This is a genomic window from Frateuria sp. Soil773 (assembly GCF_001428405.1).
Classification (GTDB): Bacteria; Pseudomonadota; Gammaproteobacteria; order Xanthomonadales; family Rhodanobacteraceae; genus LMSL01.
Genome location: NZ_LMSL01000041.1, coordinates 561,187 through 618,857 on the forward strand (window position 1 = coordinate 561,187; position 57,671 = coordinate 618,857).

Annotated in this window: 43 protein-coding genes, 1 pseudogene and 1 riboswitch (2 of these 45 only partly in view); of the genes and pseudogenes, 15 read left to right on the forward strand and 29 right to left on the reverse strand. The window is 69.9% G+C overall.

Going from position 1 to position 57,671, the window contains the following annotated elements; genetic code table 11:
• The 3 genes from aspS to ASG87_RS18275 all read right to left on the reverse strand — a co-directional run.
• Positions 1-647, reverse strand: the 5' portion of a protein-coding gene (aspS, locus tag ASG87_RS18265; protein ID WP_056008607.1) for an aspartate--tRNA ligase. It extends 1,108 nt beyond the left edge of the window; the window shows 647 of its 1,755 coding nt (coding positions 1-647); it begins with the start codon at positions 645-647; its stop codon lies beyond the left edge, outside the window.
• Between the two features lie 138 nt (positions 648-785).
• Entirely contained in the window at positions 786-1,328 is a 543-nt protein-coding gene (locus tag ASG87_RS18270; protein WP_056008610.1) for a DUF3011 domain-containing protein, read from the reverse strand.
• Between the two features lie 128 nt (positions 1,329-1,456).
• Positions 1,457-1,771 carry a zinc ribbon domain-containing protein gene (locus ASG87_RS18275; protein ID WP_056008613.1) on the reverse strand — a complete coding sequence of 105 codons (315 nt, stop codon included), beginning with the start codon at positions 1,769-1,771 and terminating at the stop codon, positions 1,457-1,459.
• A 265-nt stretch (positions 1,772-2,036) separates the two neighbouring features.
• Between ASG87_RS18275 and ASG87_RS18280 the strand changes: the two genes are divergently transcribed.
• Positions 2,037-4,472 (forward strand): TonB-dependent receptor, encoded by a 2,436-nt coding sequence (locus ASG87_RS18280; RefSeq protein WP_056008616.1) that lies wholly within the window; start codon positions 2,037-2,039, stop codon positions 4,470-4,472.
• A gap of 46 nt (positions 4,473-4,518) precedes the next feature.
• Here the strand turns inward: ASG87_RS18280 and ASG87_RS18285 are convergent, their stop codons facing one another.
• The 13 genes and pseudogenes from ASG87_RS18285 to clpB form a co-directional block, all read right to left on the reverse strand.
• On the reverse strand, positions 4,519-5,247 hold the full coding sequence (locus ASG87_RS18285) for an adenosylcobinamide-GDP ribazoletransferase (RefSeq protein ID WP_056009137.1): 729 nt from the start codon (positions 5,245-5,247) through the stop codon (positions 4,519-4,521).
• A complete protein-coding gene (locus tag ASG87_RS18290) occupies positions 5,244-5,822 on the reverse strand; it encodes a histidine phosphatase family protein (RefSeq protein WP_056008619.1) in 579 nt (192 codons plus the stop codon). The genes ASG87_RS18285 and ASG87_RS18290 overlap by 4 nt, the downstream gene beginning before the upstream one ends.
• Positions 5,819-6,862, reverse strand: a complete 1,044-nt coding sequence (gene cobT, locus ASG87_RS18295) for a nicotinate-nucleotide--dimethylbenzimidazole phosphoribosyltransferase (protein ID WP_056008622.1) — start codon at positions 6,860-6,862, stop codon at positions 5,819-5,821. The genes ASG87_RS18290 and cobT overlap by 4 nt, the downstream gene beginning before the upstream one ends.
• Positions 6,859-7,380 carry a bifunctional adenosylcobinamide kinase/adenosylcobinamide-phosphate guanylyltransferase gene (gene cobU / locus ASG87_RS18300; protein ID WP_056008625.1) on the reverse strand — a complete coding sequence of 174 codons (522 nt, stop codon included), beginning with the start codon at positions 7,378-7,380 and terminating at the stop codon, positions 6,859-6,861. The genes cobT and cobU overlap by 4 nt, the downstream gene beginning before the upstream one ends.
• Positions 7,368-8,834 carry a cobyric acid synthase gene (locus ASG87_RS20690; protein ID WP_056009140.1) on the reverse strand — a complete coding sequence of 489 codons (1,467 nt, stop codon included), beginning with the start codon at positions 8,832-8,834 and terminating at the stop codon, positions 7,368-7,370. The genes cobU and ASG87_RS20690 overlap by 13 nt, the downstream gene beginning before the upstream one ends.
• 99 nt (positions 8,835-8,933) lie before the next feature.
• Positions 8,934-9,908 (reverse strand): annotated as a pseudogene (gene cobD, locus ASG87_RS20695) (threonine-phosphate decarboxylase CobD); the annotation flags it as partial.
• Entirely contained in the window at positions 9,901-10,821 is a 921-nt protein-coding gene (gene cbiB, locus ASG87_RS18310) for an adenosylcobinamide-phosphate synthase CbiB (RefSeq protein ID WP_056008628.1), read from the reverse strand. The pseudogene cobD and the gene cbiB, both read right to left, overlap by 8 nt.
• A gap of 202 nt (positions 10,822-11,023) precedes the next feature.
• On the reverse strand, positions 11,024-12,388 hold the full coding sequence (locus ASG87_RS18315; protein WP_056008630.1) for a cobyrinate a,c-diamide synthase: 1,365 nt from the start codon (positions 12,386-12,388) through the stop codon (positions 11,024-11,026).
• Positions 12,385-12,987: a cob(I)yrinic acid a,c-diamide adenosyltransferase gene (cobO, locus tag ASG87_RS18320; protein WP_056009143.1), complete on the reverse strand. Its 603-nt coding sequence runs from the start codon at positions 12,985-12,987 to the stop codon at positions 12,385-12,387. The genes ASG87_RS18315 and cobO overlap by 4 nt, the downstream gene beginning before the upstream one ends.
• 14 nt (positions 12,988-13,001) lie before the next feature.
• Positions 13,002-13,592, reverse strand: a complete 591-nt coding sequence (locus tag ASG87_RS18325) for a hypothetical protein (protein WP_056009146.1) — start codon at positions 13,590-13,592, stop codon at positions 13,002-13,004.
• An 11-nt stretch (positions 13,593-13,603) separates the two neighbouring features.
• Positions 13,604-14,188 (reverse strand): hypothetical protein, encoded by a 585-nt coding sequence (locus ASG87_RS18330; RefSeq protein ID WP_056008633.1) that lies wholly within the window; start codon positions 14,186-14,188, stop codon positions 13,604-13,606.
• A 34-nt stretch (positions 14,189-14,222) separates the two neighbouring features.
• Positions 14,223-16,124 carry a TonB-dependent vitamin B12 receptor gene (gene btuB / locus ASG87_RS18335; protein WP_056008635.1) on the reverse strand — a complete coding sequence of 634 codons (1,902 nt, stop codon included), beginning with the start codon at positions 16,122-16,124 and terminating at the stop codon, positions 14,223-14,225.
• Between the two features lie 68 nt (positions 16,125-16,192).
• A riboswitch (cobalamin riboswitch) is annotated at positions 16,193-16,427 on the reverse strand.
• Between the two features lie 258 nt (positions 16,428-16,685).
• Positions 16,686-19,277 (reverse strand): ATP-dependent chaperone ClpB, encoded by a 2,592-nt coding sequence (gene clpB / locus ASG87_RS18340; RefSeq protein WP_056009148.1) that lies wholly within the window; start codon positions 19,275-19,277, stop codon positions 16,686-16,688.
• 410 nt (positions 19,278-19,687) lie between these two features.
• On the opposite strand from clpB, the gene otsB reads away from it, so the two are divergent.
• From otsB to otsA, 3 genes are read left to right on the forward strand one after another with little or no spacing between them, the layout of a single operon-like run.
• A complete protein-coding gene (gene otsB, locus ASG87_RS18345; protein ID WP_056008637.1) occupies positions 19,688-20,521 on the forward strand; it encodes a trehalose-phosphatase in 834 nt (277 codons plus the stop codon).
• On the forward strand, positions 20,481-22,319 hold the full coding sequence (locus ASG87_RS18350; RefSeq protein ID WP_082583069.1) for a glycoside hydrolase family 15 protein: 1,839 nt from the start codon (positions 20,481-20,483) through the stop codon (positions 22,317-22,319). The genes otsB and ASG87_RS18350 overlap by 41 nt, the downstream gene beginning before the upstream one ends.
• Complete coding sequence (gene otsA / locus ASG87_RS18355) at positions 22,316-23,791, forward strand: alpha,alpha-trehalose-phosphate synthase (UDP-forming) (RefSeq protein WP_056008638.1); 1,476 nt, start codon at positions 22,316-22,318, stop codon at positions 23,789-23,791. The genes ASG87_RS18350 and otsA overlap by 4 nt, the downstream gene beginning before the upstream one ends.
• A 100-nt stretch (positions 23,792-23,891) precedes the next feature.
• Here the strand turns inward: otsA and pgeF are convergent, their stop codons facing one another.
• Together pgeF and rluD are read right to left on the reverse strand one after the other, a co-directional pair.
• Positions 23,892-24,635, reverse strand: a complete 744-nt coding sequence (gene pgeF / locus ASG87_RS18360) for a peptidoglycan editing factor PgeF (RefSeq protein ID WP_056008640.1) — start codon at positions 24,633-24,635, stop codon at positions 23,892-23,894.
• Between the two features lie 51 nt (positions 24,636-24,686).
• The gene (gene rluD, locus ASG87_RS18365) at positions 24,687-25,661 is read right to left on the reverse strand and encodes a 23S rRNA pseudouridine(1911/1915/1917) synthase RluD (protein ID WP_056008644.1); all 975 of its coding nucleotides are present in this window, start codon (positions 25,659-25,661) and stop codon (positions 24,687-24,689) included.
• Positions 25,662-25,731: 70 nt separating this feature from the next.
• On the opposite strand from rluD, the gene ASG87_RS18370 reads away from it, so the two are divergent.
• A complete protein-coding gene (locus tag ASG87_RS18370; protein ID WP_056008647.1) occupies positions 25,732-26,571 on the forward strand; it encodes an outer membrane protein assembly factor BamD in 840 nt (279 codons plus the stop codon).
• Positions 26,572-27,335: 764 nt separating this feature from the next.
• Here the strand turns inward: ASG87_RS18370 and ASG87_RS18375 are convergent.
• The 3 genes from ASG87_RS18375 to sucC all read right to left on the reverse strand — a co-directional run bounded on the left by ASG87_RS18375 (position 27,336) and on the right by sucC (position 31,152).
• Entirely contained in the window at positions 27,336-29,027 is a 1,692-nt protein-coding gene (locus ASG87_RS18375; RefSeq protein WP_056008650.1) for an NAD+ synthase, read from the reverse strand.
• Positions 29,028-29,101: 74 nt separating this feature from the next.
• The gene (gene sucD / locus ASG87_RS18380) at positions 29,102-29,974 is read right to left on the reverse strand and encodes a succinate--CoA ligase subunit alpha (RefSeq protein WP_056008652.1); all 873 of its coding nucleotides are present in this window, start codon (positions 29,972-29,974) and stop codon (positions 29,102-29,104) included.
• A gap of 14 nt (positions 29,975-29,988) precedes the next feature.
• Positions 29,989-31,152, reverse strand: coding sequence for an ADP-forming succinate--CoA ligase subunit beta (gene sucC / locus ASG87_RS18385; protein WP_056008655.1), 1,164 nt, complete (start codon positions 31,150-31,152; stop codon positions 29,989-29,991).
• A 387-nt stretch (positions 31,153-31,539) separates the two neighbouring features.
• On the opposite strand from sucC, the gene ASG87_RS18390 reads away from it, so the two are divergent.
• Both ASG87_RS18390 and ASG87_RS18395 read left to right on the forward strand, forming a co-directional pair.
• Positions 31,540-33,099 (forward strand): ATP-binding protein, encoded by a 1,560-nt coding sequence (locus ASG87_RS18390; protein WP_082583090.1) that lies wholly within the window; start codon positions 31,540-31,542, stop codon positions 33,097-33,099.
• Positions 33,100-33,155: 56 nt separating this feature from the next.
• The gene (locus ASG87_RS18395; RefSeq protein ID WP_056008661.1) at positions 33,156-34,580 is read left to right on the forward strand and encodes a sigma-54 dependent transcriptional regulator; all 1,425 of its coding nucleotides are present in this window, start codon (positions 33,156-33,158) and stop codon (positions 34,578-34,580) included.
• Positions 34,581-34,587: 7 nt separating this feature from the next.
• On the opposite strand, the gene ASG87_RS18400 is transcribed toward ASG87_RS18395, so the two are convergent.
• The 4 genes from ASG87_RS18400 to ASG87_RS18415 all read right to left on the reverse strand — a co-directional run bounded on the left by ASG87_RS18400 (position 34,588) and on the right by ASG87_RS18415 (position 40,849).
• On the reverse strand, positions 34,588-36,147 hold the full coding sequence (locus tag ASG87_RS18400; RefSeq protein ID WP_200949142.1) for a response regulator: 1,560 nt from the start codon (positions 36,145-36,147) through the stop codon (positions 34,588-34,590).
• Positions 36,148-36,218: 71 nt separating this feature from the next.
• Entirely contained in the window at positions 36,219-36,665 is a 447-nt protein-coding gene (locus ASG87_RS18405; RefSeq protein ID WP_056008667.1) for a response regulator, read from the reverse strand.
• The gene (locus tag ASG87_RS18410) at positions 36,662-38,458 is read right to left on the reverse strand and encodes an ATP-binding protein (RefSeq protein WP_056008670.1); all 1,797 of its coding nucleotides are present in this window, start codon (positions 38,456-38,458) and stop codon (positions 36,662-36,664) included. The genes ASG87_RS18405 and ASG87_RS18410 overlap by 4 nt, the downstream gene beginning before the upstream one ends.
• Before the next feature lie 138 nt (positions 38,459-38,596).
• Positions 38,597-40,849, reverse strand: a complete 2,253-nt coding sequence (locus ASG87_RS18415) for a GH92 family glycosyl hydrolase (protein WP_056009154.1) — start codon at positions 40,847-40,849, stop codon at positions 38,597-38,599.
• 173 nt (positions 40,850-41,022) lie between these two features.
• Here ASG87_RS18415 and ASG87_RS18420 point away from each other — a divergent pair, with 173 nt between their 5' ends.
• The 5 genes from ASG87_RS18420 (at position 41,023) to ASG87_RS18440 (ending at position 47,644) form a co-directional block, all read left to right on the forward strand.
• On the forward strand, positions 41,023-42,078 hold the full coding sequence (locus ASG87_RS18420) for a LacI family DNA-binding transcriptional regulator (RefSeq protein WP_056008673.1): 1,056 nt from the start codon (positions 41,023-41,025) through the stop codon (positions 42,076-42,078).
• A gap of 107 nt (positions 42,079-42,185) precedes the next feature.
• The gene (gene fucP, locus ASG87_RS18425; protein ID WP_235499696.1) at positions 42,186-43,445 is read left to right on the forward strand and encodes an L-fucose:H+ symporter permease; all 1,260 of its coding nucleotides are present in this window, start codon (positions 42,186-42,188) and stop codon (positions 43,443-43,445) included.
• Positions 43,442-44,416 carry a carbohydrate kinase gene (locus tag ASG87_RS18430; RefSeq protein ID WP_056008677.1) on the forward strand — a complete coding sequence of 325 codons (975 nt, stop codon included), beginning with the start codon at positions 43,442-43,444 and terminating at the stop codon, positions 44,414-44,416. Before fucP ends, ASG87_RS18430 begins: the two co-directional genes overlap by 4 nt.
• Positions 44,413-45,648 carry an AGE family epimerase/isomerase gene (locus ASG87_RS18435; protein ID WP_056008679.1) on the forward strand — a complete coding sequence of 412 codons (1,236 nt, stop codon included), beginning with the start codon at positions 44,413-44,415 and terminating at the stop codon, positions 45,646-45,648. The genes ASG87_RS18430 and ASG87_RS18435 overlap by 4 nt, the downstream gene beginning before the upstream one ends.
• 25 nt (positions 45,649-45,673) lie before the next feature.
• Positions 45,674-47,644, forward strand: a complete 1,971-nt coding sequence (locus tag ASG87_RS18440) for a M1 family aminopeptidase (protein ID WP_056008682.1) — start codon at positions 45,674-45,676, stop codon at positions 47,642-47,644.
• Positions 47,645-48,173: 529 nt separating this feature from the next.
• Here the strand turns inward: ASG87_RS18440 and ligD are convergent.
• The gene (ligD, locus tag ASG87_RS18445) at positions 48,174-50,783 is read right to left on the reverse strand and encodes a DNA ligase D (protein WP_056008685.1); all 2,610 of its coding nucleotides are present in this window, start codon (positions 50,781-50,783) and stop codon (positions 48,174-48,176) included.
• 3 nt (positions 50,784-50,786) lie between these two features.
• On the reverse strand, positions 50,787-51,761 hold the full coding sequence (locus tag ASG87_RS18450; RefSeq protein WP_056008687.1) for a Ku protein: 975 nt from the start codon (positions 51,759-51,761) through the stop codon (positions 50,787-50,789).
• 436 nt (positions 51,762-52,197) lie between these two features.
• Between ASG87_RS18450 and ASG87_RS20335 the strand changes: the two genes are divergently transcribed.
• The gene (locus tag ASG87_RS20335) at positions 52,198-53,361 is read left to right on the forward strand and encodes a hypothetical protein (RefSeq protein WP_157511154.1); all 1,164 of its coding nucleotides are present in this window, start codon (positions 52,198-52,200) and stop codon (positions 53,359-53,361) included.
• 984 nt (positions 53,362-54,345) lie between these two features.
• On the opposite strand, the gene ASG87_RS20340 is transcribed toward ASG87_RS20335, so the two are convergent.
• Both ASG87_RS20340 and ASG87_RS19675 read right to left on the reverse strand, forming a co-directional pair.
• Entirely contained in the window at positions 54,346-54,687 is a 342-nt protein-coding gene (locus ASG87_RS20340) for a hypothetical protein (protein WP_157511155.1), read from the reverse strand.
• Between the two features lie 26 nt (positions 54,688-54,713).
• Complete coding sequence (locus tag ASG87_RS19675) at positions 54,714-55,115, reverse strand: RHS repeat-associated core domain-containing protein (RefSeq protein WP_082583071.1); 402 nt, start codon at positions 55,113-55,115, stop codon at positions 54,714-54,716.
• Positions 55,116-55,532: 417 nt separating this feature from the next.
• On the opposite strand from ASG87_RS19675, the gene ASG87_RS18460 reads away from it, so the two are divergent.
• Together ASG87_RS18460 and adiC are read left to right on the forward strand one after the other, a co-directional pair.
• Positions 55,533-56,966 carry a DcaP family trimeric outer membrane transporter gene (locus ASG87_RS18460; protein ID WP_157511156.1) on the forward strand — a complete coding sequence of 478 codons (1,434 nt, stop codon included), beginning with the start codon at positions 55,533-55,535 and terminating at the stop codon, positions 56,964-56,966.
• Positions 56,967-56,998: 32 nt separating this feature from the next.
• A protein-coding gene (gene adiC / locus ASG87_RS18465; RefSeq protein WP_056008695.1) for an arginine/agmatine antiporter crosses the window boundary here: on the forward strand, positions 56,999-57,671 show its 5' portion. 671 nt of this gene lie beyond the right edge of the window; only the first 673 of its 1,344 coding nucleotides appear in the window; its start codon is at positions 56,999-57,001; its stop codon lies beyond the right edge, outside the window.

Genomic DNA, 57,671 nt, shown 5'->3' on the forward strand with positions numbered 1-57,671 from the left:
TCGCGGAAGCAGCGGGCGATCTGGTAGTAGCGGTCGAAGCCCGCCATCATCAGGATCTGCTTGAACAACTGCGGCGACTGCGGCAGCGCATAGAACTGGCCCGGATGCACGCGGCTGGGCACCAGGTAGTCGCGCGCGCCCTCGGGAGTGGCCTTGGTGAGGATCGGCGTCTCGATGTCCTGGAAGCCGCGCGCGTCGAGGTAGCGGCGCAGCGCCTGCACCAGCCGGATGCGCGTGCGCATCATCTGCTGCATCTCCGGGCGGCGCAGGTCGAGGTAGCGGTAGGCCATCCGCAGGTCCTCGCTCGGGTTCTCGTGCAGCGCGAACGGCAGGTCCCTGGCGGCGTTGAGGATCTGCACCTCGTCGGCCAGCAGTTCGACCGTGCCGGTCTTCAGCTTGTCGTTGGCCGCCAGGCGCTTGCGCAGCGTGCCGGTGACGCGCAGGCAGTACTCGTTGCCGATCTCGCCGGCGACGGCGAACGCTGCCGCGTTGTCGCGCTCGACCACCACCTGCGCCAGGCCCTCGTGGTCGCGCAGGTCGACGAAGGCGACATGCGACTGCAGCCGGATCTTGTTGACCCAGCCGCACAGGGTGACGGTCTGGCCGACCAGCGCCTCGTCGATGAGGCCGCAGTAATGCGTGCGCATGCGCTTGGAACTCCGGGCCGCGGCAGCGGCGTGAAAACGGTGGAAAAGGCCGCGAATCTTAGCACGGCCAAGGCCCCGCCCGGCCCGGCGAACCGGCGCCGGCCGGCCCGCTTCCGGGCCGGCCGGCGTGGCGGCGCATCAGCCGCGGCGGTTGACCACGAACTGCGCGCGGCAACCCTTGTCCACCCACACGCCGGCGCGGTTGTAGCCCCAGCTGTAGCCTTCCTCGCAGCGCGCGTCCGACTCCCGGCGCACCAGGTTCACGCGGCCGCGGCGGCCGATGTCCACCTGGCAGAAGCGGTAGCGGTTGTTCACGCTGCCGCACTGCAGGCGGATGTCGCGATCCCAGCCCGGGCCCGGGTTCCAGCCGCCGGGCCCCGGGCGGTCGCGGTCGCCGTGCCAGTCGCCGCCGCGGCCGGCCGCGACGAACTGGCCGCGGCAGCCGCGGTCCACCCAGATCGTGCCGCGGTCCACGCCCCAGTTCTGCCCGCGCACGCAGCGGGTGTCGGAGTCCTGGTGGATCAGCTCCGCATCGCGCCAGCCGGTCTCGCACACGGCCTGGCGGCCGTTGACGCTGCCGCAGGTGATCGGCCCGTTGCGCTGCGCCTGGGCGGTCACGGGGACCAGCCCCAGCGACAGGACGCCTGCAAGGCCGAACGCCATGCCTGCCAGTAGGGTCATTCCACGCATTCGCCACTCTCCTTCAAGGCGCGCCGGCGGCGCGAACGACCCGCAGCTTGCATGCAAGCCGATCGCAAGGGAATACGGCGGCCGCAGGCTCCTACGCGACGATTCAGCCTGGCGCCGCCTCAGGCTTCGCCGGTCGCCTTGGGGGCCGGCGCGGCTTCCGTCTTCGCGCCCGCGGCGGCGGTCGCCGCCGGCTTTTCCGCGGCGGCCTTGCCCGCCTCGCCGCCGTCGGCCAGGTTGCGCTTCTTGTCGCCGTCCTTCTTGAAGTCGGTCTCGTACCAGCCGCTGCCGGCCAGCCGGAACGACGGCGCGCTGAGCCGGCGCTGCACCGACGCCGCCGCGCAGCTCGGGCAGGCGGAAGGATCGGGATCGCTGAGCTTCTGCAGGCGGTCGAAGCGATGGCCGCAACCGCTGCACTCGAATTCGTAGATGGGCATGTGGCACTCCGTACGGCCTGCAATCCGGCCGGCAGCCGGGCATTATCGGGCAGCGCGCGCATATTTCAACGTGCCGCAGGCGCATTGGCGCGCCCTTTCCCGCGGAGTAGCCTGCATGAACGCGACACCCGCGCGCCCGCACCCAGGGCCGCCGGGAAGCGGCGCGAATTCATATGGACGTCTATACGTCCATTGACGGGCACCACCGCCAGGCACTAGCCTGCACCTACTGCAGTGCAGCATTCGCACGATAAGGAAGCAGAACATGACCAAGCGCACCGTCCTCCCCGCCCCCGCACGCCTCTCCGCCGCCCTGCTGCTGGCGCTGGCCGCCAGCGCCGCCGCCGCGCAGGACGCCGCGCCGCCCGCGCCCGCCAAGGCCAAGAAGCTCGACACCGTCATCGTCACCGGCACCCGCGCCGACAACCGCACCGAGAGCAGCTCGCTCACGCCGGTCGACGTCGTCTCGGCCAAGGTATTGCAGCAGACCGGCACCAGCGAGCTGACCACCGCGCTGGCGCGGGTGATCCCCTCGCTGACCTTCCCGCGCCCCGCCGCCGCGGACACCGCCGACTCGCAGCGCCCGGCCCAGTTGCGCGGCCTGTCGCCGGACCAGGTGCTGGTGCTGGTGGACGGCAAGCGCTGGCACCCCGGCGCGATCATCCTCACCAACGGCGTGCTCGGCCGCGGCTCGCAGGCGGTCGACCTCAACACCATCCCGATGGCGGCGATCGACCACATCGAGGTGCTGCGCGACGGCGCCTCGGCGCAGTACGGCTCCGACGCCATCGCCGGCGTGATCAACATCGTGCTTAAGAAAGGCGCGCAGGGCGGCTCGGTGGAAGTCACCGGCGGCCAGTACTCGGCCGGCGACGGCCGCCAGTGGCAGGGCTCGGCGAACGCCGGCATCCCGCTGGGCGACGCGGGCTGGCTGCGCTTCACCCTGCAGGACGGCCACCAGGACTACACCAACCGCGCCGGTCCCAACCGCACGCGCCCGCAGGAAGGCACCACCCAGCGCTACGGCGACCCCGAGGTGACCGACCACAACCTGCTGCTCAACGGCCAGTACGACCTCGCCCCGAACGTGGAGCTGTACGCCTCCGGCCACTACGGCAAGCGCGACAGCGTGTCGCCGGCGTTCTTCCGCAACCTCGGCAACGCCAACTCGGTGCCGTCGCTGTATCCCAACGGCTACCTGCCGCTGGAGAACGCGCAGTCCACCGACCGCTCGCTGGTGCTTGGCATCCGCGGCAAGACCGAGGGAGGCTGGCGCTGGGACGTCAGCGGCAACTACGGCGGCAACCGCGTCTCCTACGCCACCTTCAACAGCCTCAACCGCGCCTACCTCAACGACTTCGGCACCACCCCGACGCGCTTCCACGACGGCATCCTGTCCGCCGCCCAGCAGGCGTTCGACGTGGACATCGCCAAGGACCTCGCGGTGAGCTGGCTGCCCAACCCGGTCACCCTTGCGTTCGGCGCGGAGTACCTGCGCCAGACCTACAAGATCACCGCGGGCGACCTGCCCTCGTACTACACCGGCACCTCCGGCAAGTCCGGCGGCGCGCAGGGCTTCGGCGGCTACCTGCCGGCCAACGCCGGCGCGCACGCCCGGCACGACGTGGCCGAGTACCTGAGCCTGGAGACCAACCTCACCGATCGCTTCGGCGCGTCGGCGGCGGTGCGCCACGAGGACTACTCGGACTTCGGCAAGACCACCTCCGGCTCGCTGGCCGGCCGCTTCGACTTCACCGACCGCTTTGCCTTGCGCGGCAGCGCCTCCACCGGCTTCCGCGCGCCGTCGCTGGCGCAGCAGTTCTACTCGTACACGTCCTCGCTGTACTACGGTGCCGACAACTCGCTGAACCTGCCGGCGGGCATCTACGACACCGGCCTGGTCGGCTCCACCAGCACGGTCGGCAGGCTGCTCGGCGGCCAACCGCTGAAGCCGGAGAAGTCGCGCAACTACACCCTGGGCGCGGTGTGGACACCGGCCGACGGCTTCGACCTCAGCCTCGACCTGTACCAGATCAGGATCGACAACCGCATCACCCTGTCCAGCAACCTGGCCACCAACTCGCCGGCCGTGCACGACTACCTTGCCGCCAACGGCGTCACCGACGCCAACTACAGCGGCATCGCCTACTTCACCAACGCGGTGAACACGCGCACGCGCGGCGTCGATTTCGTCGCCAGCTATCTGTACGACATGGGCGAGGAAGGCACCCTGCAGAGTTCGGTGGGCTTCAACTACAACAAGAACGAAGTGACCAAGGTGAAGGCCAACCCGGCGATCCTCGATTCGCTGGGGCTCAACCTCAAGCGCGTGGACCGGCGCGACCAGTACGGCCTGCTCGCCGACAGCACGCCGCGCAACAAGCTGGTGATCAACAGCCTCTACAGCATCGGCCGCTGGGGCATCGACGGCACGCTGACCCGCTACGGCAACTTCACCTCCTACAACCCCACCAACCCCTCGCTCGACCAGAAGTTCGACGCCAAGTGGCTGCTCGACCTGGCGGTGAGCTACCACCTCGACCGCTGGAACTTCACCGTGGGCGCGGACAACGTGTTCAATACCTACCCGGACAAGGTAATCGCGGCCAACGACACCAACGGCACCCTGCCCTACACGGTGTTCTCGCCGTTCGGCTTCAACGGCGCCTACGTGTACGGCAAGGTGGCGTACCGCTGGTAAGCGGGCGATCGCGCCGCGGCGAACCGGGCCGCCGCGGCGCGAGGCTTCAGCCGGCCAGCGCCAGCCCGACCAGCACGGCCGCCTCGATCATTTCGGCCAGCGCGCCGGCGGTGTCGCCGGTGAAGCCGCCGAGGCGGCACAGGCAGGCGCGACGCCACAGCGCGAACACGATTGCCGCGAGCAGCAGCGCGAGCAGGCCGCGCCAGCCAAACGGCAGGCACGCCGCCGCACCGAGCGCGACCGACGTCAGGCAAGCGCTCCGGGACGCCCCCGCCAAGGCGGAACCCAGCCCGCCGCTGCGCACGTAGGGCAGCCACAGGAACGCCCCGGTCAGCGCCATCCGCGCCAGCAGCGGCGCCAGCAGCAGCGCGGCGCCATGGGCGGGTGGGAGGCTCGCCAGCGCGGCGAATTTCAGCAGCAGCAACACGACCAGCGCGACCACGCCGGCCGGCCCGCAACGCGGATCCTTCATGATCGCCAGGGTGCGCTCGCGGTCGCCCAGGCCGCCGATCCAGGCGTCCGCGCTGTCGGCCAGGCCGTCCAGGTGCAGCGCACCGGTCAGCGCCACCCAGCCCAGCAGCAGCAAGGCCGCCGACAATAATGGCGGCGTCCCGTGCAGCAACGCGGCCAGCCCCCACAGCAGCAGCCCGAGGATCGCGCCGACCAGCGGATACCACGCCAGCGAAGCCGTGCGCGCCTGCGCGTCGTCGAACGCGCGCGGCGGCACCGGCAGCCGGGTGAGGAAGCCGAGCGCGACCAGCAGGCCGCGCATCAGGCCGCCGCTCCCGGCGAGACGCCGGCATGCAGGCCGGGCCAGTCCAGCGGATGCAGCGAGGCGTGCGGCACCTCGATGCCCGCCATGTCGCCGAAGCCGCGCCGCTCGGCCTGGCAGCGCAGCAGGCGGATCGCGCCGCCGTGGGTCACCACCAGCACGCGCCGCCCGGCCGCCTCGGCGGCGACCGCGTCGAGCGCCGCGCACAGCCGCGCGTGGAAGGCGGCGAACGGTTCCGCGCCCGGCGGCGGATGCGCCACCGGGTCGGCCCAGAAACGGCCCAGCGCCTCGCCCTGCTCGTCCGCCAGCGTCTCGATCGGCACGCCCTGCCAGTCGCCGAAGTGGTATTCGGCCAGGCGCGGCTCCAGCCGCAGCGGCCAGCCGCGCGCCGCCGCCAGCTCGCGCGCGAACGCGGCGCAGCGCTGCAGCGGCGAGGACACCACCGCATCCCACGTCTGCCCCGCCACCGCCGCGCGCAACTGCGTCCAGCCCAGCTCGCTCAGCGGGTCGTCCAGTTGCCCGCGATAGCTGCGCTGGTTGGTGTCGCCGTGGCGCAGCAGGGTGATCGACCCGCTCATGCGGCGGACACCCCGGCCTGTTCGAAGGTCGCCATGCCGTCGTGCAGCGCGCAGGCCAGCCGCAGCAGCGGCACCGCCGTCGCCGCACCGCTGGCCTCGCCCAGGCGCAGGCCCAGGTCGAGCAGCGGCTCGGCGCGCATCGCTTCGAGCAGGCGCGCATGGCCGCGCTCCTGCGAGCGGTGCGCGAACAGCAGCCAGTCGCGCACGCCCGGGTTGATCCGCACCGCCGCCAGCGCCGCCGCGGTGGCGATGAAGCCGTCCACCAGGAACGGCACGCCACCCTGCGCGCACGCCACGCAGGCGCCGGCCAGCGCGGCCAGCTCGAAGCCGCCCAGGCAGCGCAACTGCTCCAGCGGCGTGCCGGCGTCGGCATGCCGCGCCAGCGCGTGGTCGACCACCGCGCGCTTGCGCGCGATGCCGGCCGCGTCCAGGCCGGTGCCCGCGCCGGCCAGCGCCTGCGGCGACTCGCCCAGCAGCGCGCAGGCCAGTGCGGTGGCCGCGGTGGTGTTGGCGATGCCCATCTCGCCGCCGACGAACACCTGCGCGCCGGCTTCTTTCGCGGCACGCGCGCTGTCCGCGCCGGCAGCCAGCGCGGCGGCCAGTTGCGGTGCGGTCATCGCCGGCTCGATGCAGAAGTTGGCGGTGGCCGGCGCGATCACCGCGCGGCGCACGCCGGGGATCTCGCCCGGATCGTTGACCGTGCCCAGGTTCACCACTTCCAGCGTGGCGCCGAGCGCGCGCGCCAGCACGCTGATCGCCGCGCCGCCGCCGGCGAAGTTGCGCACCATCTCGCCGGTGACCGCCTGCGGAAACGCCGACACGCCCTCGGCGGCGACGCCGTGGTCGGCGGCGAACACGCTGATCCACACGCGCTCGGCGCCGGGCCTCTCCGTCCGCTGCATCGCGGCCAGTTGCACGGCCACCGTCTCCAGCGCGCCGAGCGAACCGGGCGGCTTGGTCAACTGCGCCTGGCGCGCGCGCGCCGCCGCCGCGGCCGCGGCATCGGGCGCCGCACAGGGATGGTCCAGCCAATCGGTCATGCCAGGGTTCCTTTCATTGCCAGCGGCAGCCCGGCCGCCACGAAGACCACGCGCTCGCACTGCGCGGCCAGGGATTGGTGCAGGCGGCCGGCCTCATCGACGAAGCGCCGGCTCAGTTCGCCCAGCGGCACCACGCCCAGGCCCACCTCGTTGCTCACCAGCAACACCTCGCCGGGCAGCGCGGGCAGCGCATCGAGCAGGGCCGCGCGCTCGCGCGCGAAGCGCGCCGGGTCGGCGTCGCCGAGCAGGTTGCTCAGCCATAGGGTCAGGCAATCGACCAGCACACAGCGGTCGGCGCGGGCATGCGCGCGCAGCGCATCGGCGAGCGCCAGCGGCTCCTCCACGCAGGCCCAGGCCGCCGGCCGGCGCGCGCGGTGGTGCGCGATGCGTGCGGCCATCTCGCCGTCGCCGGGCTGCGCCGTGGCGACGTAGACCACGTCGCGGCCGCCGTCCCGCGCCAGGCGTTCGGCCAGCGCGCTCTTGCCCGAGCGGGCGCCGCCGAGGATCAGGGTATGCATGTGCGCTCCCGAGGCGTTTCCAGAAGAAGGCCGCGCAATCGTGCGCCGTCCAGGTGCCGCCCGACCATATCGGCCAGCCGCTCGAGGCTGGTCTCGCGCAGCGCGTGCACGTCCAGCGGCGCGGCGTCGCGCAGGCCGGCCCAGCGCAGCAGCGCGGCCAGCGCATCCGGATGGTCGAACAGGCCGTGCAGGTAGCTGCCCAGCACCCGGCCGTCGGCGGACACCGCGCCGTCGGCGCGGCCGTCGTCGAGCAGGCACGCCGGCCGCTCCAGCGCCGCGCCGCGGCTGATGCCGCAGTGGATTTCGTAGCCGCGCACGGCGGCGTCGGCGAAGGCCAGCCGGCCGTGCGCGCTGCGCAACTGTTTGCCCGGCTCCAGCGCGGTCTCCAGTTCGAGCCAGCCCAGCCCTTCGCTGGAACCCGGCTCGCCTTCGATGCCCAGCGGGTCGTGCACGGCCGTGCCGAGCATCTGCAGGCCGCCGCAGATGCCCACCACCTTGCCGCCGTAGCGCAGGTGGCGAGCGATCGCCGCGTCCCAGCCCTGCGCGCGCAGCCAGGCGAGGTCGGCGCGGGTGGACTTGGAGCCGGGCAGCACGACCAGGTCGCCGTCCGGCCACGGCTCGCCCGGGCCGACGAAGCGCAGCGCCACCTGCGGATGCGCGCGCAGCGCGTCGAAGTCGGTGTGGTTGCTGATCCGCGGCAGCGCGGGCACGGTCACCCGCAGTTGCCCGGCGGCCGCGTCGGCGCGTTCGCGCGGCAGCGCGTCCTCGGCCTCCAGGTGCAGTCCGTGCAGGTAGGGCAGCACGCCGAGCACCGGCTTGCCGGTCTCGCGTTCCAGCCAGTCCAGCCCCGGCTGCAGCAGCGCCAGGTCGCCGCGGAAACGGTTGATGACGAAGCCGGCCACGCGCGCGCGTTCGCTGTCCGACAGCAGGGCCAGCGTACCGACCAGGTGCGCGAACACGCCGCCGCGGTCGATGTCGGCGACCAGCAGCACCGGGCAGTCCACCGCTTCGGCGTAGCCCATGTTGGCGATGTCGCGCTCGCGCAGGTTGATCTCCGCCGGGCTGCCGGCGCCCTCGACCACCACGGCCTCGTACCGCGCGCACAGCCGCCGGTGCGAGGCCAGCACCGCGTCCATCGCCACGCGCTTGTAGGCGTGGTAGCCCACCGCGTCCATGTTGCCGATCGCGTGGCCGTGCACGATCACCTGCGCGCCGGTGTCGCTGTTGGGCTTGAGCAGCACCGGGTTGAAATCGGTATGCGGTGCCAGCCCGCAGGCCTGCGCCTGCACCGCCTGCGCGCGGCCGATCTCGCCGCCGTCGGCGGTGACCGCCGAGTTCAGCGCCATGTTCTGCGGCTTGAACGGCGCCACCCGCACGCCCTGCCGATGCAGCCAGCGGCACAGTGCCGCGACCAGGGTGCTCTTGCCCGCGTCGGAGGTGCAGCCTTGCACCATCAGCACCCGCGCGGCGGTTTCCCGCGTGCGGGACGAAGGCGCCGCAACGCTGGCGGGCGGCGCCTCGCGCGCGCCCCTCTCTCCAGGGGACGACGGCCGGATTTCGGCCAGTGCCGCGTCGAGGCGCGCGAATGCCGCATCGTCGCCGGGCAGGCCGAAGCGCAGGCTGGCCGGCGCATCGAACAGGCGGGTGAGGATGCCGCGCGACGCCAGCGCGCGATGCAGCGCCGCGGCATCGTCGCGGCGGCACCACTGGAACAGTGCGCAGCCGCCGGACGGCGCCAGCCCGTGCCGCGCCAGCAGCGCGGCCAGCCGTTCGCCGCACGCCGGCAGCCGCGCGCGCGCGCGCGCCTGCCACGCCCGGTCGGCCAGCGCCTGGCGCAGCGCATGGCGGCTCGGGCCGGCCAGCGTCCACGGGCCGAGCCGCTCGCGCAGCGCGTCGAGCAGCGCCGGCGCGGCGCAGACGAAGCCGGCGCGCGCGCCGGCGAGGCCGAAGAACTTGCCCGCCGAACGCAACACGATCAGGCCCTCGCGGTCGGCGAACGCGCACAGGCTGTGCTCCGGCGTCGCATCGATGAACGCCTCGTCGAGCACCAGCCAGCCGCCGCGCGACGCCAGCGCCGCATGCAGCGACAGCAACGCATCCGCGTCGAAACGCTCGCCGGTGGGATTGTTCGGATGGATCAGCACGATCACGTCGTAGCACGCGGCCGCGGCGAACAGCGCCTCGCTGCCGCGCAGCTCGACCTCATGGCCGGCGCGCCGCCACGCCTGCGCGTGCTCGGCATAGCCCGGCGCGAGGATGCCCACGCGCGAGGCGCCGCGCAGCAGGGGCAATGCCTGGATCGCCGCCTGCGAGCCGGCCACCGGCAGCAGCGCCGGCGCGCCGTAGCAGTCGCGCGCCGCTTCGAGCAGGCCGTCGTCGTCCTCGGGCAGCCGCTGCCATGCCGACGCGGGCACCGGCGGCACCGGCCAGCCGAACGGGCTGACCCCGGTCGAGAGGTCGAGCCAGTCGGCCGGCGCGATGCCGTATTCGCGCGCCGCGCGCCGTAGGCGGCCGCCGTGCTCAAGCATGCGCGCCTCCCAGCAACGCGAGGCCGAACGCCAGCGCCGCTATCAGCCAGCCGGCCACGCCGTTGCGCACCAGCCGCCAGGCGCGATCGATCGTCGCCGCGTCCGGCGGATCGCCCGTCCCCAGCCGCGGCCGCGCCTCCCACACGCCGTGATACGGCGCCGCGCCGCCCAGCTCGACGCCGAGCGCGCCGGCACCCGCCGCCATCGCCGGTCCGGCGTTCGGGCTGTCCCATTGCGGCGCCTGCGTGCGCCAGCAATGCAGCGCCCGGCCGAAGTGGCCGAACAGCGCATAGGTGAACGCGGCAAGCCGCGCGGGAATGAAGTTCAACGCATCGTCGAGGCGCGCCGCCGCCCAGCCGAAGCGTTCGTAGCGCGGCGTGCGGTAGCCCCACATCGCATCCAGCGTGTTCGCCAGCCGGAACAGCAGCGCGCCCGGCGCGCCCAGCACGGCGAACCAGAACAGCGCGCCGAACACCGCGTCGTTGCCGTTCTCCAGCACCGACTCGGTCGCCGCCGCGGCCACCTGGGTGGCGTCGAGCGCCGCGGTGTCGCGGCTGACCATCCGGCCCACCGCGGCGCGGGCGCGTTCGAGGTCGCCCGCGGCCAGCGCCGCCGCCACCGGCCGCGCATGCTCGCCCAGGCTGCGCAGGCCCAGCGCGAGATACAGCACCACGGCCGAGCCGCTCCACGACAACCATGCCGGGCAGATCGCCTGCACGGCCGCCAGCAGCAGCACCGGCGGCAGCACGGCGAGGCTCCACGCCAGCACGCCCGCGCCGCGGCGATCCGCATGCAGGCGCATCTCGATCCGGCCGGCCAGGCGGCCGAACGCCACCAGCGGATGCGCGCGGCGCGGTTCGCCCAACAGGGCATCCAGCAGTACGGCCGCCAGCATGGCGAGCGCGGCGGTCATGCCGGCCTCGCTTGCGCGATTGGCTCCGGCCGCGACAATCGGGTCGTACGGAAGAAGTCCGGCACGCCGGAAAACGCCTCTGCGGGACCGCGAACCATTTCGCCAGGACGCGAAGCAAGCAGTTCCGGCATGAAAAACATTCGTGCGCACGCCGCATGCCTGTCGCCGGCATGGCGGATCGCAGCCGAAGCTAGCCGCGCGCTCACGGCAGGAACAGCCTCAGCGCGGCGGCCGGGTTCGACGGGAAATAGAAATGCACGAAGCTGGCGGTGAAGCGCCGCTCGCGGTACACCGCCTCGCTGCTCGGCCCGCCGTTCGGGTTGGTCGCCTGTGCCAGCGGCGCGGCGTCGATCCGCGCCTGCGCGTAGTGGAAGGTATGCCCGCGCAGCGCGCCTTCCGGCAGCTCCACGCCTTGCAGGCCCAGCGCGGCAAGCCACGGCTGCAGCGCCGCGCTGCCGGGCAGCAGGCCGGCCATCGCGGCCCGGTTGCCGTCGCGGTCGGCCAGCGTGTCCAGCGCGAACAACAGGCCGCCGCATTCGGCCAGCAGCGGCTTGCCGGCGTCGCGGTGCGCGCGCAGCGCGGCGTGCAGGTCGGTGCGCTGCGACAGCGCGGCCAGGTGCAGTTCGGGGTAGCCGCCCGGCAACCATGCGGCGTCGCAGTCCGGCAATGGCTCGCCGGCCAGCGGCGAGAAAAAGGCGATCTCCGCGCCGGCCTCGCGCAACAGGTCGAGATTGGCCGGGTAGAGGAAGCAGAACGCCGCATCGCGCGCGACCGCGATGCGGCGGCCGGCCAGCAGTCGTGGCACCGTCCCGGCGGAGCCCTGGGCCGGATGACCTTCCGCGGCCGCCGGCGAAGGCGCTGGGCCCCGGCTTTCGCCGGGGTGACGGTCGGCGGCGAACGTTGCGGCCGGCGGCAGCGCGGTGTCGGCGTGCAGCGACCAGGCATCGGCCAGCGCATCGAGGCGCGCGTCGATGTCGTCCAGCTCGTCGGCCGCGACCAGCCCGAGATGGCGCTCCGGCAAGGCCAGCGCGGCATCGCGCGGCAGCGCGCCGAGCCAGTGCAGTTGCGGCGGCAGGCTCCCGCGCAGCAATTGCGCGTGGTAGGCGCTGCCGATGCGGTTGGCGGCCACGCCGTGCACGGCCAGCCCGTCGCGGTAGCGGGCCAGGCCGCAGGCCAGCGCGCCGAAGGTCTGCGCCATCGCCGAGCCGTCGATCACCGCCAGCACCGGCAGGCCGAACCGCTGCGCCAGGTCGGCGCTGGACGGCTCGCCGTCGAACAGCCCCATCACGCCCTCGACCAGGATCAGCTCGGCCGCGCCGGCCGCCTCGTACAGCCGCGCGCGCACGTCCGCCTCGCCGCACATCCACAGGTCGAGCTGGTAGGCCGGCGCACCGGCGGCGCGCTCCAGCACCATCGGGTCGAGGAAATCCGGCCCGCTCTTGAACACCCGCACGCGCCGGCCCTGCCGCGCGTGCCAGCGCGCCAGCGCCGCGGTGACGCTGGTCTTGCCCTGCCCCGAGGCCGGCGCCGACACCAGCAACGCGGGGCAGCGGCGCGGCGCGTTCACAGCTCGATGCCCTGCTGCGCCTTGATGCCGGCCTCGAACGCGTGCTTGACCACGCGCATCTCGGTCACCGTGTCGGCCACCGCCACCAGGGCGTCCGGCGCGCCGCGGCCGGTGATCACCACGTGCTGCCGCGGCGGCCGCGCGGCCACCGCTTCCAGCACCTGCTCCAGCGCCACGTACTGCTTCACCAGCGCGATGTTGAGCTCGTCCAGCAGCACGAAGTCGTAGCGCTCGTCCGCCAGCATGGCGGCGGCGACCTGCCAGGCCGCCTGCGCGGCGGCGACGTCGCGCGCCTTGTCCTGGGTTTCCCAGGTGAAGCCTTCGCCCATCACGTGGTAGTCCAGCCCGTCGCCCTCGAAACGGCGGAAGAACGCCTCCTCGCCGGTGGAGAAGCTGCCCTTGATGAACTGCACCACGCCGCACCTGAAGCCGTGGCCGAGCGAGCGCGCCAGCATGCCGAAGCCCGACGAGCTCTTGCCCTTGCCGTTGCCGGTGTTCACCACCAGCACGCCGCGGTCGATGGTGGCGCGGGCGATCTTGCGGTCGACCAGTTCCTTCTTGCGCTGCATGCGCTCGCGGTGGCGCTCCTCCGGCGTCATGGCGTCGCGCGCGCTCATGCGCGTGCCTGCGACGACAGCCGCTGCGCGGGCAGCAGGCGCAGCAGCGCGAGCACGGCGAACGCCACGCCGGCATAGCCGGCCAGCGTGCCCAGCGCGCGCGGGTAGTAGGTCGCGATGCGCGGCAGGAAGCCGGCGAAGGTCGGTTGGTAGTGGCCGGAGAACGCGTAGTAGCCGCCGCCGGAAATCAGGTAGGCAACGAAGGCGGCCACCGCCAGCACCGGCGCCAGCCGCGCCACGTCCGACCATTGCCCGCGGTACAGCCGCGCGTACAGCCGCCCGGCCAGCCACAACGAGCCGTAGGCCGGCACCAGCGCCCAGTACGCCGGGCTCAGGCACCAGTCGCTGATCGTGCCCAGCGCATAGCTGCCGAAATCCAGCAGCGACGCCAGCGCGAACAGCAGTACGAACAGCCAGCGCGTGCGCACCAGCGCGCCGGCCAGGAAGAACACCGCCCACGACGCGCTGGGCAGCGCGTGCACGGTGGCGAAGTGCTGGCCGCGCGTGCACAGCATCAGCAGGGCCAGCGCGAGGGCGGCGGCGAGTTGCGGGCGGAACCCGGCGAGCGGCAACGAACGGTTCGGCATGATCGGCTCCTTCATCGGCCTCGGGAATGGCTTGCGGCGGCGCGCGGGCGCAATGCCCACGCCAGCAGTCCATGCAGCAGCAGCGCCGCCGCGACGTAGCCCAGCGTGGTGCGCACGAACAGCGGCCCCCACTGCCACAGGCGCGCCGCGTACTCGGCGACGTGCGGCTCGGCGTAGCGGCCGCCGAGCCAGTAGAACGCGCCGTTGGATACCGCGAACGACAGCGCCGCCGCCGGCACCGCCACGCCGAATGCGCCGGCCAGCGCCAGCGGCGTGGCCTGCAGCCGGCCCGCATAGCCGCGGCCGGCGTACCACAGCACCGCATAGGCCAGCGGCAGGAACGCATACGCCGCGGTCACGCAGAAATCGCTGACCCCGGCATATGCGATCGAGACCCAGTCCAGCAGAACCGCCAGCGCCACGAACAGCACGAACGCCAGGTGCCGGCGCAGGTACAGCCCGCCGAGGAAGAACACCGCCATCGACGCGTCCGGCAGATGCAGCGCATCGCCGAAGTGCTTGAAGCGGGTGGCGACCATCAGCACCGCGAGGGCGGCGGACGACAGGGCGGCGTAGCGCAGGGGTATGGGTTTCATCGTGGCATCCCGTGGCGGTGGCGGCGGCCGGCGCTCAGCGCGCCGGCTGGTAGCGCAGGGTCAGCATCGTGTTGCGGCCCGGCTGGTTGTAGTACCACGCCGTCTCGTAGCGCTTGTCGAACACGTTGTTGACGGCCAGTTGCAGCTTCCAGTCCTGCGCGAACGCATAGGCCACGCGCAGGTCGGTGGTGGCGTAGCCGCCCAGCGGATGCCGGTTGGCCAGGTCGTCGTAGCGGCGCCCGGCCACGTACCAGCTGCCGCCCGCACTGAACGCGCCAAAGCGGCGGTCCAGATCGATCCGCCCGCTCTGCCGCGCACGTCGCGGCAGGATGTTGCCGTGGCTGCTGCTGGCGCCGTCGTTGCGCGGGTCAAGCCAGGTGGCGCTGCCGCGCACGATCCAGCCGGCCAGCTCGGTATCGGCCGACAGCTCCGCGCCGCGGATGCGCGCGCGGTCGACGTTGCCGGGCAGGCCGATCGAGGCGTCGTAGGCGATCAGGTGGTCGATCCGGTTCTGGTAGGCGTTCAGCGACCAGTGGCCCCAGTCGTGCGTGCCGCGCAGGCCCAGCTCGACGCTGCGCGAGCTTTCCGGCTTCAGCCCGGGGTTGCCGTAGCCGGGGTAGTACAGCTCGTTGAAGGTCGGCGTCTTGAAGGCGGTGCCGTAGCTGGCGGTGAGCCGCAGCGCCTTGGTGAAGTCCCAGCCCCACAGCACGCTACCGGTGTTCTTGCCGCCGAACTGGCTGTCCTCGTCGCGGCGCACGCTGGCCTGCAGCGAATGCGCGCCGAAGCTCTGCTGCCACTGGCCGAACAGGCCGCGGTTGACCCGGCGGTTGCGCTCGAAGTCGGTGTTGCTGTCGACCTTGTCGTGCTGCCAGTCGTAGCCGAGGCTGTACAGGCCGCCGCCGGCGCCGATGTCCGCCTGCAGCGAACCGAGTTCGCGGTGCGTGTCGAAGCGGCTGGAATAGGCGTTGTTGTAGTAGTTGGTGGCCAGGTCGGCGCTCTGGCCCAGGCTCAGGGTGAAGCCGAGGTCCTTGCCCGGCCGATAGCGCAGGCGGCCGCCGGCGATCTGCGACACGGTGTCGGACGAGTTGTTGACGCTGCCGTCGTATTCGTTGTGGCCCTCGGCGCGGAACACGCGCGCGTCGGCGTCCCAGGCTTCGTTGAAGCGGTAGCCGCCCTGCAGCGACAGCGCGTTGTTGCGGTAGCCGTCCTTGTCCGGCTGGTCGACGAAGCAGCCGGCGAAGGCGGCCGCCGCGCCGACGCGGCAGGCATTGATGCCGCGGGTCTGGTCGTGCGAGGCCTCCAGCGAGTACCAGCCGTTCTTGCCGCGCCCTGCCACGCCGGCCGAGCCGGTGAAGCGGCCGTAGCTGCCGGCGCCGACGCTGAAGCTCGGCACGAAGCTGCCTTCCGGCCGGCGGGTGAAGATCTGGATCACGCCGCCGATCGCCTCGGAGCCGTACAGGCTGGAGAACGGGCCGCGCACGATCTCGATGCGCTCGATCTGCTCGACCGGGATGTCCTGGATCGAGGTGCTGCCGGCGGTGGCCGAGCCGAGCTTGATGCCGTCGACCAGCACCAGCACGTGGTCGGACTCGGCGCCGCGCAGGAACATCGAGGTGGACTTGCCCGGGCCGCCGTTGTTGGACAGCGCCATGCCCGGCGTGCCGCGCAGCAGGTCGGGCAGCGAGGACGGCTGCAGGCGCTCGATCTCGGCGCGGTCGATCACGGTGATCGCGGCCAGGGTCTGGTCCTGGGTCTGCGCGGTGCGCGTGGCGGTGACCACCACGCCGCTGAGGTCGGTGGCGGACTCGTCCGCGAAGGCCGGCGCGGCGACGGCCGCGGACAGCGTGGCCGCCAGGAGCGACCGGCGGAGGAAAAGGGAACGGACGTGCACTGCAAACTCCTTGGCCGCGCCTGCCCGCGCGGTCGTCGATGGCATCGGGACAGGCGGAAGGAGGCATGGCGCCGGGCTGCGCTCGCAGCGGCTCCATGACATCGCCCACCGCATGTCAGGTCGTGCCTCGAGGCCGGTCTCCGGGCTCGCGAGCGAAGATCCTCCGATCTTCCCGGGCCGCGCCTTCCCATGCCGGTGGGCACAGTGGCTTCGTTGCGGTCCGTCTTACTCGCCTACCGTTGCGGGGGCAGCTCCGGAATGGCCGTCCATTTGCGTGGAACGGCGTCACCGGATTCCCGTTTCAACCGCCGGCCCATGCCGGCGATCACCTCAGGCGTGGCGTAGTGTAGCAGTCCGCGCCGGCTCCGGACGGCAGCCGGCTATCCGAAAGCGCGCCGCGCGCATCCAGTCGATGAGGACGCGCAGCGGCGGGCGCATCTGGCGACGGCCGGTGCGGTACAGGCGGAACCCCGGAAAAGCCGGGCTCCGACGGGCCGGCCAACCTCGACCGCGCGCCGGATCGACCGCCGCGGCATCGCATCCCGGAAACCCGGCCGGCGCCCCGCCGATCGGGACGGGGCGCCGGTCCAACAGCAGGGCGACCGGTCAGGCGACGCGGAACGCGAGGTGCCCGCCTTCGGCGTCCACTTTCACGGTGCTGCCCGGCGCGAAGCGGCCTTCAAGGATCTCGCGCGCCAGCGGATTCTCCAACTGCTGCTGGATCGCCCGCTTCAGCGGCCGCGCGCCGTAGACCGGGTCGAAGCCGACGTTGCCGAGCAGCGCCAGCGCACCGTCGCTAACCTCCAGCCGGAGCTGGCGCTCGGCCAGCCGCTTCTCCAGGTAGGCCAGCTGGATCTTCGCGATGGCGCGGATCTGGGTCTTGTCGAGCGGTCGGAACACCACCAGCTCGTCGAGCCGGTTGATGAACTCCGGCCGGAAGTGCGCCTGCACCACGCCCAGCACCGAGGCCTTCATCCGCGTGTACTGCTCCTCCGCGTCCGCGCCGCTTTCCGAGGCGTCCTGGATCATCTGCGAGCCGAGGTTGGAGGTCATCACGATGACGGTGTTGCGGAAGTCGACCGTGCGACCCTGGCCGTCCGTGAGGCGGCCGTCGTCGAGCACCTGCAGCAGGATGTTGAACACGTCCGGGTGCGCCTTCTCCACCTCGTCCAGCAGGATCACGCTGTACGGCCGGCGGCGCACCGCCTCGGTGAGGTAGCCGCCCTCCTCGTAGCCCACGTAGCCCGGAGGCGCACCGACCAGCCGGCTCACCGAGTGCTTCTCCATGAACTCGCTCATGTCGATGCGCACCATCGCGTCTTGCGTGTCGAACAGGAACTCGGCCAGCGCCTTGCACAGCTCGGTCTTGCCCACGCCGGTGGGGCCCAGGAACAGGAACGAGCCGTACGGCCGGTTCGGATCGGACAACCCGGCGCGCGCGCGGCGGATCGCGTCGGACACCGCGCGCACCGCCTCGTCCTGGCCGACCACGCGCTGGTGCAGCGCCGCCTCCATGTGCAGCAGCTTGTCGCGCTCGCCCTCGAGCATCTTGCTGACCGGGATGCCGGTCCAGCGCGATACCACCTCGGCGATCTCTTCGTCGGTGACCTTGTCCTGCACCAGCTTGAAGTCCTGCTGCTCGGCAGCCTGCGCCGCGGCGAGCTGCTTCTCCAGCTCCGGCAGGCGGCCGTACTGGATCTCGCTCATGCGGGCGTAGTCCTGCCGGCGCTGCGCCGACTCCAGCTCCAGCCGCGCCTGCTCGATCTGCTCCTTCACCTTGGTGGCGCCCTGCAGCGCGGCCTTCTCGGACTTCCAGACCTCGTCGAGGTCGGAGAACTCGCGCTCCAGCTTGCCGATCTCGTCCTCGAGATCGGCCAGGCGCTTCTTCGAGGCCTCGTCGGTTTCCTTCTTCAGCATCTCGCGCTGGATCTTCAACTGGATCAGGCGGCGCTCCAGGCGGTCCAGTTCCTCCGGCTTGGAATCGATCTCCATGCGGATGCGCGAGGCCGCCTCGTCCATCAGGTCGATCGCCTTATCCGGCAGCTGGCGGTCGGTGATGTAGCGGTTGGACAGCGTGGCGGCGGCGACGATGGCCGGGTCGGTGATCTCCACGCCGTGGTGCACGGCGTAGCGCTCCTTCAGCCCGCGCAGGATCGCGATGGTGTCCTCCACCGAGGGCTCGCCCACGAACACCTTCTGGAAGCGGCGCTCCAGCGCGGCGTCCTTCTCGATGTACTTGCGGTACTCGTCCAGCGTGGTGGCGCCGATGCAGTGCAGCTCGCCGCGCGCCAGCGCCGGCTTGAGCATGTTGCCCGCGTCCATCGCGCCGTCGGCCTTGCCGGCGCCGACCATGGTGTGCAGCTCGTCGATGAACAGGATGATCTGGCCCTCGTTCTTGGCCAGGTCGTTGAGCACCGCCTTCAGGCGCTCCTCGAACTCGCCGCGGAACTTCGCGCCGGCGATCAGCGCGCCCATGTCCAGCGCCAGCACGCGGCGGCCGCGCAGGCCCTCGGGCACCTCGCCCTTGACGATGCGCTGGGCCAGCCCTTCCACGATGGCGGTCTTGCCCACGCCGGGCTCGCCGATCAGCACCGGGTTGTTCTTGGTGCGCCGCTGCAGCACCTGGATGGTGCGGCGGATCTCCTCGTCGCGGCCGATCACCGGATCGAGCTTGCCCGACTCGGCGCGCGCGGTGAGGTCGACGCAGTACTTTTCCAGCGCCTGGCGCTGTTCCTCGGCGTTCTCGCTCTGCACCTTCTCGCCGCCGCGCAGCTTCTCGATGGCCGCCTCCAGGTGCGCCTTCGTCGCCCCGGCCGCCTTCAGCGCCGCGCCCAGCTCGCCCTTGTCCTCCAGCGCGGCCAGCACGAACAGCTCGCTGGCGATGAACTGGTCGCCGCGCTGCTGCGCCAGCTTGTCGGTGAGGTTGAGCAGGCGGTTGAGGTCGTTGCCGACGCTGACGTTGCCTTCCTGGCCGCTGACCTTCGGCAACCGTTCGAGCGTGTCGTTGACGCGCTGGGCGAGCAGCGGCACGTTGACCTGCGCCTGGGTCAGCAAGGGCGCGGTCGAGCCGCCCTGCTGGCCGAGCAGCGCCGCCATTACGTGCGCCGGTTCGAGCATGTTGTTGTCGCGGCCCACTGCCAGCGACTGCGCGTCGGCCAGCGCCTGCTGGAAACGCGAGGTGAGTTTGTCCATCCGCATCGGCATGTCCCCACTGAAAAGGTTCGGCGGCCATGCCGCCACTGCCCGCGAAATGCGGGCCGGCGCGGGTCGATTCAAGCGGCGCGGACGCACGGCGCAGCTTACGCCTGGTCGCGTTAGCGTGTGGTCACGATCTCCGGATACCCCTCGAAACGTCATTCCCTTGAAACGTCATTCCTGCGGCTTTCAACGGCCGCAGGGCCGGTCAAGTTGGGATCCAATGTCGTTGGGCCTTCGANGACAACCACTGGATTCCTGCTTGACCGGCCTTGCGGCCGTTGAAAACCGCAGGAATGACGAGGAGAGGGTGGCATGACGAGGTGGGGGTTGGAATCACGGATGGATCGTGAACAGGCTCTTGGAAACGCGTCAAAGCTCTCCTTCACAATCGGCTTGCTAGGCTTGTGCGGATGTCATCCGAGAAAGTTTCCCCCCGGCACGCCGCCCTGGCCGCGCCGCCCCTGCCCACCGCGGCCGACCGCTGGGCGCTGTTCCTCGACGTCGACGGCTGCCTGCTCGAATTCGCCGACGACCCGCAGGCGGTAGAGGTCGAGCCTGATCTGTGCCGGCTGCTGGAATCGCTGCACGGCGCCCTGGACGGCGCGCTGGCCCTGGTCAGCGGCCGCGGCGTGGACGAGCTGGACCGGCTGTTCGGCGCGCCGCCGTGGGCGATGGCCGGCCTGCACGGCTTCGAGCTGCGCTTCGCCGACGGCCGCCACCGCGAGATCGCCGCCGAGCCCGCGCACGAGGCGCGGATGCGCCGCGAGGTGCAGGCGCTGGCCGCGCGCTTCGACGGCGTGCAACTGGAGGACAAACACGCGGCGATCGCCCTGCACTGCCGCCGCGCGCCGTGGCAGTTGCCGGCCCTGCAGCGCGCCGCCGCCGCGCTGGCGGCTGGCCTGCCGGGCTACGAGCTGCAGCCGGGCCACCTGGTGGTGGAGTTCAAGCCGGCCGGGATGGACAAGGGCCGCGCCGTGGCCGAGCTGCTGCAGCAACCGCCTTTCAGCGGGCGCGCGCCGGTCTACCTGGGCGACGACCTGACCGACGAGCACGCCTTCGCCACCGCCAACCTCGAAGGCGGCATCAGCGTCCGCGTCGGCCAGCGCGAGCCCACGCTCGCCCAATTCACATTGCCTGGGCCTGCCGCGGTGCAGGCTTGGCTGTCGCGCGTATTTGACGCTTTGCCCCATGGAGTCCCATCCCATGCCACATCCGTCGGAGGACAAGCCACGATCCGGCCCTGAGCCCGGACATCCCGCCTCCCCTGCCAGCCTGCAACTGGGCGTCGTCGGCAACGGCAGCGTCGCAGCGCTGATCGACGCCCGCGCGCGCATCGTATGGTGCTGCCTGCCGCGCTTCGACGCCGACGCCACCTTCTGCGCGCTGCTGTCGCCGCGCAACGGCGGCGGCGACTGGAGCATCGAGCTGCAGGACTTCGAGCGCGCCGAGCAGCACTACGTCGCCAATACCGCCGTGCTGGTCACCCGCCTGTTCGACCGCCACGGCGGCGCGGTCGAGGTCACCGACTTCGCGCCGCGGCACCGCGCCTTCGGGCGCCTCTACCATCCCGTCCTGCTGGCGCGGCAGGTGCGCCCGCTGGCCGGCGCGCCGCGCATCCGCGTCCTGCTGCGCCCGCTGTGCGACTACGGCGCCCGCCCGCCGCAGACCACGTCCGGCAGCAACCACATCCGCTACCTGCTCGACGGCGTGGTGCAGCGGCTGACCACCGACATCGCTGTGCCGCTGATCGAGCGGGCGCTGCCGTTCGGGCTCGACCGGCCGGCGCATTTCGTGTTCGGCCCGGACGAGACGCTGAGCGAAAGCCCCGCCGAGTTCTTCCGCCGCACGCTCGACCGCACGCTGGAATACTGGCGCGACTGGGTGCGCTACCTGTCGATCCCCTACGAGTGGCAGGAGCCGGTGATCCGCGCCGCGATCACCCTGAAGCTGTGCCAGTACGAGGCCACCGGCGCGATCGTCGCCGCGCTCACCACGTCGATCCCCGAGGCCGCCCACACCGCGCGCAACTGGGACTACCGCTACTGCTGGCTGCGCGACGCGGCGTTCACCGTGCGCGCGCTGAACCGGCTCGGCGCCACCCGCAGCATGGAGGAATACATCCGCTACGTGTTCAACCTGGCCGTCTCCGACGGCGACGACGAGATCGGCCCGGTGTTCGGCATCACCTTCGAGCGCGAGCTGCACGAACGCCAGGTCGACGGCCTCGCCGGCTACCGCGGCATGGGGCCGGTGCGGGTCGGCAACGACGCCTGGCGGCAGCGCCAGAACGACGCCTACGGCTCGGTGGTGCTGGCCTCGGCGCAGTTGTTCTTCGACCGCCGGCTCGAACGCATGGGCGACGAGAACACCTTCCTGCGGCTCGAGCGGATGGGCCGGCTGGCCCTGCGCATGGCCGAGCAGCCCGATGCGGGGCTGTGGGAGTTCCGCGGCCGCGCGGCGGTGCACACCTATTCGGCGGCGATGTGCTGGGCCGCCTGCGACCGGCTCGCGCACATCGCCACCGAGCTGGGGCTGGACGCGCGCGCGCGCCACTGGCACGACGAGGCTGTGCGCCTGCACGCGCGGATCGAGGCGCGCGCGTGGAACGCCAGGCTCGGCCACTTCGTCGACGCCTACGACGGCGAGCACCTGGACGCGAGCCTGCTGCTGCTCGCCGACATCGGCTTCGTCGAGCCGCGCGACCCGCGCTTCATCGCCACCGTGGACGCGATCGGCCGCGAACTCGGCCGCGGCAACTACCTGTTCCGCTACATCGCGCCGGACGACTTCGGCGCGCCGGAAACCAGCTTCAACATCTGCACGTTCTGGTACATCGAGGCGCTCGCCGCGACCGGCCGCGGCGAGCAGGCGCGCGCCATGTTCGAGCACATGCTGGCGCAGCGCAGCCCGCTGGGCCTGTTCTCCGAGGACATCGCGCCGGCCACCGGCGAGCACTGGGGCAACTTCCCGCAGACCTACTCGCTGGTCGGGCTGGTCCAGGCGGCGATGCGGCTGTCGCGCCGCTGGGAGGACGCGCTGTGAACCAGAGCGCCAGGAAACCCGGCCGCCTGGTGGTGGTGTCCAACCGCGTCGCGCAGCCGAAGCAGACCTCCACCGGCGGGCTCGCCTCGGCCATGCAGGCCGCGCTGCAGGAACGCGGCGGCCTGTGGTTCGGCTGGAGCGGCAAGATCTCCGCCAACGGCGAGCTGCACCGGCTGTCGGCCGGCCCGATCGACTACGCCACGATCGACCTGTCGCGCGCCGACCACGACGACTTCTACGCCGGCTTCGCCAACCGGACCCTGTGGCCGCTGCTGCACTACCGCCCCGACCTGGTGGACTACCAGCGCAAGCACCTGGAAGGCTACCTGCGGGTCAACGCGCTGTTCGCCGACCGGCTGGTGAAATTGCTGCGGCCCACCGACATCCTGTGGGTGCACGACTACCACCTGATCCCGCTCGCGGCGATGCTGCGCCAGCGCGGGGTGAAGAACCGCATCGGTTTCTTCCTGCACACGCCGATGCCGGCGGCGGCGCTGCTGATCGCCCTGCCGCAGCACCGCCAGTTGCTGGAGACGCTGGCCAGCTACGACCTGATCGGCCTGCACACCGCGCGCGACCTGCGCGCGCTGGAGGACTACTTCCTGCACGAGATCGGCGGTGCGATGCGCCCCGGCGGGCGGCTGCGGGCGGCCAACGGGCGCAGCTTCCGCGCCGGCGTGTTCCCGATCAGCATCGACACCGCGCTGGTGGCGAAGGCCGCGCGCTGCGCCGAGACGTACGAGGAGATCGGCCAGCTGCGCAAAAGCCTGGAAGGCCGCGCGCTGCTCATCGGGGTGGACCGGCTGGACTACTCCAAGGGACTGGCGCAGCGCTTCCTGGCCTACGCCCACCTGCTCGAACGCGCGCCCGCGCTGCACCGCCGGATCACCTTCCTGCAGATCGCCCCGCCCAGCCGCGGCGCGGTGCCGGAATACCGGCAGATCCGCCGCGAACTGGAGCGCATGGCCGGGCACATCAACGGCATGTACGCGGCGCCGGACTGGGTGCCGATCCGCTACGTCAACCAGTCGTTCCCGCACAGCCTGCTCACCGGCTACTACCGCCACGCTCGGGTCGGCCTGGTGACCCCGCTGCGCGACGGCATGAACCTGGTGGCGAAGGAATACGTCGCCAGCCAGAACCCGAAGGACCCCGGCGTGCTGGTGCTGTCGCGCTTCGCCGGCGCGGCGTCCGAGCTGGAGGACGCGCTGCTGGTCAACCCGGCCGACACCGCCGAGGTCGCCGACGCGCTGGAGCGCGCGCTGAAGATGCCGCTGAGGGAGCGCCGCCGGCGCTGGCGCGGCATGATGGACGTGCTGGAGTCGCGCGACATCACCGCATGGCGCAACGACTTCCTCGATGCCCTGACGGCGGCGCCTGCGCCCGCGTCGATAGCCGAGCCGGCCTCGCCGGCGGCCAGCCAGATCACCCTGCCGAAGAAGCCGCCGGACGGGCCTCCGTCGCACTGCTGAGGGCTGCGCACCGGCGTGGACGCCCGCGCGGACCCGGCCGCGTTGCCTGCGGCCGGACCTCGCCGCGGGGCGGTATGGCTTCCCGGCGGACTCCGGCGGCTCAGGCCAGCCAGATCAGGCTGGCGAAGCGGCCGCTGGCCGGGCCTTCGCCGCGGTACGAGTAGAACCGCCCGTCGGTAAGCGTGTCGAAACCGCCGCCGTAGACCTGGCCGATGCCGCTGGCGGCCAGCCGGCGCCGAGCCAGCGCGGCCAGGTCGCAATGCCAGTGGCCGGGGCGGGTCGCCGCGAAGCAGGCGGCGGCGCCGGCATCGCGGTCCACGAAGGCCGACCGCACCTCCTCGCCCACCTCGTAGGAAGCCGCGCCGATGCACGGCCCCAGCCAGGCCATCAGGCTCTCGCGCGGCGCCGGCATCGCCGCCGCCGTCGCTTCCAGTACGCCGGCCGCCAGCCCGCGCCAGCCGGCATGGGCCGCGCCGATGCAGTGGCCGTCGGCGCTGCAGAACAGCACCGGCAGGCAGTCGGCGGTGAGGATCGCCAGCACCGTGCCGGGCAGGTGCGAGACCGCCGCGTCGGCCTGCGGCTCGTCGGCGCCCGGCAGCGGGCCGAGCGTCGCCACCTCGTCGCCGTGCACCTGACGCAGCCAGCGCGGCGGGTTCGGCAGGTTCAGCGCCTGCTGCAGGATGCCGCGGTTGCTGACCACTGCGTCCGCCGCGTCGCCGTTGCGCACGCCGAGGTTGAAGCGCGCGTACGGCGGCGCCGAGACGCCCGGCCCATGCCGGGTGGTGACCGCCGCGTGCACCTTGCACGGGGCGGGCCAGTCGGGGAACAGCCAGGCATCGGTCATGGGCGAACGGCGGTGCGGCAGGGGCGGGGAACGCCAAGCCTAACCGAGTCTTCAGTCCTCGTCCGCACCGTTCGCGGCCAGGTCGGCGTGCAGGGCCTCGATCAGCGCCTGCTGGTCGGCCGGCCGGGCGGCCTCGAACGCCACCGGCTCGCCGGTCGCCGGGTGCGTGAAGGCGAGCCGCTCGGCATGCAGCGCCTGGCGGCGGAACCCCCGCAGCGCGGCGGCCAGCTCCGGCGTGGCGCCCTTGGGCAGGCGCAGCCCGCCGCCGTACAGCGGGTCGCCCACCAGCGGATGGTGGATGTGCGCCATGTGCACGCGGATCTGGTGGGTGCGGCCGGTTTCCAGCCGGCACTGGATCAGGCTGTGCGCCCGGAAGCGCTCGCGCAGGCGGTAGTGGGTGACCGCATGCCGGCCGTCCTCCTCGTCACGCACGGCCTGGCGCAGGCGGTCGCCCAGATGGCGGCCGATCGGCGCGTCCACGGTGCCGCCGGCGACCATGCTGCCGAGCACCACCGCCTCGTACTGCCGCTCCACATCGTGGCGCGACAGCATGTCCACCAGCGCGGTCATGGCGGGTAGCGTCTTCGCCACCACCATCAGCCCGGAGGTGTCCTTGTCGAGCCGGTGCACGATGCCGCCGCGCGGCAGCTCGGCCAGCTTCGGGTCGTGGTGCAGCAGCGCGTTGAGCACGGTGCCGGCCGGGTTGCCGGCGCCCGGGTGGACCACCAGCCCGGCCGGCTTGTCCAGCACCAGCAGGTGCTCGTCCTCGTGCACGATGTCCAGCGCGATCGCCTCCGGCGCGCTGTCCACCTCGGTCTCCAGCTCGGCCTCCAGCCGCACCTGCTCGCCGCCGCGCAGCAACTGGCGCGGCGGCACCACCCGGCCGTCCAGGGTCGCCGCGCCGGCCTTGATCCAGGCGGTGAGGCGCGAGCGCGAATAGTCGGGGAACATCTCGGCCAGAGCCTGGTCGAACCTCCGACCTGCCGCCGCAAGCGGCACGCCGGCCTCGTGGCGTATCACGGTCATGCCCCGTCCCCCGGGGCCTGGCGTGTTTGGGCTATCATCCCTTTTCGATCAAACATCTGAACCCTTTCCCATGCGCGTAACCAAGCTGCCGGCCTTCAAAGTACTCATTGTGCTCGCTCTCGCCGTGTCGATGAGCGCCTGCTCGATGTTCGGCCACAAGAAGGACACCATCGACACCATGCCGGTGGAAAAGCTCTACGCCACCGCGCACGACTCGCTGGAACACGCCGACTACGCGGCGGCCACCAAGGCCTACCAGCGCCTGATCGCCCGCTTCCCGTCCGGCGACTACAACGAGCAGGCCCAGCTCGACCTGGCCTACTCGCAGTACAAGGACAACCAGCCGGACGACGCGTACTCGACGATCAACCGCTTCATCAAGACCTATCCGACGCACAAGCACGTCGATTATGCCTATTACCTGCGCGGGCTGATCAATTTCGACCGCACCAGCGGCATGATCGAGCGCTACATCTCGCGCAGCGACTCGCAGTCGCGCCGCGACCAGGGCTTCAACCTGCAGTCGTTCGACGACTTCTCCGAGCTGACCCGCCGCTTCCCGGACAGCGCCTATGCCGCCGACGCCCGCCAGCGCATGATCTACCTGCGCAACGTGCTGGCCCAGTTCGAGATCAACGTGGCCGAGTTCTACCTGCGCAACAAGGCTTACATCGCCTCCGCGCACCGCGCCCAGTACGTGATCGAGCACTACCAGCAGGCGCCGCAGACCGGCGACGCGCTGGCCATCCTCACCCGCAGCTACCTCGCGCTGAACCAGCAGCCGCAGGCCGAGCAGACCCGCAAGGTGCTGGCGCTGAACTACCCCGACCACCCCTACCTCAGCGACCCCAAGTGGCCGCACGCGCCGTCCACGCTGCGCAAGTTGATTCCGTTCTCGGGACACCACTGAGCCGACGCGGGTCGATTCGCAAGACGGGAAGGCCGGCGAGCGATCGCCGGCCTTTTTCGTGGCAGCGTCCGTGGGAACGCACCTTGGTGCGCGAACGACCTGGCGCGGCTCAACTCCAGACCCCGAAGGTCCGTCATTCCGGCGAAGGTCGGAATCCAGGGTCTCGCTCCGCCTGGAAGTCCAACGTCACTGGATCCCGGCCTTCGCCGGGATGACGAGCGGACATCCCGGACCGTTTGGACGAGCAGATAACCCGGGCCGTATGGATGCTCCTACAAAACCGAAAGAGCATTCGCGCGCACGATGCGCCTGCTCGCGATTCAACTCCCGACCCCGTCGTCATTAAACCCCGTCATTCCGGCGAAGGCCGGAATCCAGGGCCTCGTTCCGCCTGGAAGTCCAACGTCACTGGATCCCGGCCTTCGCCGGGATGACGAGCGGACATCCCGGACCGTTTGGACGAGCAGATAACCCGGACCGTTTGGATGCTCCTCCAAAACCAAAAGAGCATTCGCGTGCACGACGCGTTCCCTCGCGGATCAACTCCAGACCGCGTCATCAAACCCCGTCATTCCGGCGAAGGCCGGAATCCAGGGCCTCGTTCCGCCTGGAAGTCCAACGTCACTGGACCCCGGCCTCCGCCGGGATGACGAGCGGACATCCCGGGCCGTTTGGACGAGCAGATAACCCGGGCCGCATGGGTGCCCCCGCAGAACCGAAAGAGCATTCGCGCCCACGGCGCATTCCTTGCGGTTCGGCCCGCATCAGCGCCAGCCCGACGTAATCGGATACCGCCGCTCGCGCCCGAACGCGCGGGTCGTCACGCGCGGTCCCGGGGCCGACTGCCGCCGCTTGAACTCGTTCAGCAGCACCAGCCGCACCACGCGGCGCACGGTATCGGCGTGGAAGCCCTGCGCGGCGATCTCCGCCTGCGACTGCTCGCCCTCGATGAAGCGCGCCAGGATCGCGTCCAGCTCGTCGTAGGCGGGCAGCGAATCCTGGTCGGTCTGGTTGTCGCGCAACTCGGCCGAGGGGGGGCGGTCGATGACTTCTTCCGGGATTGGGGATTCGGGATTCGGGATTCGTGAAAAGCTCCCCTCCGGCGAGGAGGCGTCTCTGCGAATCCCGAATCCCAAATCCCGAATCCCGGCCCCATTGCGCCACCGCGCCAACCGGTACACCGCCGTCTTGTACACGTCCTTCAGCGGCGCGTAGGCGCCGCACATGTCGCCGTACAGGGTGGCGTAGCCGACCGCCATCTCGCTCTTGTTGCCGGTCGCCAGCAGCAGCCGGCCGTGCTTGTTGGAGAGCGCCATAAGCATCACGCCGCGGGTGCGCGACTGCAGGTTCTCCTCGGTGGTGTCGGCGGCCTTGCCGGCGAAGGCGGGAGTCAGCGCGGCGACGAACGATCGATACGTCGCCTCGATGTCGATCACGTGGTACTCCACGCCGAGCCGCTCGGCCTGGGCGCGTGCGCCGTCCAGCGACAGCTGCGATGTGTAGCGGGTGGGCATCATCACCGCGGTGACCCGGTCGGCGCCCAGCGCGTCCACCGCCAGCGCCAGGGTCAGCGCCGAGTCGATGCCGCCGGACAGGCCCAGCAGCACGCCCGGGAAGCCGTTCTTGTCGATGTAGTCGCGGACGCCGCGCACCAGCGCGGCGTAGAGCACGGCCTCGGCGCAGGCGTCCTGCGCCACCGGCCAGCCTTCGGCGTGCAGCGTGCGCGCGGCCGGGTCGAACTCGGCCCACAGCAGCGCGTCGACGAAGGCCGGCGCGCGCGCGGCGATGCTGCCGTCGCCGTCCACCAGCAGCGAGGCGCCGTCGTAGACCACCTCGTCCTGGCCGCCGACCAGGTTGAGATAGGCGAACGCGCAGCCGGTCTCGCGGGCGCGCGCCTGCAGCACGGCCTCGCGCGCGGCCTGCTTGGCGTCGTCCCACGGCGAGGCGTTGATCACCACGATCAGCTCGGCGCCGGCCGCCGCGGCCTGCGCCGCCGGCTCGGGCTGCCACACGTCCTCGCAGACCAGCAGGCCGACCCGCACGCCGCCGACCATCGCGGTGACCGTCTCGTGGCCGGGACGGAAATAGCGCTTGTCGTCGAACACGCCGTAGTTGGGCAACGCCTGCTTGTGCGCGGTCACTTCGATCCGGCCGTCGCGCAGCAGGCTGGCGGCGTTGTACACCTCGCCTTCGCTGTGCGGGTGGCCGACCAGCGCGGCGACGCCGTCGGTGGCCGCGGCCAGGGCGTCCAACTCGCTTTCGCAGGCGGCGAGGAAGCTCGGCCGCAGCAGCAGGTCCTCCGGCGGATAGCCGCTCAGGGCCAGCTCCGGGAACGCCACCAGGTCGGCGCCGCCGGTGCGCGCCTGCGCGACCAGGTCGCCGATCTTGGCGGCATTCGCCGCCACCGCGCCCACCGCGAAATCGAACTGGGCCAGCGCGAAACGCAGCCTTGCCATGGTCGTGCTCCAGAAATGACGAAGGCCGCGGCGGGATGCGCCGCGGCCTTCGCATTTTACGCGCTGCGGCCGGCTTACTTCATCAGCTTGGCGAGCGTCTTGCCCAGGTCGGCAGGCGACTTCACGGTGGTGACGCCGCCCTTCTCCAGCGCGGCGAACTTCGCCGCGGCGGTGCCCTTGCCGCCGGAGATGATCGCGCCGGCGTGGCCCATGCGCTTGCCGGCCGGGGCCGAGGCGCCGGCGATGAAGGAGACCACCGGCTTGGTGACGTACTCGCCGATGAACTCGGCGGCGTCTTCCTCGGCGCTGCCGCCGATCTCGCCGACCATGATGATGCCCTCGGTCTGCGGATCGTCCTGGAACAGCTTCAGGCAGTCGATGAAGTTCAGGCCGTTGATCGGGTCGCCGCCGATGCCGATGCAGGTGGACTGGCCCAGGCCCTCGTTGGTGGTCTGGAACACGGCTTCATAGGTCAGCGTGCCGGAGCGCGAGACGATGCCGACCTTGCCCGGCTGGTGGATGTGGCCCGGCATGATGCCGATCTTGCACTCGCCCGGGGTGATGATGCCGGGGCAGTTCGGCCCGATCAGCACGGTTTCCGGATGCTGCGCCAGCACGTTCTTGACGCGCAGCATGTCCAGCACCGGGATGCCCTCGGTGATCGCCACGATCACCTTGATGCCGGCGTCGATCGCCTCGAGGATCGAGTCGGCCGCGAACGGCGGCGGCACGAAGATCACCGACGCGTCGGCGCCGGTCTCGACGACCGCCTCGTCGACCGAATTGAAGACCGGCAGGCCGATGTGCTCGCTGCCGCCCTTGCCCGGGGTGACGCCGCCGACGACCTTGGTGCCGTAGTCCAGCGCCTGCTGCGCGTGGAAGGTGCCCTGCTGGCCGGTGAAGCCCTGCACGATCACCTTGGTGTTCTTGTTGACCAAAACGCTCATGGTTCGATTGCTCCTCAGGCCTTGGCCGCAGCCACGGCTTTCTGCGCCGCGTCGTTGAGATCGTCGGCCGGCGTGATCGCCAGGCCGGAATTGGCCAGCAGCTCGCGGCCCAGTTCCACGTTGGTGCCCTGCAGGCGCACCACGACGGGGATGGTCAGGCCCACTTCCTTCACCGCGGCGATGATGCCCTCGGCGATCAGGTCGCAACGCACGATGCCGCCGAAGATGTTGACCAGGATGGCCTTCACCTTGTCGGAGGAGAGGATCAGCTTGAACGCCTCGGTGACGCGCTCCTTGGTGGCGCCGCCGCCCACGTCGAGGAAGTTGGCCGGCTCGCCGCCCGCCAGCTTGATCACGTCCATGGTCGCCATCGCCAGGCCGGCGCCGTTGACCATGCAGCCGATGGTGCCGTCCATGGTCACGTAGTTGAGGTTGTGCTGCACGGCCGCGGCTTCGGCGGCGTCTTCCTGGCTCAGGTCGCGCATCGCGGCCAGGTCCGGGTGGCGGAACTCGGCATTGTCGTCGGAGTTGACCTTGCCGTCGAGCGCGGCGAGGTTGCCGTCTTCGAGGATGGCGAGCGGGTTCAGCTCGACCAGGGCCAGGTCCTTCTCGTTGAACAGCTTGTACAGGCCCAGCATGATCTTGGTCAGCTGGCCGACCTGCTTGGCGTTGAGGTCCATCGCGAAGCCGAGCTGGCGGCACTGGTACGGCTGCAGGCCCTCGACGAAGTCCACCACGATGGTGTGGATGTCTTCCGGGGTGTCCTTGGCGACCTGCTCGATGTCCACGCCGCCGTGCTTGGAGGCGATGAACGAGACGGCCTTGCTGTCGCGGTCCACCAGGATCGACAGGTACAGCTCCTTGGCGATGTCGGTGGCGTCGGTCACCAGCACCAGGTTCACCGGCAGCGCGCGGCCGGCGGACTGGTAGGTTTCCATGTGGGTGCCGAGCATGCCCTTGGCGGCGGCGCGGACGTCGTCGAGGCTCTTGCAGAACTTCACGCCGCCGGCCTTGCCGCGGCCGCCTGCGTGGATCTGCGCCTTGACCATCCACTGCGAGCCGCCGAGGTGCTTGGCGGCGTCGACGGCGGCGTCGGGGGAATTGGCAACCTTGCCCGGCGGTACGGCGATACCGTACTGCGCGAACAGCTCTTTGGCCTGGTACTCGTGGAAATTCATTCGATACCTCGAGTGAACGGGGGAAACGTAGGGACCGCACGCGACCGGAGCCGCACGGGCCTTGAGGGAATCGGACGGCGGTTCACGACGCGCTGCCGGCATGCAGTGCGCCGCTGCCGGGGGTCATCCAGGCGAGAACTGCGCAATACGGCCCGGTATTTTCGCGGAACCGGGCCCCGATGGAAAGGGGCGCGCCGTCCGCGGCCACCGCCCGCACCCGCCCGGGCCGCGCAGGAACGGGCCGCGGGGCTTCTATACTGGGCGCCTCGATCGCATGCCCGCCGCGGGGGAGTCCACGTGTCCAATACCGTCGCGCCCGCCTTCCCCAGCGCCCGTCCGGCCGCCGTGGCGGTGCGCCATGAGCTGTTCTTCCTCAACTACTTCCGCATGGCGCAGGCGCTGGTCTACATCGGCCTGGCCTTCAGCCCGCCCGGGCTGGAATGGCCCAAGCTGAACCAGCCCGACTTCGCCCACGGCATGTCGCTGCTGTACCTGATGTTCGCGCTGGGGGTGCTGCTGCTCACCCGGCGGCTGATGCCGTACGCCAAGCTGACGGTGTCGGCCACCCTGGTGGTGGACATCGCCGCGGCGGTGATGGCCGTCACCATGATGCACGACGCGCGCATCGGCATCGCCATGATGCTGGCGGTGAACCTGAGCGCCGGCGCGCTGGTCCTGCCGCTGCGGCTGTCCTGCTTCTTCGCCGCCATGGCCACCCTGGGCATGCTCGGCCATACCCTGGCGGAGACGTCGCAGGTCGACGCCTCGCCGGAGCTGCTCGAATCGGGCCTGTTCGGCCTGGCCTACTTCGCCAGCACCACCCTGTGCCACGTGCTGGGGCGCCAGTTGCGCGCCACCGAGGCGCTGGCCGAACAGCGCAGCACCGACCTGGCCAACCTGTCGCAGGTCAACGAGCTGATCATCCGCCGCATGAAGACCGGCGTGCTGCTGGTGGACGACGCCAACCGCATCCACCAGATCAACGAGTCGGCCTGGATGCTGCTGGGCAACCCCTCCGCCGACCAGCGCGACCTGGGCCGGCTCGCGCCGGAGCTGTCGCGCCGGCTGTACCACTGGATGACCTCGGGCAAGCTCGACGAGACCGCCACCCAGCTCGCCGACGGCGTGCCCGAGGTGGTGCCGCGCTTCTCCCGCCTGGCGCCCAGCGACGATTCGCACGTGCTGATCTTCCTGGACGACACCTCGCTGCTGTCGCGCCGCGCGGAGGAACTGACCCTGTCCTCGCTCGGCCGGCTGTCCGCCTCGATCGCGCACGAGATCAGGAACCCGCTGGCGGCGATCCGCTATTCGGCGCAGTTGCTGGCCGAATCGACCGACATGAACCCCTCCGACAGCCGCATGGTGGAGATCATCAACAACCACTGCGTGCGGCTCAACGAGATCATCGAGAACATCCTGCAGTTGTCGCGGCGCGAGCGCTCGCGCCCGGAGACGCTGGACCTGGGCCGCTGGGCGCACGCCTTCGTGGACGAATACAAGCAGGGCAACGACATCGGCGGCGACTCGCTGAAGGTGATCCACACCGGCTCGCCGGTGGCCGCCGTGGCCGACCCGCAGCAGTTGCAGCAGGTGCTGTGGAACCTGGTGCAGAACGCGCTGCGCTACGGCCGCATGCCGGGCGAGCCGGCGCGGGTGATGGTGGTGGTGCGCCACGGCGAGCACGGCGTCCCGCTGCTGGAGGTGATCGACCGCGGCCCCGGCATCGCGCCCAAGGTGGCCGCGCAGATCTTCGAGCCGTTCTACACCACCCACGAATACGGCACCGGCCTGGGCCTGTACCTGGCCCGGCAGATGAGCGAGGCCAACCAGGCGGCGCTGGAATACGTGCGCGTGGCCGGCGGCGGCAGTTGTTTCCGGCTGGTGCTGACGCCGCCGGCGCGCCATCCGTCCGACCCTGCCGACGGCGCCCGCGCCGCCATGCGTTGACCTTTCGGCCTGCCCTAGTACCCTTCGGGCGTTAACCGCGAGATTCCAGGCTGCCCATGACTGCACAGACCGTTCTGGTCATCGACGACGAGCGCGACATCCGCGAGCTGCTCACCATCACGCTGGGGCGGATGGATCTGCAGGTCGATGCGGTCGGCACCGTGGCCGAGGCCCGGCGGGCGCTGGGCGAGCGCAGCTACGACCTGTGCTTCACCGACATGCGCCTGCCCGACGGCACCGGCCACGAGATCGTCGAGCTGATCGCCGCCAGCCACCCCGACACGCCGGTGGCGATGATCACCGCCTACGGCAACGTCGACGCCGCGGTGAACGCGCTCAAGGCAGGGGCGTTCGACTTCGTCTCCAAGCCGGTGGACATCCAGATGCTGCGCCGGCTGGTGCGCACCGCGCTGAAGCTGGCCGAGGAACGCCGCAGCGGCGGCGGCCCGGCCAAGGCGGGCGACTCGTCCGACCGGCTGATCGGCGACTCCCCGGCCATGCAGCAGGTGCGCGCCACCATCGCCAAGCTCGCGCGCAACCAGGCGCCGGTCTACATTGCCGGCGAATCGGGCGTGGGCAAGGAGCTGGTGGCCCGGCTGATCCACGAGCAGGGCCCGCGCGCCGGCGGCCCGTTCGTGCCGGTGAACTGCGGCGCGATCCCGTCCGAGCTGATGGAAAGCGAGTTCTTCGGCCATCGCAAGGGCAGCTTCACCGGCGCCGGCGCCGACAAGGAGGGCCTGTTCCAGGCCGCGCACGGCGGCACCCTGTTCCTCGACGAGGTGGCCGAGCTGCCGCTGCACATGCAGGTGAAGCTGCTGCGCGCGATCCAGGAGAAGGCGGTGCGCCCGATCGGCGCGCGCGAGGAAGTGCCGGTGGACGTGCGCATCCTGTCGGCCACCCACAAGAACCTCGGCCAACTGGTCGAGCAGGGCCAGTTCCGCCAGGACCTGTTCTACCGCATCAACGTGATCGAGCTGCGCGTGCCGCCGCTGCGCGAGCGGCGCGGCGACGTGCCGCTGCTGGCCGCCTTCATCCTGCGCCAGCTCGCCGCCAAGAGCGGCACCGCGCCCGGGCACCTGCTGCCGGCGGCCAGGCTGGCGCTGGAGGACTACGACTTCCCCGGCAACGTGCGCGAGCTGGAGAACATCCTCGAGCGCGCGATGGCGATGTGCGAGGGCGACAGCATCGACGCCATCGACCTGATGCTGCCGCAGCGCCCGCTGCGCCACCCGGGCGAGCCGGCCGCGGCGCACGCCGCGCCCCAGCCCGGCGTACCGGCCGCGGCGCCGGCGATGCCGGGCGGCCACGCCACCGCCCCCGGCGGCGACGTGCCGCTGGACGACTACATCAGCAACCTCGAGCGCACGGCGATCATCAAGGCGCTGGAAGAGTCGCGCTACAACAAGACCGCCGCGGCGAAGAAGCTCGGCATCACCTTCCGCGCGCTGCGCTACAAGCTGAAGAAGCTCGGCATCGACTGACCGCCCGCTACGGCCGCGCCTCTTCGGCCACCAGCGCCTTGCGCATCGTGCGCAGCAGGGTGCGCACGCGCACCGGCTTGTCCACGATGTGCAGCCGCTCCAGCGCGGGCAGTTCCTCCAGGTCCGGCGGCGCGTCCGGGTGCGCCAGCAGGATCACCCCCTGCCGGTAGCCGTGCTCGAGCAGCGCCGCCAGCGTGCGCACGCCGGTGAACAGGTTCATCTCCGCATCCATCACCACCAGGTCCGGCAGGCCGTACGCCTCGATCCACTGCAGCGCCGCGGTGCCGCTCTGGCTGGCGTGCGCCTGGTAGCCGTAGCTGGCCAGGGCATCCACCAGCATCGACAACTGCCCGGCCTCCTCCACCACCACCAGCACGTGCTCGGCCTGGCCCTGCAGGCCGTCGGCGTCGAGCTCGGCCCGGTCGTTCTCCAGTTCCTCCAGCGGGATGTAGAGGTGGAAGCACGTGCCCTCGCCGGGCGTGCTCTCCACCCGCATCACGCCGCCGTGGCTGGCGACGATGCGCTTGCACGACAGCAGGCCAAGCCCGGTGCCGTTCTCCTTGGTGGTGAAGAACGGCTCGAACAGGCGCCGCAGGGTTTCCTGCGACATGCCCACGCCGGTGTCGGCCACGGTGATCCGCAAGTAGCGGCCCGCATGCGGCTGCTCCTCGGGCATGAAGAAATCCGGCGGCAGCTCGCACTGCGTCGTGCCGATCCGCAGGCGGCCGCCGTCGGGCATCGCCTGGATCGCGTTGAGGCACAGGTTGAGCAGGCACTGCTGCAGCTCGGTATGGTTGCCCTCGAACGAGAGCTCGGCGTCTTCCATCGCCATTTCCATCGTCACCGCGCGCGGCACGCTGCCCTGCAGCAGCAGGCCCAGCGCGTCCAGCAGCGCGCCCAGCCGGACCTGCTCCGCGCGCCGCGCGCCGCGCGCGAACGACAGCATCGACTGCACCATCTGCAGGCCGCGCCGGCCGCAGTCGCGCACCAGCGTGCCCAGCCGCGCCAGGCGCGGGTCGTCCTGGTAGTCCTGCAGGCTGTCGCCGGCCAGCAGCAGGGGCTGCAGCAGGTTGCGCAGGTCGTGGCTCAGGCCGCCGGCAAGCATCGCCAGGCTCTCGAAGCGCTGCGCGCGGATCATCTCCTCCTCCGCACGGCGCTTGGCCTGCACCGCCGCGGCCTCGGCCAGCGCGCGCCGCACCGCGCTGGCCAGCCGCGCCGGGTTCTGCTTGAGGATGTAGTCGGTGGCGCCGTTGCGCAGCGCCTCGATCGCCGCCTCCTCGCCGAGGGTCGCCGAGACGAAGATGAACGGGGTGTCCTCGTCGTGCCGGCGCAGCAGCTCCAGCGCGCGCTGGCCGGAGAACCCGGGCAGGCTCAGGTCCGACAGCACCACCTGCGGCTTGAAGTGCTCCAGCGCATCGACGAAGCCCTGCTCGTCGTCGACCAGGCGCACGTCGTAGGAAATGCCGTCCGCGTTGAGTTCGGCCAGCACCAGTTCCGCGTCGAGCGCGTTGTCCTCGACCTGCAGGATGCGGATGGTCGGCAATGCACGATTCTGCCTGTTTGGCATGTGTGGTTCTCTGGCTTGCGCCATGCAACGGTCGGGCGCCCCCCGCGCCCTGCCTTGTTCCTAGCCGCCCTTCAGTCCTTGTCGGGCGCCTGATTGAGTACTGCCCAGAACTGCCCCAGTGTACGCACTGCCTCGAAGAATTGGGCCACGTCCACCGGCTTGATCACGTACGCGTTGACGCCCAGGTCCCAGCTTCGCGCCAGGTCGCTTTCCTCGCGCGAGGACGACAGGATCACCACCGGCAGGCGCCGCATGCGCTCGTCGGCGCGCAGTTGGGTGAGCACGTCCAGCCCGTTCATCCGCGGCATCTTGATGTCCAGCAGCACCACCGCCGGGTCGAACGGCTCGCGCCCTTCCCACTGTCCGCGGCAATAGATGTAGTCCAGGCAGTCCACGCCGTCCTCGACGTGTACGACCGGGTTGGCCAGGTTGGCCTCGCGCAGCGCGTCCATCGCCATCTCGGCGTCGGCCATGCTGTCCTCGACCAGCAGAATGGTGCGGATGTAGCGGTTTTTCATCGAATCCCCGACTTGGTTGAAGCGCCTGCCTCGACAGGCATGGAAAAGTGGAAGCTTGCGCCCTTGCCCGGTTCCGCCTCGGCCCAGGTCTTGCCGCCGTGGCGCGCGATGATGCGGCGCACGTTGGCCAGGCCGATGCCGTTGCCGGGGAATTCCGAGGCCCGGTGCAAGCGCTGGAATACGCCGAACAGCTTGTCGGCGTACTGCATGTCGAAGCCGGCGCCGTTGTCGGACACGGTGAACTCGTAGTCGCCGCGATCGTTGCGCTTCACGTCCACGCCGATGCGCGCCACCTCGCACTGGCCGGTGTACTTGACCGCGTTGCCGAGCAGGTTCTGCCACACCGTGCGAAGCATGTTCTCGTCGCCCACCACCACCGGCAGCGGCGAGATCTTCCATTCGATCCGGCGCTCGTCGGCGTCCGGCTCCACCAGCGCGCGCGCCTCGCTGACCAGCGTCTGCATGTCCACCGACTGCAGCCGCAGCGCGCCGCGGCCCAGCCGCGAGAACACCAGCAGGTCGTCGATGAGCTGGGCCATGCGCTGCGCCGCGCTGCCGATCACGTCCAGGTAGTGCCGCGCCTTGTCGTCGACGCGGTCGCCCAGGTGCTGCTCCAGCTTGCCGGCGAAGCCGGCGATGTGGCGCAGCGGCGCGCGCAGGTCGTGCGACACCGAATAGCTGAAGGCCTCCAGCTCGCGGTTCACGTCGGAGATCTGCTCGATCTTGCCTTCCAACTGGCGGTTCAGCTCGTTCACCTGCTGCTCGGCGAGCGCGCGCACGGTCATGTCGCTGATGGTCAGCAGCAGCACCGGCGGGTCGCCGTCCTGCTGCTGCATGCGCCGCGCGTTGATCACCAGGTGCCGCTGGACGCCGTCCACGGTGCGCTGCACCAGTTCGTAGTCCCACAGCTCGCGGTCGCGCAGCAGCACGTCGCGCAGGCGCTGCAGCAGGGCGCCGTCGTTCCAGGCGCCTTCGCCGACCCCGACCAGCGGCTGCACCTCGCGCCGATCCTCCTGCGGCAGGCCGTACAGCTCGCTGAAGGCGTTGTTCACCAGCAGGATGCCCAACTGCGCGTCGAGCAGGGCGATCGGCTCGCGCACCGCCTGCAGGATGAGCTGCGAGCGGCGCACCGCCTGGCTTTCGCTGGCCTCGGCGCGCAGGCGCTGGCCGATCTGCCGCTCGGACACCAGCACGATGATGGTCAGCAGCAGCACCTCGGCCAGCGCGCTGATCCCCATCACCCACTGGTTGTTGCGCAGCCTGCGCGTCGCGGCCTCGCGGCGCGCGTCGAGCAGCCCGTCCTCGTCCTTCACGATGCTGTCGATCACTTCCTGCACGTGGAAGAGCGTGGCCGCGTTGCGCATCGACGCGACCGCCGCCGCGCGGTCGCCGGCGGCGAACTGCGCCATCGCGTGGTCGATCAGCACGGTGCGGCCGCTGACCGTGGTCTCCAGCGCGCCGATGCGGGCCTGCTGGTCCTCGTTGTCGACGGTCTGCCGGCGCAGCGCGCGCAGCAGCGCGGGTATCTGCGCGGCGCCGGCCTCGATCTGCGCCCTGGCCAGTCCCAGGTCTTCGCCGTCCAGCACCCGGTAGACCGCGGCTTCGCGGTTCCGGTCGAGGTTGGCGATCTGGTAGGTGACCGATTTCACCTCCGCCGAATGGTTGACCCAGGTCGCCGCCTCCAGCGCCGCGCTGGCGCTGTTGCGCATGACGAAATAGGTCAAGGCCACGACCACGAAGACCGCGACCAGCAGGCCGATTGCGCGCCAGCGCAGTGCCACCGTGTTTCTCATGTCACCTCGTACCGCCGACCTGCCCTTACCGGCATGCCCCGCATTCTGCCATGTCTGGACGATCCGTCACCCGGTGCCCGCGGCCCATGCGGAAATGGGCCGGGCACCGGCCCGCGGCAAGGCGCCGGACCGCGGATTTCACGGCCGCGCGGGCTCGGCCTGCATGCTGAAGTGCAGCTCGCCGCCGGCAAGGATCTGCGCGTGGCGCAACACGCTGCCGCGCAGCGGCTTGCCGTCGAGGGTGACCGCGCCGACATAGGGGTGCGCGTCGTCCAGCGGCGCGGCGGTGACCGTGAAGTCCTTGCCGTTGGACAGGTGCAGCGTGGCCTTCGCCACGAACGGCCGGCCGATCGCGTAGGCGTCGCTGGCCGGCGCCACCGGGTAGAAGCCGAGCGCGGTGAACACGTACCACGCCGACATCTGGCCGAGGTCGTCGTTGCCGGCCAGGCCGTCCGGGCGCGCCGCGTACTGGCTCTCCATGATCTGCTTCAGCCGCTGCTGGGTCTTCCACGGCGCGCCGGCGTAGTCGTACAGGTAGGCCAGGTGGTGGCTGGGCTCGTTGCCGTGGGCGTACCAGCCGATCAGGCCGGTGATGTCCTCGACGTGCTTGAAGTGCGCCGGATCGACCTTGGCGTCGAACACGCCGTCGAGCTTGGCGACGAATTTCGCCGCGCCGCCCATCGCCCGGATCAGCCCCGGCACGTCCTGCGGCACGTACCAGGAATACTGGAACGCGTTGCCCTCGGTGTAGTCGCTGCCGTAGCCGGCCACGCTGGGATCGAACGGCTCGCGGAAGCTGCCGTCGCTCTTGCGCGCGCGCATGTAGCCGGTCTTCGCGTCCCAGGCGTTGCGCCAGTTGCCTGCGCGCTTCTCGAACGTGGCGGCGACGCCCCGGCGGCCCATCGCCCGGGCCATCTGCGCCAGCGACCAGTCGTCGTAGGCGTATTCGAGCGTCTTGGAGGCGCCCTCGGGCTCCTTGTCGATCGGCACGTAGCCGAGCTTCATGTAGTCGCCCAGGCCGCCGTAAGGCGCATAGGTGGCGCTGGCGACCATCGCGTCCAGCGCCTTGCCGGCGTCGAAGCCGCGCACGCCCTTGACGTAGGCGTCGGCGATCACCGGCACGGCGTGGTAGCCGATCATGCACCAGGTCTCCAGGCCCTGGTACGCCCATACCGGCAGGATGCCGAACGGGCTGGCCTTGCGCGCGGCGACCAGCGAGCGGATGAAGTCCGTGCTGCGGCCGGGGTTGAGCAGCACCATCAGCGGCTGCTGTGCGCGGTACACGTCCCACAGCGACCAGGTGGAATAGAACTCGAAGTCCTTCGCCGTGTGCACCGCATGGTCCGGGCCGCGGTACTCGCCGTTCGCGTCCATGCTCAGCGTGGGCGACAGCATGGCGTGGTACAGCGCGGTGTAGAACTGGGTCTGCGCCGCCGCCGGCGCATCGATGTCGACCACCGCCAGCGCCTTGTCCCAGGCGGTTTTCGCCTCGGCGCGGCGGGCGTCGAAATCCCAGCCCTTGCCGTCCTGGTCGAGGTTGGCGACCGCGTTGGCCGCGCTCACCGGCGAGATCGCCACCTTCACTTCCAGCGGCTTGTCCAGCTTGCCGAAGTCGAACACCCCGACCAGGGCGCGGCCGTTCTGGGCATCCTTGTCCTGCGGCTGGTTGCCCGGCCCCTTGAAGCCCTTGTACGGCACGTCCTGCTCGCGGTTGGTCAGCTCGCGCGACACCATCGGCCGCGAGAAGCGCATCGCGAAGCACAGCTCGCGCCCGGGCGCCCAGCCGCGCGTGGTGCGGCAGCCGGTGACGGTGCCGTCGGCATGCGCCTGCAGGTTCGACCACAGCACCTTGCCCGGGTAGTCGTAGATGCTCGGGCGCAGGTCCAGCAGCAGGTGCGCCGGCTTGTCCGCCGGGAAGGTGTAGCGGTGCCAGCCGACCCGGCGGCCGGCGGTCAGCTCGGCGCGCACGCCGTAGTCGCTCAGGGTGACCGCGTAGTAGCCGGCCTGCACCACCTCGCTGTCGTGCGAGAAGCGCGAGCGGTAGCCGCTGCCCGGCCGCTCCGGGTCGCCCGGCTCGGTCTTCACCTCGCCGGCGATCGGCATCACCAGCACGTCGCCCAGGTCGGAGTGGCCTGAGCCGGAGAAGTGCGTATGCGAGAAACCCAGGATGCTGGAATCGCCGTACTGGTAGCCGGCGGCCCACTTGTAGCCGTGCTTGAAGTCCGGCATCGCGGTGTCCGGCGACAACTGGACCATCCCGAACGGCACCGTCGCGCCGGGGAAGGTATGGCCGTCGCCGCCCGTGCCGATGCGCGGATCGACCGCCGAGGCATGGCCCGGCGCGGCATCGTCCGGCAGGCCCAGGGCAAGCCCCGGCGACAGGCAGGCCATGGCGGCGATCAACAAGGTGTACCGACCGTGGGTCATCGGGGCTTCTCCAGATTTGGATCGTTCTAAATCAGGCAAAACTAGCATTGCCCCGCGCGTCGTGCATGTTGCGCTGCGTGATGAGCGCCCGCGGCGGGATCGGCTACATTTGGATCGTTCCAATTCAGGCAACGGCCATGGAAAGCAACACGCCAATCCGCCGCAAGATCACCCTGAGCGACATTGCGGCCGGGTGCGGCGTCTCGCGCGCCACCGTTTCCCTGGTGCTGCGCGGCAGCCCCCTGGTCAACCGGAAGACCCGCGCCCGCGTCGAAGAGGAACTGCGCCGGCAAGGCTACGTCTACAACCGCATGGCGGCCAACCTGCGCCGGCGCACCTCGTCCGGCATCGCGCTGGTGCTGAACGAACTGGCCAACCCGTTCTTCGCGGAATTCGCCGCCGGCGTGGACGAGGTGGTCGGCGAGGCCGGCTTCGTCACCCTGCTCGGCTGCACCAACGAGTCGCCGGCGCGCGAGCAGGCCGTGCTCGGCTCGCTGATCGAGCACGGCCCGGCCGGCATCATCCTGTCGCCGGCCGAGCACAGCGACGCCTCGCAGGTGCTCGCCGCGGTGGGCGCGCAGACGCCGCTGCTGCTGTTCAACCGCGAACTCGGCGGCAGCCTGCCCGAGTTCGCGCACTGGGACCGCCTCACCCTGGACAACCAGCACGGCACCCGCCTCGCCACCGAGCACCTGATCGCCCGGGGCCACCGGCGCATCGCCTTCTTCGGCGGCCACCGCGATTCCAGCTCGTGCCGCCAGCGGCATGCCGGCTACGCCGAGGCGATGCAGGCCGCCGGCCTGCCGATCGAGCCGCACTGGCAGGTGGAATGCGCGCCGACCCGGCTGGCCGCGGCCGCCCAGACCCCCGCCCTGTTCGCCGCCGCGCCGGCCCCCACCGCCGCCGTCTGCTACAACGACGCCGTGGCGCTGGGCCTGGTCCTGGGCCTGAACCAGCGCGGCCTGCATCCGGGCCGGGATTTCGCGCTGACCGGCTTCGACGACATCGCCGAAGCGCAGTTGAGCGCGCCGCCGCTGACCACCCTGGCCGCCGCCCCGCGCGCGCGCGGGCGCCAGGCGGCCGAGCTGCTGCTGCAACGCCTGCGCGAGCCGCAGGCCGAACCCCGCCATACCATCGTGCCCGTGCAACTGGTGATCCGCGAAAGCAGTTGCGCGCCTTCCGACCGATCCTAGCCTCTCTGACCCCAGCCTCCGGAGTTCCCATGGCCTTCGCCGCCTCGCCGAATCCGCCCGTGCGCGCCACCGCCCAGCCCGGTGGCACCCGCTACACCGACTACCCGATGGCCCTCGGGGTGATGACCACGATCTTCTTCATGTGGGGCTTCCTCACCTGCCTCAACGACATCCTGATCCCGCACCTGAAGGCGGTGTTCGAGCTGAACTACACGCGCGTGATGCTGGTGCAGTTCACCTTCTTCGGCGCGTACTTCCTGATGTCGCTGCCGGCCGGGCGGGTGGTGGCGAGGCTCGGCTACAAGCAGAGCATCGTGACGGGGCTGGTGGTGGCCGGCCTCGGCGCGGCGGGCTTCTGGCCCGCCGCGCAACTGCGCAGCTACGGGGTGTTCCTGGCCGCGCTGTTCGTGCTCGCCACCGGCATCACCCTGCTGCAGGTGGCGGCCAACCCGTACGTGGCGCTGCTTGGGCCCGAGCGCACCAGCTCGAGCCGGCTGACCCTGGCGCAGGCGCTCAACTCGCTCGGCACCACGCTGGCGCCGCTGTTCGGCGGCCTGCTGATCCTCTCCTCGACGGTGCTGGGCTCGAGCCAGATCGCCGCGCTGTCGCCGCCCGAGCGGCTGGCCTACCGCGTACAGGAAGCGCAATCGGTGCAGGGCCCCTACCTCGGCCTGGCCGTGGCCCTGCTGGTGCTGGCGCTGATCGTGTGGCTGTTCCGGCTGCCCGCGCTCACCGAGACCACCGAGCGCGCCGACCGCGAGCGCCACACCCTGGCCGACGCCCTGCGCCATCGCCACGTGCGCTTCGGCGTGCTGGCGATCTTCTTCTATGTCGGCGCGGAGGTGTCGATCGGTAGCTTCATGGTGAACTACCTGTCGCTGCCCGGCATCGGCGGCCTCAGCGAGGCGCATGCCGCGCATTACGTCGCGTTCTACTGGGGCGGCGCGATGGTGGGCCGGCTGGTCGGCTCGGCGCTGCTGGCCTGGCTCGACCCGCGCAAGCTGCTGGCGCTGTTCGCCGCGGTGGCCGCGGCGCTGGTGCTCACCACGATGCTCAGCCACGGCAACGTGGCCATGGTCAGCGTGATCGCGATCGGCCTGTTCAACTCGATCATGTTCCCGACCATCTTCGCACTCGGCATCGAGCGCCTCGGCCCGCTGACCGGCAAGGCGTCCAGCCTGCTGATCATGGCCATCGTCGGCGGCGCGCTGGTGCCGCTGGCGCAGGGCTTCCTGGCCGACCGCATCGGCGTGCAGCATGCCTTCGTGCTGCCGCTGCTGTGCTACGGCTTCATCGTGTTCTACGGCCTGAACGGCTCGCGGCCCGATCCCGTCCAGCGTCCCCAGGCCGGGGCCGGCGCTCGATGAGCCGTCCGATACTCTGCTTCGGCGAGGCGCTGATCGACTTCCACGCCGAGGGCTTCGACGACGCCGGCTTCGCCCGTTCCTTCGTGCCCTTCGCCGGCGGTGCGCCGGCCAACGTGGCGGTGGCGGCGGCGCGGCTGGGCGAAGCCGCGCGCTTCGCCGGCATGCTCGGCAGCGACGCGTTCGGCGACTTCCTGCTCGACAGCCTACGCCGCGCCGGCGTGGGCACCGACGACGTCGCCCGCACCGACGCGGCGAATACCGCGCTGGCCTTCGTCACCCTGGATGCGCGCGGCGAGCGCAGCTTCAGCTTCTACCGCGGCCCGTCGGCCGACCTGCTGTTCCGGCCGGAGCACTTCCGCCCGGCCGCCTTCGACGGCGTGGCCGTGTTCCACGTCTGCTCCAACAGCATGACTGACCCGGCGCTGGCCGAGGCCACCCGCGAAGGCATGCGGCGCGCGCGCGCCGCCGGCGCGCTGGTCAGCTTCGACCTCAACCTGCGCCCGGCGCTGTGGCCGGAGGGGCTCGATGCGCGGCCGCTGCTGTGGCCGGCGCTGCACCTGGCCGACGTGGTGAAGCTGTCCGCCGAGGAGTTCGCCTGGCTGGCGGTCGACGGCGAGCAGGCGGCGCTGGACCGGCTGTGGAACGGCCGCGCGCGGCTGCTGGTGGTCACCGACGCGGACAGGCCGCTGCGCTGGTTCCACCCGGACGCCGAGGGCGAGCTGCCCTGCTACCGGGTCGAGGCGGTGGACAGCACCGCCGCCGGCGACGCCTTCGTCGGCGGCCTGCTGAGCCAGCTCGCGCAGCTCGACGGCGCCGACCGGCTCGACCGCCTGGTCGCCGCTCTGCCGCGGCTGCACGCGGCCCTGCGCTTCGCCGCCGCCTGCGGCGCGCTCACCGTCACCCGCCGCGGCTCGTTCGAGGCCATGCCAGGCCGGGACGAAGTCGCCGCCTTCATGGAAACCCACGCATGAGTTCCACGCCCGCCCTCCCCGACTTCCGCTCCGAAGCGTTCCTGCGCGGCCACGTCGCGCAGACGATGGCGTTCTACCACCCGCGCGCGATCGACCCGGCCGGCGGCTTCTTCCATTACTTCAAGGACGACGGCACGATCTACGACCGCAGCCACCGGCACCTGGTGAGCAGCACGCGCTTCGTCTTCGACTACGCGCAGGCGGCGATGGAGTTCGAGCAGCCCGCCGGGCTGCGCGGCGAATACCTCGACGCCGCGCGGCACGGCCTGCGCTACCTGCGCGAGGTGCACCGCGACGCGGCCAGCGGCGGCTACGCGTGGACGATCCGCGACGGCCGGCCGGACGACCGCACCAACTACGCCTACGGCGCCGCCTTCGTCCTGCTCGCCTGCGCCAGCGCGCGCAAGGCCGGCATCGTCGAGGCCATGCCGTGGATGGACGAGACCTGGGAGCTGCTGGAACGGCGCTACTGGGACGCCGACGCCGGCCTCTACCGCGACGAGGCCGACGCGCAGTGGAATTTCACCGGCTACCGCGGCCAGAACGCCAACATGCACATGTGCGAGGCGATGCTGGCGGCCTACCAGGCCAGCGACGAGCCGCGCTACCTCGAACGCGCGCTCACCCTGGCCGACAACATGACCCGCCGCCAGGCTGCGAAGGCCGACGGCCTGGTGTGGGAACACTACGACGTCCACTGGAACATCGACTGGAACTACAACCGCGACGACCCCAGGCACCTGTTCAAGCCGTGGGGCTTCCAGCCGGGGCACCAGACCGAGTGGGCCAAGCTGCTGCTGATCCTGGAGGCACTGCTGCTCGAACGCGGCCGCGAGGAACGCTGGCTGCTGCCGACCGCCCGCCACCTGTTCGACACCGCGCTGGCGCGCGCCTGGGACGAGACCCACGGCGGCATCTGCTACGGCTTCGCGCCGGACGGCTCCGTCTGCGACGGCGACAAGTACTTCTGGGTGCAGGCCGAGTCGCTCGCCGCCGCCGCGCTGCTGCACGCGCGCACCGGCCTGGCCGCCTATGACGATTGGTACGTGAAGCTGTGGACCTATGCGTGGCAGCATCTGGTGGATCACCGCTACGGCGCGTGGTACCGCATCCTCACCCGCGACAACCGCAAGTACGACGACGAGAAGAGTCCGGCGGGCAAGACCGACTACCACACCATGGGCGCCTGCCACGAAGTGCTGGCGCTGATCCGCGCCGGCGGCACGCCTTAACCCACCTACGCTCCAGGGGCCTTGCATGAAGAAGATCGCGCTTTCCCTCGCCGGCAGCCTCGCCGCGCTGCTGGCGGCCGCCTCCGTGTCCGCCGCCGATGCGCCGGCATCGCGCTTCGATCCCCTGCAGACCTTCGCGCCGTTCGCCTACCCGCAGCCGGCGAACGCGTTCCGCACCGCCAGCGGCAAGCCCGGCCCGCTGTTCTGGCAGAACCGCGCGGACTACCGGATCGAGGCCACGCTCGATCCGGCCACGCGCCTGCTCAGTGGCAGCGAGACCATCGCCTACACCAACCATAGCCCCGACGCGCTCGACGTGCTGTGGCTGCAACTGGACCAGAACCGCTACCGCACCGACGCGCGCGGCGCCTTCACCAGCAAGTTCCCCACCGAGTTCACCGACGGCTACAAGATCGCCTCGGTGGAAGTGGAAGACGCGCACGGCCACCGGCAGCCGGCGAAGTGGCTGGTGTCCGACACGCGCATGCAGGTGCGCCTGCCCGAAGCACTGAAGGGCGGCGGCGGCAGCCTGCGCCTGCACGTGGGCTGGAGTTTCACCGTGCCTGGCGAATTCGGCGGGCGGATGGACGTGAACCCGAGCAAGAACGGCGAGATCTTCGAGATCGGCCAGTGGTACCCGCGCATGGCCGTGTACGACGACCTGCGCGGATGGGACACCGCGCCCTATCTAAACAGCGAGTTCTACCTGGAATACGGCGACTTCGACTACGCGGTCACCGTGCCGTGGGACATGATCGTGGCCGGCTCCGGCGAACTGGTGAACCCGCAGGAGGTGCTGACCAAGACCCAGCAGCAGCGGCTGGAACAGGCGCGCCACAGCGACACCACCGTGATGATCCGCACGCCGGCCGAAGTCACCGATCCGTCCAGCCGCCCGAAGCAGAGCGGCACGCTGACCTGGCATTTCCGCATGCACAACAGCCGCGACGTCGCCTTCGGCGCTTCCAAGGCGTTCGTGTGGGACGCCGCGCGGATGAACCTGCCCGAAGGCAAGACCGCGCTGGCGATGTCGGTGTACCCGGTCGAGAGCGCCGGCGACGACGCCTGGGGCCGCGCCACCGAATACCTCAAGGCCTCCACCGAGTACTTCTCCAGGCAGTGGTATCCCTATCCGTGGCCGGTGGCGATCAACGAGGCCGGCACCGCCGGCGGCATGGAGTACCCGGGCATCACCTTCGACCACAAGCGCGCCAAGGGCAACAGCCTGCACATGGTGGTCGCGCACGAGATCGGCCATAGCTGGTTCCCGATGATCGTGGGCAGCAACGAACGCCGCGACGCATGGATGGACGAGGGCTTCAACACCTTCATCGATGTCTACGAGGCGGACGCCTTCAACCACGGCGAATACGCGCCCAAGCGCGACGGCGAGTACGCGCCCGGCAAGGGCAACCCGGCCGACGAGATCGCCAAGGTGCTCGCCGACCCCGATGCGCCGGCCCTGCTCAACGGCGCCGACATGACGCCGGAGAAGTACCGCCACCCGGTCAGCTACTTCAAGGGCGCCTTCGGCCTGGTGCTGCTGCGCGAGCAGATCCTCGGGCCGGAGCGCTTCGACGACGCCTTCCGCAAGTACACCGCCACCTGGGCCTACAAGCACCCGAGCCCGTCGGACTTCTTCCGCTTCATGGAGAGCGAGGCCGGCGAAGACCTCGGCTGGTTCTGGCGCGGCTGGTACCAGCACAACTGGCAGCTCGACCTGGCCGTGCAGAAGGCCGAGCCGATCGACGGCGACTGGCGCCACGGCGCGGCGATCACCGTGGCCAACCTCGACCGGCTGGTGCTGCCGGCCACGCTGCAGGTGGTCTACGACGACGGCAGCAAGCAGGACGTACGCGTGCCGGTGGAAACCTGGCAGCAGCACCGCAGCTACGTCGTGCGCGTGGCCGGCACGCGCAAGGTCGCCTCGGTGACGATCGATCCGGCGCACGCCCTGCCGGACGCGAACCGCGGCAACAACACGCTGCGCCTGTAGGGGCTCGCGATCAGGCCGTCGGTCCAATCGCCTCGTCGTCATTCCTGCGGCTTTCAACGGCCGCAGGGCCGGTCGAGCCGGAAGCGCTTCTCGACAGCCGAAGGGTTGGTCGTCCAGCGTCGTTGAGCTTGGGAGCATCAAGTCACTGGATTCCTGCTCTTGCCCCCTTTTCGGGGTTCGCAGGAATGACGACGNAGGCGGTTGGACTCGAGCCAGGGACCGTGAACAGGTTCGACAGCCTGTTTACGATCGCCGGCTCCTGCATCGCACGCCACCTAAGCGAATACACGTCATCCCGGCGAAGGCTGGGATCCCGTGCCCGTGGAGGCACCGAGTCACTGGATGACTCGCTGCGCCCGCCTCTTCGGCCAGCCTTCGGCCGTTCAATGCCGCAAGACTCGCTTTTGCCCCGCTTGGCCGGCCCTGCGGCCGCCGAAAGCCGCTGGGATGACGTTTCATGTGGAGTACTGCGAGATTATGGGTAGGCCCTGAGGGGAATGGCGATGACAAGAGCCCTCCTCACAGGCCCCTACAGCTTCGGCAAGCGCTGCCGCACGGCGTCGATGCCTTCCCACGGATCGGCATCCAGGCGCGCGGCGCGGCGCAGCGCCTTCTTCATGTCGAAGGCGCCGCCGCCCTTGACCCGGCCCAGTTCCCCCCAGCGCAGCGGCATCGCCACCGGCGCGCCCGCGCGGGCGCGCAGCGACCAGTTGCACACGCTGGTGGCGCCGCGCGCGTTGCGCAGCCAGTCGATGAAGATGCGGCCCTTGCGCTGCGCTTTGCTCGCCGTGGCGACATAGCGCAGCGGGTGCAGCGCCACCATCGCGTCGGCGAACGATTCGCAGAACCGCTTCACCGTGTCCCAGTCCGGGCCGCGCCGGAACGGCACCACCACGTGCAGGCCCTTGCCGCCGCTGGTGCGCACGAAGCTCTGCAGGCCGATCTCGTCGAGCCGCGCGCGGATCTCGCGCGCCGCCGCCACCACCGCCTTCCACGCCACGCCCTCGGCGGGGTCGAGGTCGAACACGATGCGGTCGGGCGCGTCGGGCCTGTCCACCCGCGCTCCCCACGGGTGGAATTCCAGCGTGTTCATCTGCACCAGTTCGAGCAGGCCGCGCAGGTCACGCACGTAGACATAGTCGGCCGTACCGGCGTCCTTTTCCTTCAGCGCCACCGCCCGCACGCTGTCGCCCAGGCTGGCGGCGTGGTGCTTCTGGAAGAAGCACTCGCCGCCGATGCCGCCCGGGCAGCGCAGCAGCGACAGCGGCCGGTCTGCCAGCCCGGGCAGGATCCAGCGCGCCACCGCGGTGTAGTAGGCCGCGACGTCGCCCTTGCGGATGCCGCTGTCGGGATAGACCACGCGTGAGGCGTGGGTAATCGTCACGCCTTCGCCGGCAGCACTGCCGGCGGCCTCCGGTTTCTTCGCCATGTTTCCGGCTCCCGTGTGTCTGGCCGCCGCGGCCCGCTTGCGCGGCGCCGGGCCGGCGTCCTGCAGGTCGAGATCGTCCACGTTCTTGTCCTCGCGCAGGCGCAGGAAGCTGGCCTGGCGCAGCAGGCGGTGGCCGCCCCAGCCGCGGAAAGCCACCTCGGCCACCAGTTGCGGCCGCACCCAGGTGATGCGCCGCGCCGGCAACGGCACGTGCGCGGGAATCTCCACCACCGGCCCGGCCACCGCCAGCTTCTTCAGGCGTGCGGTGAGTTCGCGCAACGCCGCGGCGTCGAAGCCGGTGCCGACGCGCCCCACGTAGCGCAGGCCGCCCCGCTCGCGCTCCGCCATCAACAGCGAGCCGAAGCCCTGCCGCGATCCCTGCGGCGGCGTATAGCCCACGATCGCGAACTCGTCGGAATGCGAGTGCTTGACCTTGACCCAGTCGGGCGTGCGCCGGCCTGCAGCGTAGCCGGCATCGGCGCGCTTGCTCACGATGCCTTCCAGGCCGCGGCGCCCGGCCGCCGCGAACACCTCGGCGCCGTGCCCCTCGACGTGCGTGCTGTAGGCCAGCGCCTCGCCGGCGCCTTCCAGCACCTGTTCGAGCAGCGCCTTGCGCCGGTCCAGCGGAACGCGCGTGAGGTCGACGCCGGCCACCCCGGGCAGGTCGAACAGCACGTAGCGCAGGCGTTGCGTCCGGCCGTCCTTCAGCGCCTGCTGCAGCTCGGCGAAGCTGCTGCCGCCGTGCGCGTCCAGCGCCACCAGCTCGCCGTCCAGCCGCGCGCTGCCTACCGGCAGCGCCTCCAGCGCGGCCGCCACCTGCGGCAGGCGCGCCGTCCAGTCCAGGTCGTTGCGCGAGCGCAGCCGCACCTTGCCGTCGTCGAGATCGGCGAGCAGGCGGTAGCCGTCCCATTTCGTCTCGTGCAGCCATTGCTGGCCGGCGGGCGGGTGCGCGCGCAGCGTGGCCAGTTGCGCGCGGAAGCCGGCCGGCAACGGTTCGTCGCGTGCGCCGGGCAGCGCCAGCGCCCTGGTCCTGATCGCCGCCTCGGCCTTGCTGCGCGCCGGCGCCTTCCGCCGCGTCGGCGCAGCCGGTTTCTTCGCCGGCTTTTCCGCGGCCGGCTTCGCGGATGCGCGTTTCGCGGCCGCGCCGCCGCCCTGTCCGTGCGCGCGCCGCCAGGCCGCGGTGGCCTTGCGCATCGGCGCGTCGAGGAGATCGTCCGCCTCGGCGTCGCGCGCCTCGGCGTCGCTGCGCTTGAGCAGCAGCCACTGGTTCCTGCCGCCCTGCCGGCGCGTGCGCACCAGGGTCCAGCGGCCGCGCAGGCGTTCGCCGTGCAATTCGAAATCCAGCTTGCCGGCGGCGATCGCCGCCAGCGGATCGTCCGTCTCCGGCTGCCAGGTGCCGTGGTCGAAGATGTCGACGTGGCCGGCGCCGTAGTGGCCGGCCGGGATGTCTCCGGCGAAACCGGCATAGGCGATCGGGTGATCCTCGACCTCCACCGCGAGCCGCTGCTCGCCCGGGCGCAGCGACGGCCCCTTCGGCACCGCCCAGCTCTTCAGCGCGCCGTCCACCTCCAACCGGAAGTCGTAGTGGCGCGCGCGGGCATGGTGCAACTGCACCACGAAGATCGGCCGGCGCGCATGCCGCCGCCCGCCCGCGGCCGGCTCCGGCGTCTGGCCGAACTTCCGCTTGCGGGCGTATTCGCGCAGGCTCACGGATCAGCCCGCCGTGCGCCGCCTGCCCGCGGCGGCCTTGCGCGTCGCCTTCCTGGCCGCCTTGGCACCGGCGTCCTTCTTCGCGGCGGTCTTCTTCGCGGCGCCCTTGCCTGCCCCGCCCTTGCCTGCCCCGCTCTTCTTCGCCGCAGTCTTCTTCGCGGCCTTCGCCGGAGTGCGCTTCTTGCCGGCGATGCTCTTCTTCAGCAGCGCCATGAAATCGACCACGTTGGTGGCCGCGTCCTCGGCCACGTGCTCCTCGTCCTCCTCGACCGTGGCGGTGACGCCCTTGCTCTTGAGGCGCTTCTCGATCGCCTTGCGCAGCTTGTCGCGGAACTCGTCGCGGTAGTCGTCCGGCCTCCATTCGCCGGACATCGACTCGATCAGGTCGCTGGCCATCGCCAGCTCGCGCGGGGCGATGCGGTAGCTCGACGCCGGCTTGTCGGGCAGCGCGTAGTCGGAGGCATCCACCAGCTCCTGCGGATAGCGCAGCAGCACCAGCAGCAGCGCCGCACCCTGCGGCACCACCGCGGCGAGGTACTCGCGCGTGCGGATCACCACCTTGGCGATACCGACGCGCCCGGCCTTCGCCAGCGTCTCGCGCAGCAGCACGTAGCCCTTCTCGGCCTTCTTCGCCGGCACCAGGTAGTACGGCTTCTCGTAGTAGCGCGGATCGATCGAGCCGGCCTCGACGAAGGTGTCGATCTCCACCGTCTCGTGCGACTCGCTGGCGGCGCTGCGGATGTCCTCCTCGTCCAGCACCACGTAGCTGCCCTTGGAGTATTCGAACGCCTTGACCACGTCCTTCCACGGCACTTCCTCGCCCGACTCCGCGTTCACCCGCTCGTAGCGGATCGGCGAGTTGTCGCGCTGGTCTAGCATGCGGAAATGCAGGTCGACCCGCCGCTCCGCCGTCATCAGGCGGATCGGCACGTTGAGCAGGCCGAACGACAAGGTGCCGGTCCAGATGGGACGTGCCATGGCGGCGCTCCACGCATGCGGGGTCTCGATGGTAGCCACGCCGCGCGTGCACGGAACGCCAAGGCCGTGTTTCCCGGCCTGCAAAGGCCGCGCGTGACCGGCTTTCGGAATAAAAGGCATGAAGCACTCTCCGAGCGAATCTTCTTGCCGGAAACGGCCGTCGGCTCACATGCATCCTTTTGTAGGGGAAAGCCTATGGCCCATCGCGGGCCTGACCGATTGCGGCACGCCTACGACATCACCATGCTGTATCGAGCTCCGTTCCAAGTGAGAGGAGTCGAGCGCACCCCACGGATACGGCGACGCAGACCGATGGTCAGCGTCTTTCCCGCCTTCTCTTTGCGTTGCGCATGAATGGCACATTGCCACGATGAGGGCCAGGCGCCTTGAGCAAGATGAGCGCCCGGTCCCGTGAACTGTCTTGAAGGAGTTCCCCATGCTTCGAAAACTGATGATGGCTGCCGCCATGGCGGCCTGCTCGATAGCTGCATCCCAGGCCACTGCAACCACAGCCACGGGCGTCAACGGTACGGTGCGTGGCGTCACTTTCTATTACCTGGACGGGGCTGCCGATCCTTATGCCAACCCGCCGGTTTCCTCCCAAGGATTCGAATGGGTACTGGATCACCAGTACGACTCCGACGTCCGGGAAAGACTGGACAACCTACTGGCGGAATACCGGGCCGCGGGGGTGAACTGGATTCGGCTGCTGGTCGCATCCGACAATTTCAGTGCCCCGGACATGGAGCCCGTGCCGAGCGATGCATGGATCAAAAAATTGAACGACTTCCTGGCCATTACGCGAGCAGGCAGCAATGCAGGCCAGTTCCATATAGAAATCGTACTCATGCCGCACCGCTCAAACGGTCTGATTGCGGATATTCCTCCGTATAACCACGACAAGGCGTGGCTAAAAAAGTGGATCGACAATATCAACTACACGAACGTCGGCCAGATCATGTTGGGTGGGGATCTTTCCCCATGTCTGCTCTCCGGTTGCCAAGGATCAAGCGGAGCCGCCGCCATCGCAAACAGCCATGGTGCCTGGATCAGGTCGATCTGGGCCTGGAAAGACGCAAACTATCCAAATCTGAATGCATCTTACGAAGTGATAGGCGTCCAGGACCAAAGCAACAACAACCCGGCCCTGATCTCCATGCTGGCGCATTGGAACGATCTATATACGCCCACCAATCCGACCATGTCGGCTTCTCTATACGTGACCCTAGCTCCTGGGGCGACCTGGCAACAGTACGCGACGGCGTTCACGTCGATTCTTGACAGCTACGCGGCCGCCTCCAACAAGAACCTGCATATTGACGAATATGGATTGGCAAGAGGTACTGGTGCGGACGGCGTCACGAGAACGCTGGCGGATCAGCGAGCCGGGTACCAGGGAATGCTGGGAGCCATGATTTGCTGGCGCCACAAAGACTATTCGAAGTTCGCCTGGGTGGCGAGCCGCGACTATCCGTACGATGTCGGCCCCGGTCGCGCGCGATGGTATGGCCTGGTCGACTCCTTTAACGGAAACGTGCCCGTAATGAGCCCCACCTGGAGCGACATAAAGCTGTATTACACGCTGCAAACTTGCCCCTGACGCGCCCGAGAAGGATGAGGTGGCGCCCCTTCGCCACCTCATCTGTCATGACCAGCATCGGCAGATTGCATCTACGTTGCATTCCTTCGCACCGACCCAATACCCTCGAGCCTTCAAGGCACCGTCCAAGAGCAAGAATTTCCAGCCTCGAAACCAAAACTCCGAAAAATCGAGGGGTCCCAGTTGAAAGCCGCAGGCAACATGTCTAGGACTTGTTTTGGAACGGTTGCGAACACCCTACCAAGAACTAAGATCGCCTCGAATTCGGAGATGAATCTTGGAAAGGCCTGCATCCAGGGTGCGCTATTCTCAATGATATTTGCTGACCACCACGTCTCCGTCTTGGCCACGATTGTCCCTGGATCGCCCAGGCTCGTGCCCGATATCACCTGGCGATTGTTAAATGCCGGACTGCACAGCAGACGCCAGACCGATTGCACATCGACACCTGTATAACTGTGCACGTGTACCAAACTCGCTGCACGCGTACCCACCTGCGTAGGCAAGGCTTACTGGCTGCCGCATTGCGGGAGCAAGGGGCTTACGGAGAAAATGAAGCGGCTTCTCGCTTCTTGAAACGATCGACGTGATCAACCAACAAGAGCGCCTCAGGCCTCAATGGGCCTGCCGCCTCCAATAAGCCCGAGACTTCTACGTCGAAGACCCGTAACGACAGATCCATCACATCTCCCGTCAATGCAGCGTTGAACTTGGCTACGGAAGTCCCAGGGGTTACGCTATCGGAGAGGCGAAGCCCGATCGCCTTGCCGGGACACTGCGGGTCTGTCAATACGGCGCCATGCCGAGAGGCCCCCGATAGACAACGGCTTTGAGGTGAACGCGACCCGGCAGAGGCGACGCCAGATGGGCGTACAGTTCACACACTGTGGTGTCGTAATCTTTTTCCGTGGAACTTGCCCCCCACGCAGCCGGCTATCCCCGTAAGCGATAGCACGGCACTCAACAGCACGTGGCGGCGCAGCTTTAGCATCCGTTGCTCATGCACCAAACAGCGGTTGATACGTCTGCCACCTGATTAACGCGCGCATCGACATCTTTCTGCAGCGCGCCGGGCGCATAGAGATCGTTGGAGATACCCAGGCCTTTGGCCACACCCAATTCCGTCCGATAGGCATTCATTTCCGTGGCATGTTCGGACTTTCGATCCATGGGGTAACCGGTCGCTAGATAGTCAAGCTGGTGCTGCCCTTCATGGGCAACCGCACCGCCACCGAATGCATTCGCGAGTTGTGCGGCACTAACACCCGGATTGTATTGGCGAAACGGCGCGGACAATGTAGCTGCCTGGCGAACATCGATGGTCATCGCGGTTGCCGTTTCCGCCTGAGCAATCACGCTGGTCTTGAGCGCCCCCGCATTAAGCGGGACACCATTATTGTCCCCGGCTTGCCAATGTGTGCCGACACTGCGCTAAGGGCCTTGTATTGGCCCGAACCCTTCTTAAGATTGGCTAAGCCCTTATTCATGGCACCGACAAATTTATCGATCTTGGCGCAGGTGCTCTGATTGGAACTGCCGCAGGCGTAGCGGCCGTCCGGATCCGTATAACGCAAAGGGTTGTTATTGGCATAACCGTACCGTTCCGCACCGTAGAGGTCACCGACTTTCATGGGCTCGGGGTCCACATTGAGAAAGCGGCCGGTGCTGGAATCGTAGAAACGGGCCTGCATATATACGAGGCCCGTATCCGGATCGTTCATGTGTCCGGTATATCCGGGGCCGCTTGAGTGCATTGCCCATCGCTACGCTGCCATAAGGCCGATAGTCAAAGGTTGCAGTGATATTGCCGTTAGCATCTACTTCCGCAAGTGGCGTCCCCTGGGGGATCGGTATAAACGTAGGTTACCGTGCCGGCCTGCACGCGTGCGATGCCGCATAGCAGCACGACTGACCACCAAGACTCCTTCCTCCATCTGAGGCTCCCCGTCGGACGTCACATAGACCCGGAATATTGTGTAAGGAATGTGAATTCCCAGGTTATTTTCCCAAAACGTGCATCATTGTCATCGGTGTGGCACGATGCGGGAAAGCATGACGATCGACGCCAAATGCACGCCAAGCTAGGCGGATAATCGAAGAATAGTCGTCGGACTCACTCAACCAAAGCCGGGCTGCAGCCGATACAAGGCGGCAGGGCTAGGGAGGGGCTATTGTCGCGGACCATGCTGTTGCTGTGCGGCCTGCTGGCCGCACCCGCCGTGTTTGCCCAGGATACGGACAACGCGTCGTTGCGCGAAGAGAACTCGCGCCTGCGGGCGGAAGTGGATGCCCTCCGCCAATCCGTGCAGCGCATGGAGAGCCGGCTCGAAGCCGTGGAGAACCGTCGCCAACCCGCTGCGCAGGATCGTGCGGCACCCACGCCTGCACCCAGGTCGCAAGGCGTCTCGACGGTCACCGCAGTGGGCGCCCCGCCCACGCGGCTGCCCGCACAGAATTCGGTATCGGATCCGGGCGCCGGCGCATCACGCGTCGACAACGCGCCGCCACCGACCGATCCCGATCTGAAAGGTTTCTTCGATGTGCCTGGCACGGAAACCAAGATCCGCATTGGCGGCTACGCCAAGCTCGATGCCATCGCCGACAACCACGGTGCAGGCAACGATACGCAATTCATTCCAGCGCTCTTTCCCGCTGGTGCAGATGATCGCGACCATTCGCACTTCAACATGCACGCGCAGCAGACGCGCTTCACCTTTGAAGCGCGCCGCCCCACGGATTACGGCAGCCTGCGTTTCTACCTGGAGAACGATTTCCTTGGCGGCGACGCCAATAGCTACCAGTTCCACCTGCGCCACGCCTATGGGCAGATCGGCAACACCTATGCCGGCTACGGCTATTCCTCCTTCATGGATGCCGATAGCTTGCCCGATACGCTCGATTTCGCCGGCCCAGGCGGCCAGATGTTCCTGTTGCAGCCGGGCATCCACCAGGCATTTCCGTTCGGCGAAGGCAATAGCCTGACCATCGCCGGCGAGCGCCCGCAAACGGAAATTTCCACCACCGGCGGTATCGCCAACGCGAAGGGCGCCACGCAGGTGCCCGATCTGGTGATCGCGCTGCGCCGTGAACGCGATTGGGGGCACGTGCAAGTCGGCGCGTTGATGCGCCGCCTTGGCTACACCGCCGGCCCCAGCGAATCGCATACCACCGGATGGGGCGTGGCGCTCAGTGGAGCCTGGAGCACGGTGGGCCGGGACCTGCTCATGGCGAGCGCGGTGTACGGCCGCGGCATTGCCCGCTACCTGTCGGATACGAGCGGTTCCGGCCTGGACGCACTGGTGGGGCCCGGCACCGATATCCGCGCACTGAAAGCATGGGGTTGGTACGGCGCCTATACGCACTACTGGTCGGCGCATTGGCGTTCGAACCTGGTGTACGGCGAGGCGCGCGTACCGCGCCGCAAGGGCCTGGAGCAGACCTCGTTCGGACTGAGCGATTACGCCGCCATGAACATGATCTGGAGCCCCGCGCCCACCTGGACGATGGGCGTCGAACTGCTCCACGGCAAGCTCGAACAGCAGGGCGGCAACCGAGCCAACGATACCCGACTGCAGGGTTCGGTCCAGTACAGCTTCATCAAATAAGCGCGGGCCAACCCGCGCCGGAGGATCAGCGCATGGCATCGGACGATAAGAAGATCGGCGTGGTGGCTGCTACGTTCCTGGTGGCGGGCAACATGATGGGCTCGGGCGCTTTCCTGCTCCCCGGCAACCTTGCGAAGCTGGGTTCGGTATCCATGTGGGGCTGGATGGTCACCGCCATCGGATCGCTCCTGCTGGCGTTTGTATTCGCCAAGTTGGGCAAGCTGGCGCCCAAGGAAGGCGGACCTTATGCCTATGCACGCGATGCCTTCGGCCCGTACATGGGCTTCCAGACCAATACGATCTACTGGTTCGCCAACTGGATCGGCAACGTGGCGCTGCCTATCGCGGCGGTGGGTTACTTCAGTTATTTCATTCCCGCGCTGGCGCAACCCTGGACCCGCACCCTGGTCGTGGTTGCCGTGATCTGGGTGTTCACCTTCGCCAACATCGCCGGTGCCAGCGTGGTGACGCGGATCCAGTCGGTGACCACCTCTTTCGCGCTCATTCCGCTGTTCGGCGTGGCGTTGCTCGGCTGGATCTGGTTCAAGTCGGATCTGTTCAACGCCGCGTACAACGTGTCGGGCAAATCGGATTTCCAGGCGATATCGAGCTCCGCGTCACTCACCCTCTGGGCTTTCATTGGCGTCGAGTCGGCGTCGGTCTCGGCGGGTGTCGTGCGCAACCCCGAGAAGAACGTGCCGATCG

Coding starts and splice junctions, on each gene's coding strand:
- ASG87_RS20335 (WP_157511154.1), top strand. CDS start 52,198: ATGCTTCGAAAACTGATGATGGCTGCCGCCATGGCGGCCTGCTCGATA.
- ASG87_RS18290 (WP_056008619.1), bottom strand. CDS start 5,822: ATGAGCGGGTCGATCACCCTGCTGCGCCACGGCGACACCAACCAGCGC.
- ASG87_RS18270 (WP_056008610.1), bottom strand. CDS start 1,328: ATGACCCTACTGGCAGGCATGGCGTTCGGCCTTGCAGGCGTCCTGTCG.
- rluD (WP_056008644.1), bottom strand. CDS start 25,661: ATGACCGTGATACGCCACGAGGCCGGCGTGCCGCTTGCGGCGGCAGGT.
- ASG87_RS18390 (WP_082583090.1), top strand. CDS start 31,540: ATGGCGCAGGCGCTGGTCTACATCGGCCTGGCCTTCAGCCCGCCCGGG.
- otsB (WP_056008637.1), top strand. CDS start 19,688: ATGTCATCCGAGAAAGTTTCCCCCCGGCACGCCGCCCTGGCCGCGCCG.
- clpB (WP_056009148.1), bottom strand. CDS start 19,277: ATGCGGATGGACAAACTCACCTCGCGTTTCCAGCAGGCGCTGGCCGAC.
- ASG87_RS20340 (WP_157511155.1), bottom strand. CDS start 54,687: ATGACCATCGATGTTCGCCAGGCAGCTACATTGTCCGCGCCGTTTCGC.
- ASG87_RS18370 (WP_056008647.1), top strand. CDS start 25,732: ATGCGCGTAACCAAGCTGCCGGCCTTCAAAGTACTCATTGTGCTCGCT.
- ASG87_RS18415 (WP_056009154.1), bottom strand. CDS start 40,849: ATGGCCTGCCTGTCGCCGGGGCTTGCCCTGGGCCTGCCGGACGATGCC.
- cobU (WP_056008625.1), bottom strand. CDS start 7,380: ATGCATACCCTGATCCTCGGCGGCGCCCGCTCGGGCAAGAGCGCGCTG.
- ASG87_RS18420 (WP_056008673.1), top strand. CDS start 41,023: ATGGAAAGCAACACGCCAATCCGCCGCAAGATCACCCTGAGCGACATT.
- ASG87_RS18405 (WP_056008667.1), bottom strand. CDS start 36,665: ATGAAAAACCGCTACATCCGCACCATTCTGCTGGTCGAGGACAGCATG.
- ASG87_RS18275 (WP_056008613.1), bottom strand. CDS start 1,771: ATGCCCATCTACGAATTCGAGTGCAGCGGTTGCGGCCATCGCTTCGAC.
- sucD (WP_056008652.1), bottom strand. CDS start 29,974: ATGAGCGTTTTGGTCAACAAGAACACCAAGGTGATCGTGCAGGGCTTC.
- ASG87_RS18450 (WP_056008687.1), bottom strand. CDS start 51,761: ATGGCACGTCCCATCTGGACCGGCACCTTGTCGTTCGGCCTGCTCAAC.
- sucC (WP_056008655.1), bottom strand. CDS start 31,152: ATGAATTTCCACGAGTACCAGGCCAAAGAGCTGTTCGCGCAGTACGGT.
- ASG87_RS20690 (WP_056009140.1), bottom strand. CDS start 8,834: ATGGTGCAAGGCTGCACCTCCGACGCGGGCAAGAGCACCCTGGTCGCG.
- ASG87_RS18280 (WP_056008616.1), top strand. CDS start 2,037: ATGACCAAGCGCACCGTCCTCCCCGCCCCCGCACGCCTCTCCGCCGCC.
- ASG87_RS18435 (WP_056008679.1), top strand. CDS start 44,413: ATGAGTTCCACGCCCGCCCTCCCCGACTTCCGCTCCGAAGCGTTCCTG.
- ASG87_RS18400 (WP_200949142.1), bottom strand. CDS start 36,147: ATGCCAAACAGGCAGAATCGTGCATTGCCGACCATCCGCATCCTGCAG.
- cobT (WP_056008622.1), bottom strand. CDS start 6,862: ATGACCGATTGGCTGGACCATCCCTGTGCGGCGCCCGATGCCGCGGCC.
- btuB (WP_056008635.1), bottom strand. CDS start 16,124: ATGCCATCGACGACCGCGCGGGCAGGCGCGGCCAAGGAGTTTGCAGTG.
- ASG87_RS19675 (WP_082583071.1), bottom strand. CDS start 55,115: ATGCACTCAAGCGGCCCCGGATATACCGGACACATGAACGATCCGGAT.
- cobO (WP_056009143.1), bottom strand. CDS start 12,987: ATGACGCCGGAGGAGCGCCACCGCGAGCGCATGCAGCGCAAGAAGGAA.
- fucP (WP_235499696.1), top strand. CDS start 42,186: ATGGCCCTCGGGGTGATGACCACGATCTTCTTCATGTGGGGCTTCCTC.
- ASG87_RS18430 (WP_056008677.1), top strand. CDS start 43,442: ATGAGCCGTCCGATACTCTGCTTCGGCGAGGCGCTGATCGACTTCCAC.
- ASG87_RS18395 (WP_056008661.1), top strand. CDS start 33,156: ATGACTGCACAGACCGTTCTGGTCATCGACGACGAGCGCGACATCCGC.
- cbiB (WP_056008628.1), bottom strand. CDS start 10,821: ATGACCGCCGCGCTCGCCATGCTGGCGGCCGTACTGCTGGATGCCCTG.
- ASG87_RS18325 (WP_056009146.1), bottom strand. CDS start 13,592: ATGCCGAACCGTTCGTTGCCGCTCGCCGGGTTCCGCCCGCAACTCGCC.
- ASG87_RS18410 (WP_056008670.1), bottom strand. CDS start 38,458: ATGAGAAACACGGTGGCACTGCGCTGGCGCGCAATCGGCCTGCTGGTC.
- pgeF (WP_056008640.1), bottom strand. CDS start 24,635: ATGACCGATGCCTGGCTGTTCCCCGACTGGCCCGCCCCGTGCAAGGTG.
- ASG87_RS18440 (WP_056008682.1), top strand. CDS start 45,674: ATGAAGAAGATCGCGCTTTCCCTCGCCGGCAGCCTCGCCGCGCTGCTG.
- ASG87_RS18375 (WP_056008650.1), bottom strand. CDS start 29,027: ATGGCAAGGCTGCGTTTCGCGCTGGCCCAGTTCGATTTCGCGGTGGGC.
- ASG87_RS18350 (WP_082583069.1), top strand. CDS start 20,481: ATGCCACATCCGTCGGAGGACAAGCCACGATCCGGCCCTGAGCCCGGA.
- ASG87_RS18330 (WP_056008633.1), bottom strand. CDS start 14,188: ATGAAACCCATACCCCTGCGCTACGCCGCCCTGTCGTCCGCCGCCCTC.